The sequence below is a fragment of the Bradyrhizobium sp. Ghvi genome (assembly GCF_900115265.1).
Classification (GTDB): Bacteria; Pseudomonadota; Alphaproteobacteria; order Rhizobiales; family Xanthobacteraceae; genus Bradyrhizobium.
This window is the reverse complement of record NZ_FOVU01000015.1, coordinates 57,672-107,290: the sequence shown is the minus strand read 5'-3', so window position 1 is coordinate 107,290 and position 49,619 is coordinate 57,672. Positions and strand designations below refer to the sequence as shown.

Sequence of the window (49,619 nt, the reverse complement as noted above, 5' to 3'; positions counted from 1 at the left end):
GGAAGGCAAGGGCGGCATCTACAATTTCGTTACCAAGCGTGGCGACTGCCGCGGCAACAATTCCAAGATCTCCTGGACCCAGGTCGAAACGGGTTCGGCGATCACCTGGAAATACCCGAGCTGCATCCTGCGCGGCGACAATTCACGCGGCGAGTTCTACTCGATCGCGATCTCGAACGGCTTCCAGCAGGTCGATTCGGGCACCAAGATGATCCATCTCGGCAAGAACACGTCGAGCCGGATCATCTCCAAGGGCATCGCCGCCGGCAAGTCGCAGAACACCTATCGCGGCCTCGTCACCGCCCACCGCAAGGCGCTAGGGGCGCGCAACTTCACCGCCTGCGACTCGCTGCTGATCGGCGACAAATGCGGCGCGCACACCGTGCCGTACATCGAGGCCAAGAACTCCTCGGCGACGTTCGAGCACGAGGCGACCACCTCGAAGATCTCCGAGGACGTGCTGTTCTACTGCATCCAGCGCGGCCTCAGCCAGGAAGAAGCGGTCGGCCTCGTCGTCAACGGCTTCGTCAAGCAAGTTCTGCAAAAACTGCCGATGGAGTTCGCAGTGGAGGCGCAGAAGCTAATCTCGATCTCTCTCGACGGATCTGTCGGATAAACACCCCTCTGCGAGCCTCCTCGAATGCGGCTCGCCAGATAACGCATTTCAGGAATCAGATCATAATGGCGCTACTCGAAATCCGAGAGTTGCATGTTGGTGTCGAAAACCGCGAAATCATTCGCGGCCTGCATCTTAACGTCAATGCGGGTGAGGTGCACGCGATCATGGGGCCGAACGGCTCCGGCAAGTCGACGCTTTCGCACGTCATCGCCGGCAAGCCGGGCTATGAGATCACCGGCGGACAAGTCCTGTTCAGGGGCGAGAACCTCTTGAGGATGGAGCCAACTGAACGCGCCGCCAAGGGCGTGTTCCTGGCGTTCCAGTATCCGGTCGACATCCCCGGCGTGACCACGATGAACTTCTTGCGGGCGGCGGTGAACGCCCAGCGCAAGGCGCGCGAGCAACAGGAATTCTCCACCCCCGAGTTTCTGAAAAGAGTCCGCGAGGTGGCCGGTTCGCTCAACATTCCCCAGCACATGATCAAGCGCGGCCTCAATGTCGGCTTCTCCGGCGGCGAGAAGAAGCGCAACGAAATTTTGCAGATGGCATTGTTCGAGCCGAGTCTGTGCATCCTTGACGAGATCGATTCCGGCCTCGACATCGACGCGCTGCGTATCGTCTCAAGCGGCATCAACGCTTTGCGATCGCCGGAACGAGCGATGATCATGATCACCCACTATCGGCGGCTTCTCGACCATATCGTGCCGGACATTGTGCACGTGATGTCCAAGGGGCGGGTCGTGAAGAGCGGGGGCAAGGAACTCGCGCTGGAGCTCGAGGCTTGTGGCTACGCCCAATTTGAAGACGCGGCCTGAGGACTCTAGGGATTCCGCGATGAAACAGGTTTCGGCCAAAGCCGACACCGAACGCGCAACGGGCGACGTTTTCGCTGCGGCGCGTGGACGGCTGCCTGGTGCAGGCCCTATCCCCCAAATCCGGGCGAGGGCATTCGACGTTTACAAGCGTGCCGGCCTCCCACATGGAGGCATGGAGGATTGGAAATACACTGATCTGCGCGCCCTGATCGGCGAGGTGCTGCCACTCGCTCCGCAACCGGATGCGGAGGCGCTGGTGCGCGCAAAGGCGTCGGCCAAGCAAGTGGCTGCCGATCAGGCGATCAAACTGGTTTTGGTGGATGGCATATTCGCGCCGGAGTTATCCGATCTCGGCAGGCTGGAAAATGAAGTCGTTGTGCGGTCGCTGCGAGAGGTTCTGGAGAATTCGGTCAGTGGAGCCATGGCCGGTCTGATGCTGTCCACGACGAGCGATTCGGCGATCTCGCTCAATGCCGCAATGGCGACGGATGGTCTGGTGATTACGGTCGCCGAGGGCAATGCGGTGAAGCGACCAATTCAAATCGTTCACGTCGCAACCGGACTGTCGGTGTCCACCTATACACGCTCGTATCTACAGCTTGGTAACGGAGCGCATGCAGCCGTCGTGGAAAGTTTCGTTCCGGCTGAAGGCGCGAGCGGCTATCAAACGAACGATGCGACAATCGCCCTGGTTGGTGACGAGGCAAGCCTTTCGCATATCCGGGTGGCAGCCGCTGCCTCTGACGCCGTGAATATCTCGTCGGCCATTATCGCAGCCGGCACCAGGGCTAAGCTCGACCTCTTCAGCATGACCTGCAGCGGCTCCATCAGCCGCTATCAGGGATTCATCACGCTGGCCGGCGAAGGAACCAAGCTCTCGGCGAATGGGGTTAATCTCGTCAGGCACAAGCTCCACGCGGACACAACGATCGTGGTCGACCACGCCGTGCCACATTGCACCAGTCGGGAGAAGTTCCGCGCGGTCATCGACGATTGCGGCCGATCGGTGTTTCAGGGCCGAATTGTCGTTCGTCCCGGCGCTCGGAAGACCGACGCCGCCCTGACGACACGAGCGTTGCTCCTGTCCGACCAGGCCGAGGCCGACAGTAAGCCGGAACTTGAAATCTTGGCTGACGACGTGACCTGCGGCCACGGAGCGACATCGGGTGCACTGGATGACACCCTCTTGTTCTATCTGCGCGCTCGGGGGCTATCCGAAAAGGATGCGCAGACATTGCTGATCAAAGCGTTCATTGGTGAGCCAATTGAGGAGATCACGTCCGAGAATCTGCGCGATTTTGTGACAGCACAAGCTGAACACTGGCTGCAGGCGGGGCGATGAGCGCACATCCCGCCGTGAGCAATGGCAGTTACGAGGTCGACCGTCTACGTACGGACTTCCCTGCGCTCGCCATGACGGTGTACGGCAAGCCGCTTGTTTACCTCGACAACGCTGCATCCGCGCAAAAGCCCAACGCCGTGCTTGACCGTATGATGCAGGTGTACTCAAGCGAATACGCCAACGTTCATCGCGGCTTGCACTACCTCGCTAACGCGGCGACCGAGGCGTATGAACGCGCCCGTACCAAGGTGGCGCGGTTTGTGAACGCGCGTTTAAACGAAGAGATCATCTTCACTCGGAGCGCAACGGAGGCAATCAATCTGGTCGCCCAGACTTTTGGCCGCGAACGCATTACCCCGGGTGACGAAATCGTTCTCTCGATTATGGAACACCACTCCAATATTGTGCCATGGCACCTTCTCAGGGAACGACTCGGTGCAGTAATCAAATGGGCGCCGGTGGACGATGACGGAAACTTCTTGCTCGGTCATTTTGAGCAACTGCTGACCCCGCGCACCAAGATGGTTGCAATCGCACAGATGTCGAACGTGCTCGGCACGGTATTGCCCGTGAAAGACGTGGTGAGGATCGCGCATGCTCGTGGTATCCCGGTGCTGGTCGACGGCTCGCAAGGATGCGTCCATCTGAGCGCCGATGTCTGCGACATTGATTGCGATTTCTACGTCATGACGGGCCATAAACTCTATGGTCCGACCGGGATCGGTGTGCTTTACGGCAAGGCGGAGCATCTGGCATCGATGCCGCCTTTTAATGGGGGCGGAGAGATGATCCGCGAGGTCTCGCGTTCCGGCGTTATTTATGGCGAGCCGCCACACCGGTTCGAAGCCGGCACCCCGCCGATCGTCGAAGCGATCGGTTTAGGGGCGGCTATCGATTACGTCAATTCAATAGGCAAGGTGCAGATCCGCCGCTACGAGAGAGTACTGCTCGCTTACGCGCAGGAGAGGCTGGCGGAGATCAATTTCGTGCGCATGATCGGGACCCCGGCCGACAAAGGGCCGATCATTTCCTTTGATATGAAGGGTGCGCATGCGCATGATATTGCTACCGTCATCGACCGCGCCGGTGTAGCGGTGCGGGCGGGGACCCATTGTGCGATGCCGCTGCTCAAGCGCTTTGGCGTGCTGGCAACGTGCCGTGCGTCCCTCGGACTTTACAATACACGTCAAGAGATTGATGTGCTAGTGCGTGCGCTTATCAAGGCGCGGCAGCTGTTCTCGTGATTCAGCGAGCCTACGATGTCCAGGTGGCAAAGCAGCTTGCGTTGAGGTCTGGAGGATGAGGTCATGCACCTCATCGCATCGCTGCAGGTAAGCACCTCGCAGCGAGAACAGATAGCATTGGCAGGCGTGTATCGGCCAGCCACCCTTGCGGCCGCTCTTCCTGTGTGGCGCCTTCGGCGAGCGCGATCGCAGAGTACTGCGATCGCGGATACGCTCGAGAATTGGGCGGGCAATTTCGCGCATAGCCAGCCCTTGTTTCATTTCGAACAGGGCCAAACCAAGAGTTCTCTGCCCAAAGCGTAATGTCGGGTTCGCAACAACACGCCCTGTGACCGCAGGAGGCGCGCTAAGCGTTTTTGATTGCTATGTTTTTTGGTGCTCACGAGGGCTGGCATGCTGGTTGCAAAAGTCTTGCTCAAGAAGCCGCCCTCGCAACAGGTAACTTTCGAAGGACATCAGATGAGTCTCGCCACGACCCAGAGCATCGCAGAAATCAGGGCTCGCAACAAAGAGCTGATCGAGGAGGTGCTGAAGGTCTATCCGGAGAAAACCGCGAAACGGCGTGCCAAGCACCTCAACGTTCACCAAGCCGGCAAGTCAGATTGCGGGGTGAAGTCCAATATCAAATCCATACCTGGCGTGATGACGATCAGAGGCTGCGCCTATGCAGGGTCAAAGGGGGTGGTCTGGGGACCAATCAAGGACATGGTCCATATCAGCCATGGCCCGGTCGGCTGCGGTCAGTATTCGTGGGGCTCGCGACGCAATTATTACGTTGGCACGACGGGCATCGATAGCTTCGTGACCCTGCAGTTCACCTCCGACTTCCAGGAAAAGGATATCGTATTCGGTGGCGACAAGAAGCTGGTCAAAATTCTTGACGAAATCCAAGAGCTGTTTCCGCTCAACAACGGCATCACGATCCAATCGGAATGTCCGATCGGATTGATCGGTGACGACATCGAGGCCGTGTCGAGAGCGAAGTCGAAGGAATATGGCGGCAAGACCATCGTGCCGGTCCGCTGTGAGGGCTTTCGCGGCGTGTCGCAGTCACTAGGCCATCACATTGCCAACGACGCGGTACGCGACTGGATTTTCGACCAGCTCGAGCCCGATGCCAAACCAAAGTTTGAGCCGACGCCGTACGATGTTGCGATCATCGGAGACTACAATATCGGCGGCGACGCGTGGTCATCACGAATTCTGCTGGAGGAGATGGGTCTGCGGGTGATCGCGCAGTGGTCCGGCGACGGTTCACTGGCTGAGCTCGAGGCAACGCCGAAGGCAAAGCTCAACATTCTGCATTGCTATCGTTCCATGAACTACATCTCACGCCACATGGAAGAGAAGTTCGGTATCCCCTGGTGCGAGTACAACTTCTTCGGACCTTCAAAGATTGCAGAGTCGCTGCGTAAGATTGCGGGCTATTTCGACGACAAAATCAAGGAAGGCGCCGAGCGGGTGATTGAAAAGTACCAGCCGCTGGTGAACGCTGTGATCGCAAAATATCGCCCGCGCCTGGAGGGCAAGACCGTGATGCTGTACGTCGGCGGCCTCCGTCCGCGTCATGTGATTGGCGCATATGAGGACCTCGGGATGGAGGTCATTGGCACAGGATACGAGTTCGGTCACAACGACGACTATCAGCGCACAGCTCAGCACTACGTAAAGGACAGCACGCTCATCTACGATGACGTCAATGGCTATGAGTTCGAGCGCTTTGTCGAAAAGCTCCAGCCGGACCTCGTCGGTTCGGGCATCAAAGAAAAATACGTTTTTCAAAAGATGGGTGTTCCGTTTCGGCAGATGCACTCTTGGGACTATTCGGGCCCATATCACGGCTACGACGGCTTTGCGATCTTTGCGCGCGACATGGACATGGCGATCAACTCGCCGGTTTGGAAGAAAACGAAGGCCCCCTGGAAGGAAGCTTCGAGCGCCAAACTTCTGGCTGCAGAATAAACCAACTCATCTCGCTCTGTGCGCAAGCCGGGGCGACACCAATCTCGTAGTGAAGGATTTCAACAATGGCGCAGAGTGCCGAACACGTGCTCGATCATCTCGAGCTGTTCCGCGGTCCAGAATACCAGCAGATGCTGGCCAAGAAGAAGATGTTCGAGAATCCTCGCGATCCCGCCGAGGTCGAGCGCATCAAAGAATGGACGAAAACGACCGAATATCGCGAAAAGAACTTTGCGCGGGAGGCGCTGGCGGTAAATCCGGCCAAGGCATGCCAGCCGCTTGGCGCCGTATTCGCCTCTGTTGGCTTTGAGGGCACGCTGCCCTTCGTCCACGGCTCGCAAGGTTGCGTGGCTTATTACCGCAGCCATCTATCGCGGCACTTCAAGGAGCCTTCTTCCTGCGTCTCTTCGTCGATGACGGAGGACGCTGCCGTATTCGGCGGCCTGAACAACATGATCGACGGGCTCGCCAACAGCTATAACATGTACAAACCCAAGATGATTGCGGTCTCTACGACCTGCATGGCCGAGGTGATCGGCGATGACCTCAACGCCTTCATCAAGACGTCGAAAGAAAAAGGCTCAGTTCCAGCGGACTTCGACGTGCCATTCGCCCATACGCCGGCGTTCGTCGGCAGCCACGTCACCGGTTATGACAATGCGCTCAAGGGCATTCTGGAGCACTTTTGGGACGGCAAGGCCGGAACAGCGCCGAAGCTGGAGCGCAAGCAAAACGAGGCGATCAATATCATTGGTGGGTTCGATGGCTATACCGTCGGAAACCTTCGCGAGATCAAGCGCATCTTGGCGCTGATGGGCATCCAGCACACGATCCTTTCGGATAATTCTGAAGTCTTCGATACTCCGACCGACGGCGAATTCCGGATGTATGATGGCGGCACGACGCTGGAAGATGCGGCCAACGCGATTCACGCCAAGGCGACAATCTCCATGCAGCAGTGGTGCACCGAAAAAACGCTGCCATTCGTGGCTGAGCACGGCCAGGATGTCGAATCCTTCAACTACCCGGTGGGCCTATCCGCAACGGATGACTTTATCGTGGCGCTGTCACGCATCAGCGGCAAGGAGATTCCCGAGCAACTTGCGCGAGAACGTGGCCGCCTGGTCGACGCTATCGCTGACTCCAGCGCGCATATCCATGGCAAGAAGTTCGCTATCTATGGCGATCCGGATCTTTGCTACGGATTGGCCGCGTTTCTGCTCGAACTCGGTGCCGAGCCGACCCATGTGCTGTCCACCAACGGCAACAAGGCCTGGCACGAAAAAATGCAGGTGCTGCTTGCAAGCTCGCCATTTGGGCGGGGCTGCCAAGCCTATCCGGGCCGCGACCTCTGGCACATGCGTTCACTCCTGTTCACCGAGCCAGTCGATTTTCTGATTGGCAACACCTATGGCAAGTATCTGGAGCGCGATACTGGAACGCCACTGATCCGCATCGGCTTTCCGATTTTTGATCGGCATCACCATCACCGCTCCCCTCTATGGGGATATCAGGGAGGGCTGAATGCTCTGGTGAAGATCTTGGACAAGATCTTCGATGAGATCGACAAGAAGACGAACGTTCTTGGCAAAACCGACTACAGCTTCGACATCATTCGCTGACGAGCGACCGTGCCGTGCCATCGGCCAAGCACTCGACGATGGCACAAGCACATGACGGTCGACCATGCAACTAGTTTGCGCTGAGAGGAAAAAGGGATGAGTTCACTAGCGGCCACGGTCCGGAGTATTTTCGACGAGCCGGGCTGCGCCAAGAACGGTAGCAAATCGGAGGCTGAACGCAAGAACGGATGCACCAAGCAACTGCAGCCGGGTAGCGCTGCCGGCGGCTGTGCTTTCGATGGCGCCAAGATTGCGCTGCAGCCGTTCACCGATGTCGCTCACTTGGTGCATGGTCCAATCGCGTGCGAAGGTAATTCCTGGGACAATCGCGGCGCGGCGTCGTCCGGCTCGAATCTTTGGCGCACCGCATTCACAACCGATTTGAGCGAAACCGATATTGTATTCGGAGGGGAAAAGCGGCTCTGCAAAGCGATTAAGGAGATCATCGATAAATGCGACCCGCCCGCCATCTTCGTCTATCAAACCTGCATTCCGGCGATGATCGGTGACGACATCAACGCAGTCTGTAAGGCAGCATCTCGAAGGTTCGCAAAGCCGGTGATCCCAATCAATTCCCCGGGCTTCGTCGGCTCGAAGAACCTCGGTAACAAGCTCGCCGGCGAGGCGTTGCTCGACTATGTGATCGGGACGCGAGAGCCTGACTACACCACCCCGTACGATATCAACCTGATCGGAGAATACAATATTTCGGGAGAGCTCTGGCAAGTAAAGCCATTGCTAGATGAGCTTGGAGTACGGATTCTCTCCTGCATCTCCGGCGATGGCAAATATCGGGAAGTCGCTTCATCTCATCGCGCGCGGGCGGCGATGTTGGTCTGCTCAAAGTCCATGATTAACGTCGCACGCAAGATGGAGCAACGCTACGGCATACCGTTCTTCGAGGGGGCGTTCTACGGTATTCAAGATTCGAGCAAATCGCTGCGTCAGCTTGCCCGCTTATTGGTTGAACGCGGCGCGCCGACGGATCTGCTTGGACGCACTGAAGCGGTGATCGCGCGCGAGGAAGCGCGAGCCTGGGCTGCGATAGAGCCGTACAAGCCTCGGTTCGAAGGCAAGAAGGCCTTGTTGATTACCGGCGGCGTCAAGTCATGGTCTGTCGTTGCGGCACTCCAGCAAGCCGGGCTCGAGTTAGTGGGAACCAGCGTCAAGAAATCAACCAGGAAAGACAAGGAGCGCATCAAGGAGCTCATGGGGCAGGATGCCCACATGATTGAGGATATGACGCCGCGCGAAATGTACAAGATGTTGAAGGACGCAAAAGCGGACATCATGCTATCGGGCGGCAAGTCGCAGTTCGTCGCGCTCAAAGCGGCGATGCCCTGGCTCGACATCAATCAGGAGCGTTGCCAAGCCTATATGGGCTATGTCGGAATGGTCAAGCTGGTGGAGGAGATCGACAAATCGCTCTCCAGTCCCATGTGGGAGCAGCTACGTCGACCCGCACCATGGGAGGCATTGGCCAAGGCGAGCGAGCAGATGCAATCGCCGGTGGCCACGATCGCCTGCGATCTGGCGTTCGCCGAAACCGCGCGCCGCGCGAGGAAGATCTGCATGTGTAACACGGTCGATCTGGGCACGATTGAGGATGCAATCTACGCTCACGGCCTGAGGAGCGTCGCAGAGGTCAGGGAGCATACCAATGCTGTCGGTGGCTGCTGCCAAAGACGCATCGAAGGGATCTTGGCGCGCGAGCCATCTCCCGTGCGACAGGCCGCAGAATAGGGGGCGTCATGGCCATGGTCACGGCGCCGACGAAAGCTTGCGCTGTCAACCCGCTGAAGATGAGTCAGCCGATCGGCGGCGCGTTCGCCTTCATGGGGTTGCGTGGGGCGATGCCGCTTCTGCATGGCTCCCAGGGATGCACGTCCTTCGGGCTCACGCTCTTTGTCCGGCATTTCAAAGAGGCAGTACCACTGCAGACCACCGCGATGAGCGAGGTCGCGACCGTACTCGGCGGTTATGAGAATCTCGAGCAGGCGATACTGAACATCTACAGCCGTGCCAAGCCAAAGATCATCGGAATCTGCTCGACCGGGGTCACCGAGACCAATGGCGATGATGTGGATGCCTACCTGAAGCTAATCCGGAGCAAGCATCCGCACCTCGCACAGTTGCCATTGGTGTATGGCTCGACCCCTGATTTCAAGGGCGCGTTCCAGGACGGCTGGGAGAAGGCTGTGGCGCGCATTGTGGAGGTGCTGGTGGAAGGGCCCAGCGCCAATGGGCTGCGGGATCCATCGAAAGTGAATGTTCTGCCGGGATGTCACCTCACGCCCGGCGATCTTGATGAACTCCGCGTCATAGTGGAGGATTTCGGCTTGTGCCCGTCGTTCCTGCCTGACCTGGCGGGATCGCTCGATGGGCATATCCCGGATGAGTTTACGCCAACGACCATCGGCGGCATAAGCGTCGGCGAAATTGCGAGCATGGGCCGCGCCGGATGGACGATTGCGATCGGGGCGCAGATGCAGCGTGCGGCAGAGGTCATGCAGGTCAAAACCGGCGTGCCTTTTCGTGTCTTCGAGCGGCTGTGCGGTCTATGTCCGAACGACGAATTCATGACGTTTTTAAGCGAGATCAGCGGCCGCCCCATACCCTTGAAATATCGGCGCCAGCGCAGTCAACTCGCCGATGCAATGCTGGACGCGCACTTCCACATTGGCGGTCGCAAAATTGCTATCGGCGCTGAGCCAGACCTTCTGTTCGATCTGTCCGGCATGCTGCATGACATGGGCGCGCAGGTGACCGCGGCCGTGACGACCACTCAGTCCGAGGTGCTCCAGCGGATCAAGACCAAGGAGGTACTCATTGGCGATCTCGAGGATCTGGAAAGGCTTGCCAAGACAAACCATTGCGACCTGCTGATCACGCATTCGCATGGCAGGCAAGCGGCGTCTCGCCTGAAATTGCCGTTCTATCGTACGGGTTTTCCGGTGTTCGATCGACTTGGTGCGGGACACCAACTGTCCGTGGGCTATCGTGGTACCCGCAATCTGATCTTCGAGATCGCCAACCTCGTGATCGCGCACCGCGAGGAGAACCATCAGCCTACCCCCGATACATGGCGGACTACGACCGGAGCGCCACGGTGGTCGGGCTATCGCAGCTCCACCAGCGCGGCTGAGAGGTCGATTGCATGAAGGTCGCGTTTGCTACTCAGGACCTGAGACGAGTCGATGCCCATTTTGGTTGGGCAAAGAATATCGCAATCTACGACGTCGCGCCTGGCGGGCACGTGTTTCTCAAAGCGATCGAGTTTGAGGGCGACCTTAAGGAAGATGGCAGCGATGATAAGTTGGCGCCGAAGATCGAGGCGATCAAGGATTGCGCGATTCTTTACGTCGCCGCCATTGGCGGTGCCGGGGCTGCGCGAGTGGTGGCCAACAAGATCCATCCTATCAAGGTGAACCAGCCAGAGAGCATTCTGGTTTTGCTCGAAAAACTTGAGCGCGTACTGAAGGGCACGCCACCTCCCTGGCTCCGCAAGGCTATGGCAAAGGATCAACGGCGAACGTTCGAGTTCGACGAATGAGGTGATATGATCGCAAAAATAAAGCAGCAAGGCTGTGCGCTCGACACGCCATTCCTAAAGGAGTTGATCAGGATTTGGCGCCTTCAAGATACCAATGGAGCCTTGAGGGCGAAGAGCGATCTAGATCTGCTCGAACTCTATATTTTGGACGGACAGAAGGGGCGCGCATTGGCGCTTATCGGTGATCCTGATCCCGATATGCTGCGGGGACTTGAGCTGTTCTTCCATGCGGTCGCGCTCTCGATCGAGAAGGCGACCGGCGTGCTGATCCAGCCGATTCTGAATCTGCGATATGAAGGCGTGGGCCGCGTGGTGCTGATCTCAGGGCGGCTGATCGTCGTAAACAAGCAGCTGCGGGATGGGGATCGCTTCGGCTTCGCTAATTTGGGAAAGCTCGCGGAGGCGGGCGACAAATATGTCAGCGACGGAATCAACCTGATTCGGAAATTTCCGGACGTGGCGAACCATTGGGGATACTCATGAAAGATCGTGAAGCACTGAAAGCCGAACTAAGGAAAGTGTCCGCCAAAGCGATACAGGCCAAGATGGATCTGCACGACCTTTCGGAAGAATTGCCCATCAACTGGACCTCGATCATGGTGGTGGCACAGAAGGCGTATGATGCTTATGCCGAACTTGAGCGCAAGAGCCTCCACTTGAAGGCGCTGGAAGATACTTGAAGGGGCAATGCATGTCGTTTCAAACACGAGACGGACGCGACTGGACGCCACAATACCTGACCTCGATCGATGCCAAGAAGTGCATTGGCTGTGGCCGCTGTTTCAAAGTGTGCGGCCGAGATGTCATGGCGCTGAAAGGAATCAGCGAGGATGGCGAATTTGTCAACTTCGATGACGACGACGATGAGATCGAAAAGAAGATTATGGTTCTGAATGATCAAGGTGCCTGCATTGGCTGCGGTGCATGCGCCAGGGTTTGCCCGGCCAACTGCCAGACTCACACTTCAGCCGTACCGGAAGCGGCGTGAGCGAATACACTGGTCCTGTCGCGGCCGGCGGGATATGGGTGAGGAAAAGGTGGCCTTTTGATCAGGTGAGCTCAAGGTGAGGACGGCACGTCAGAACGGTGTCGATTAGAAATCGAATAGCTAAAACCCCAAGTATTGCCATAAGAGCAGGAGGCCCGATTCGGGTTGAAGAAGACGGTTTTCGACAACGGTTTGGGCGCGGATGTGTCACCCTAAGATCTACCACCGATGTGATATCGTTGCGTCGTAGGTGTTGGCGTAACTTCCAGCAACGTTGCCCCGCGCGCTCAGCCTTGTCCGACACAAATTCTGAGTACACTTCTGGGTTCACCGATCCAAATAAGCCAGCGAAATTTTACAGCTATCCAGTTGGGTGACAAAATTGTCGGACTTTTAGGCGATGTGCATGATGTCATGACCCAAGTATCTCCTTACTTCTTCCAAGAAGCTTGTCGAGAATGCTGGCGATATCTTGCTAGAATATCAGCTACGACAGGATGGCGACTATCCGCTGATCTTGTCGCGGCCGGCCTCAGTAGGCATGGAGCCCCGCCTAGCGGAGATGGGCTTCGTTAACGTGGGCGAGAACGACTGGGCGCTTGATCCTAACCAACATCCGGAGGTGTGGACGAAGAATGAGAACAACGAGTGGCAGCGTGTGGACAAGCCTACGAAGTATCTTGCGAAAGCTTCGGGCAGCGACGGCGGCCATCAGAGAAGCTACGATTCAGATTCATCGGACGACTTTGCTTCAGTTTACCTGGAGCGCGTTCTGAGGAGAATGCAGCCGGGGTGAATTACCTGGAATAGCGGCGCCGGCCCTGAATTGACGGACATTCGACCGTTCTACGTTGGGCGCAGCGGTCTTAAGGGCCGCACGCTGGCGGCGCCCTTGTCGCCCTGAGATCACCGTCCAACGTTTCTGCGAAGACACTTACGCTGCGGTGAGATACGCGACGATGAGATGAGGCCGTAACCGGCCACGGCCGTGGCCATCAACGAGCAGCAACGATCAGGCTGCATATGTAGCTATCGGAAAATGGGGCAGAATGCCTGAACCCGAAGGCTGCAGCTGTGCAGGCTTCATGGAAAGGGCAGAAAAGCCTCAATTGTCGAACGAATTTGGCTGAACATGCCTGGATAAGTAGGTGAGCTGCAATGGGCTAGCGCCGTGGATTACGACAGACGCGATCCGATCCGGCATTTGTACGGTCCTTGCACAACGGCAATGAAAAACGGTCCTGCGATAAACGAGGGATGAATGCAGCCACATGCAATCTATGCGATTTGCGGCTTTAACGAGATTCCGAGCCGCCGGGCCATGGGATTCCACCTTATGGTCGTCGATGATCACGGCAATCGCCGGCCGTGGTCCATCATCGTGGTGCGCTGGGGCAAAAAGGTGCTTGGCTACGCCAATAAATGCCCGCACAACGGTGTCAATTTGGACTGGGAGCGGAACGAATTCCTCGATCCATATGGTATCCGGCTGATGTGCGGCAAGCATGGTTCGACCTTCGAGCTCGGCACCGGGCGGTGCGTCGAAGGTCCATGTCAGGGTAGAGCGCTCACACCGATTGCGTTGGCGGTTCTGGATGATGATATCTGCGTCGTTGGCGTACGTCTTGTCGAAGACGATGCATCGCTCAACACCTGAAGACCGCGCTCAGACCGGCCGGTTCTCGTTGCGGTTTTTCACTGGCTCCATCTTCGTTAGCCCGTCGTCGTACGAGATCTCCTCATAGGACAGGTTGAGACCCTTTGCGGCATCGAGGAGGTAATCAAGCTTGCCGCCCGGATCGAGCTTCTTGATCTCGTCCTTGTTGAGCCCGACCAGGTCCATCATCTCCTTCCAGACCGTAGATTCATCGCACGGCAGGACGTGGAAGCTAATGTCACCGAACTTCACTCGGTACTTCGCCAGTAAATCAACGTTGTTGCAGAACATGAAGTATCTGCCGGTTGGGCTTAAGGCGCCGTCGAGGACGGTCGCGACGTCAGCAAGATAGGCAAAGGAATGCAGGTAGCCGGCCAGCACCGGAATAGTGCGTTCACCGTCCTGCGCGATCGCCAACACCTGCTCAATCGAATAGTCCGGCGGTCGTTTCTCGTCCGCGACCTGAGCCTGGAATTTTAGTGCCACGTCGCCTCGAAAGCCGAACCGGCCTGGCTTGGTAGTCCCGCCTTTGAGTACGGCATTGAGCAGACGGCCCTCCTTCTCAAGTCTGCCGAGTGCGGTGTTCTCGATTGCAGTCATTAAATTCTTCCTCGATCTAAGCTCTTCACCGGCGCCTTGGCCGGTGCCAGATGCAATGCAAATTGCTTGCCGTCGCATGAGTAGGGGCTTTCGCCGTAGCTTAGAAAGAGAAACGCGTCAGTGGCTGCTATCGCCCCAAGAAGCCTTGTCGGGAACCCGACACCGGTTTCGACGCCAACAGGCACGATCGAAAAAGCGAGCATCATCAAGCGTCTGCGCGCTGGCACGTGACTTGCCCTTAGCAGCTGGGTCTAAGCTGATGAGGGAAAGCCGTGATCAACCTGACGGATAGCGCAGTGAACGCAATCAAGAGCGCGATTTCATCGTCGTCGCACCCCACCGGCGGTCTGCGCGTCATGATCGAAGCAGGCGGCTGCAATGGATTCAAATACAAGATGGGTTTTGTCGAAGAACCGAAGCCTGACGACGCGGTGATCGAATGCGACGGGCTGAAGGTGTTCGTCGATAACAACAGCCGTGAGCATCTGATCGGTACGACCATCGATTTCGTGATGGCATTGGAGAGCTCTGGCTTTACGTTTCACAACCCGAACGCCACCGCGAACTGCTCATGCGGAAAGTCGTTTAGCTGATGAAAACAAATCGTTCAGCTGATGAGGAGGACATCCAAGCATGCCGGCCAAACCGAAACAACTGATGCAATCGTCGCCCACTGCGACAGACAGAGAGCGTCGCATTCGCGGCGCTCTCGAAGAAATCCGACCCAATCTGCAACCCGATGGTGGCGACTGTCACCTGATCGGGATCGATGGCAGTAGGATCATGGCCATGCGGTCCGCTGCTTGCACATTGTGTAAGCTTTCGAGCGTGACGCTGAAAGGCATTCGGGCGCGGCTTGTCAATAAACTGGTTCGCGTGATCCCCGTTGCGGCTGCAGGCGAGGCAGTCGATTGAGCGAAACTCGAGTGCCGATTTACCTCGATAACAATGCAACGACCCGGACCGATCCATCCGTCGTGCAAGCCATGTTGCCGTTCTTCACTGAGCAATTCGGCAATGCCTCGTCCACGCATGCCTTTGGCAGCGAAGTCGCAGCCGCTGTGAGGCAGGCCCGGCGTAGCTTGCGTATCCTGCTAGGGAACGCATACGATCAAGAAATCGTTTTCACCTCGGGAGGGACCGAGGCCAATAATGCCGCGATCCTCTCTGCGCTTGCGACGCAGGAAGATCGCGACGAGATCGTAACCACCTCGGTAGAGCACTCCGCCGTTCTTGCGCGAACGGAGCAATTGGCGGCAAGAGGAGTCAAGACGCACATCGTACCCGTGGATTCCCGCGGCCGGCTCGACATCGAGGCGTTTCGCTGCGCACTCGGGCCGCGTACAGCGATTGCCTCCGTTATGTGGGCCAACAACGAGACCGGAACGATCTTTCCTGTGGAGTTTCTAGCCGAGTTGACTCGGGAGGCGGGCGCGCTGTTCCACACTGATGCGGTCCAGGCCATTGGTAAGGTCTGCGTGAACCTGAAGGACAGTGCGATCGACATGCTGTCGCTATCCGGGCACAAACTGCACGGTCCCAAGGGGATTGGCGCGCTATATTTGCGCAAAGGGACAAAATTCCGGCCGCTGATCTGCGGCGGATCACAGGAACGAGGGCGCCGAGGCGGGACTGAGAATATTCCCGGCATTGTCGGCCTGGGAAAAGCCGCCGAGCTTGCAGCGGAGCGGCTTGAACCTGAGCGCGATCGCATTGGCGCTTTGCGCGACCGTCTTGAGCAGGGAATCCTGAAGGATGGCGAGTGCGTTGTGCTCGGCGACACCGGCAATCGGTTGGCGAACACGGCCAATATTGCCTTCGATCATCTCGAAGGCGAAGCCATCGCTCACCATCTCGATCGGGCGGGCATCGCTGTGTCGCTCGGATCAGCCTGCAACTCCGGCTCCATGCAGCCATCGCATGTTCTGCGTGCCATGCAGGTGCCGCAGTGGCGGACGCATGGCGCCGTGCGCTTTTCTCTGTCGCGTGAAACCTCCTTTGCGGAGGTCGATGAGGTGGTGTGCGCAGTGTCAGACATCGTGGCTCGCATGCGCGCCATGTCCCGCGTCGCAGTCAGGGAGTAGATCTCGTGAAAATCATGATCCGCCGGTCTCCGGAGGGCCTGTCGATCTATGTGCCAAAAAAGGATCTCGAAGAGCCAATCGTAGAATCCGAGTACGAGACGCTATGGGGCGGCTGGATCAAAGTGGCGAATGGCTGGGTGCTCGATTTGCCTGAGATGGCGAGCGACACCCCGTTACCGATCACAATTAACGCTAAAAAACGGGGCGAGAACGGGGACGCTACGTGAAGGCGCCTTCGCAGCCGGAGTTTGTCGAAAGGGCCGATGCAAAGGCGACGCTCGTGGACGCCGCTGCCGGCCTGAGGACGTTGAGCATTGTTTCCAATCTCGGTCCTGGCCACGCCGAACTGTGCAGATCCAATGGGCCGACCGCACCAGAGGCGTTTCGCCAGGCAGGTTTGCGCTGGCGCGGCGGGCTGGAGCCAATGCGTACGCGTCGGCAGTAAACGTCAAGTCGCCGTGACGGCATTGTCAGTCGAGCCGACGCGGTTGCGCCCTGGCGCTCCTGTCGCTGCCGGTCATAGTAGACGCTTGGTATGATGCCGCCATGCACGCCGCGCTGGGTAAGCGCGATGCGTGGGGCGAAGTACAGGGGTATCACCCCCCTCGGCATTGGCGAGAATCGCTGGCGTCGCTTTTGCGATTCGGTTGGCCAAGAGTCCCAGTGCTGTGGCTGGCAGCTGGGCGACGGCGCTGCACAGTCTGACACCGCTTGCGATTGGGCTCCTTTGCGCGCTCGACACGCTGCTCACCAGTAGTTTCTTTGGGAAGCCCGGATTCCAGCTCGTATCGGCATATTGTGAGAGCCGCAACGCGAGAGAACCCGTTCAGATGGAGTTCTGGCGAGCTTAACGCGAGAATGAATGCGCAGGCCATGAAGCTCTGCGTGAGAATAATGACGTATCTGTCGCATCGCCAACAAGCGCATCATTGCTGATCTTCCATGCGCCAGCGACGATCGTTTCCGCTAACTCGTTGGCGCTCGGCTGCAATTTCATCGTCTCCGCCATGGCATGCAAGTTGCTACCTCAGCTCCTTAAGGCTCGCTCACGGATAGTCCTGGGTGGCCGAATGATGCTTGCAGGGAAAAGCGAAAATGAACGCGGTCGTCGAACGCGGAAAATATGTGAAAGCTGCAGTGGATAGCGGCAGGATGATGCAGTCCGCCGGCTGCCGCGCTTCGGCCAAGACCGGGCAGGCGAGCTGCGGCTCCCAGGCAGGTCAACGCGATCTGCCGTCCGAAATCTGGGAAAAGGTCAAGAACCATCCCTGCTACAGTGAAGGAGCGCATCATCATTACGCCCGGATGCATGTCGCGGTCGCGCCTGCCTGCAACATCCAGTGCAATTACTGCAACCGAAAATACGACTGCGCCAATGAATCGCGTCCGGGCGTGGTGAGCGAGAAGCTCACTCCTGAGCAGGCGGTAAGAAAAGTGCTCGCGGTCGCGACCACCATTCCGCAGATGACCGTGCTTGGCATCGCTGGTCCCGGCGATCCCCTCGCCAATCCAGCAAAGACGTTCAAGACGTTCGAGCTGGTCGCCAAGGCCGCCCCCGACATCAAACTGTGCCTGTCAACCAATGGACTGGCTCTGCCAGATCATGTTGATACCATCGCCAGGTCCAAAATTGACCACGTCACCATCACGATCAACATGGTCGATCCCGAAATCGGCGCCAAGATCTATCCGTGGATCTTCTTCAACCACAAGCGATACACCGGCGTCGACGCGGCAAAGATACTGACCGATCGCCAGCTGCAGGGCCTCGAGATGCTTAGCGAACGGGGTATCCTATGCAAGGTCAACTCGGTGATGATCCCAAACATCAACGACGACCACCTCGTCGAGGTCAACAAGGCGGTCAAGTCGCGCGGTGCCTTCCTTCACAATATCATGCCGCTGATCTCCGCGCCTGAGCACGGCACAGTATTTGGCCTCAACGGTCAGCGCGGACCGACGGCGCAGGAGTTGAAGGTGCTGCATGATGCCTGCGAAGGAGAGATAAAAATGATGCGGCATTGCCGCCAGTGCCGCGCCGATGCGGTCGGTCTACTCGGGGAGGATCGCAGTGCAGAGTTCACCACCGATCAGGTGATGAGAATGGACGTCCAATATGACATGGAGATGCGCAAGGCATATCAGGGCAGGATAGAGGATGAGCGTGCCGCTAAAGTCGCGGCCGCCCAAAAGGAACTTGCGGAATGTGCCGGAGAGATGAGCGCGATCACTCTTCTAGTGGCCGTCGCAACCAAGGGCGCAGGGTTGATCAACCAGCACTTTGGGCATGCAAAGGAATTCCAGATTTACGAACTTTCTGCATCCGGCGCCAAATTCGTCGGCCACCGCCGCGTGGACGTTTACTGCCAAGGCAGTTATGGCGAGGAGGACAGGCTGACCGCCATCGTGCGTGGCATCCATGACTGCCACGCGGTCTTCGTATCTAAGATCGGTGGCTGCCCGAAAAGCAATCTGATCAAGGCGGGGATCGAGCCGGTCGATCAATACGCCCATGAGTTCATTGAGAAGTCGGCGATCGCCTGGTTCAAAATCTATCTGGATAAGGTGAAACGCGGGGAGATCCAGCACGTGCGGCGAGGAGACGCCGCGCTCCCGCAACGATCTCTGATCTCTGCAGCGTAAGGGGGAATATGTGCCATTCAAGATCATCGCCTCTCAGTGTACGGGCTGCTCAGCCTGCGAACCCTTATGCCCGAACGTTGCTATCTCGGAAAAAGGCGGGAGCTTTGTCATTGAAGCGGCGAAATGCACTGAATGTGTTGGCCATTTCGACGAGCCGCAATGTGTCGCCGCCTGTCCGGTCGACAACACCTGCGTGGTCGACACATCCTTTCCTCGATACCAGGCGCCAGCCTAAAGCGTGAGCCCCATGAACGGAATGCGAAACGCTGGTGCTGAAAACGCCGCAAGCTTCATGCTGGGCGCTGGCGTCGGCGCAGACACCGACGTTCGGTCCTCTGTCGCGGACGACGACCGCGCTGGATTGCCGTGCGATCGTGCTGTTGCTGGTCGGCAGCACGGTCCTGGCGGGGATTTCATTCCGCGCGGTCCAAAGGTGCTTCGCGATGCCGCGCGAGGATGGAGTAATCCAGGATGTCGCCTGGGCGAGGCAGCCCCCGCATCCCTGAGGGAGCCATGCATGAGGCGCGGCACATGAACAGCATCGTTCGCGACAGCGACGTCGTCGAGCTCAGCGGGCCGCCTGTTTTCGCCTTTGGACAAAAGGTGCGAGCCAATCGCACCATCCGCAATGATGGCACCTATCGCGGCAAGGAGATTGGCGACGTTTTAGTCAAGAAGGGAGAGGTGGGTTACGTCGTCGTGATCGGCACATTCCTGCAGCAATTCTACATCTACGGCGTCGAGTTTCTAGAAAGCGGTTACCGCGTTGGCATGAAGCGCAAGGAACTAGAGTCGGTGGACGCCTGCGAGGAGATCGACGATCTACCATTGCCGGAGGAGTCATGACGCAGCTCGGCTTTCCGAAATATCGGCGGGGACAGCGGGTCAAGACCGCAGTCGACCTCATCAACGACGACTCGTTTCCAGATAGGGAGCCCGAGGGAGTCTTGCTCGCCGCCGGATCAATCGGTGAGATCATCAACGTCGCAATCCATACCGAAGCGAACGTGCCGATCTACATTGTCGATTTTGGTGAGCAGCTGCTCATCGGCTGTCTCGAAGAAGAAATCGCAGTGCTTTGAATGGAGGCTTTCGCCATGAATGCTGCGCTGATGAGAAATGCAAAGGCCCGGCTGGTGCCTCACCCCAACGAGCTCGATCGCAAACGGATCGAGCGCGGCTTGAGCTCGCGCAAACGCTATCTCTACGTCTCACCCTACGTTACGCCGGTGAGAGGCGGCTACCTCGTCGAGAGCCCCTGTTGCTCGCGCAACATCGGCAAGAATGGCGCGCTCATCGATGTCGCGCTGATTCTTTATGATGCCGTGAGCGGGATCTGGAAGCTGTTTCGCAAGAATCATGCGCGAGGAATCTGGGAATTTTACAGCCTTTATCACCGGTTGACTTCCGCAATCGATGACTTGAACGCGGATCCGGAGCGTCTGTTCTGGCAATGACGAACCGCCTTTGACGAGTCATAGAGGAGCCACGATGGCGCTTACCACGGAGGAATTGATCGAAATCGAGCGGCTGCTTGCAGCCGATGGCGGCGAGACGGGTCCGTTTGTCGAGCTGCGGCGCCGCTTTCCGCAGCTTGCTTGGGTGCGCTGTGATGCCTCGGATGTGGCGGATCCGCCGTTTCGGCAGTTTCCGCGTTTCGACCTTCATCTGGTCGATGGATCGGATCACTGCGTGCAGATTACAGCCGATCCGACGCGGGCGACCGGCATTGTGTTGGCCAAAAAGGAATGTGGGCGGTGAGCACTGAGCTAGCAGAGTATAGGTTTGATAGCGCGCACACTGTGGAGGAGAATACATCATTCATTCCACCGTCCGATCCCGATATCACTTCCGCCGAGCTCTCTGCCATGGAAACGCTGCTGTGTTCGCAGCAATTCTCCAGCGGGCGGATCGTTGGGGCGTTTGAGCACGCTTTCGCCGCCTATCTTGGCCGCAAATATGCGTTGCGGTCTCGAGTGGTACCATCGGGCCCCTCCTTGCAGTTGAGGGCGCTCGGCACTGGCTCGAGGGCACGCGGTTATCGCCTCGCTCTACTCCTTTCGTGCCTTGCGCCTAGCGCAGCTCAAGCGTCTCGATGAAATCCTAAAGCGGCGTCCTCAACTCGAACAGCTTTATAATACGCGTATGCAATCCTTTGAGGGCATCAAGCCGCCTTATGTTGGCCCCGATGTGACCGAGGTGAACTGGCTGGTTTATCTCGTTTATCTGGGGACCCGCTTCACACGATCAGGGCGCGACGCCATCATCGATGATCTGCGCGGCGCACGGATTGAATCCACCGCCTATAGCCAACCGCTGCACTTGCAACGCCACTACTTTGACGTCGCCTATCGGCGTGGCGATCTCCTGGTTGCGGAAAAAAACAGCAGACCGTGCTCTGGCGCTTCCGTTTTCACACCCATCTCACGAACAAGCAGATCCAGTGTACCGTCGAGACCATGGAAGATGCGTCGATCAACGTGGGAGCGGGTGCAGCGAGTCGCTGAGATGCTCGTCATCCACGACACGGAACAACGAGGAGTGAATTGCGATGAGCGTGGTGTTTCTCCTCGCCAGAGATGAGCAAACGGACCGAGGATACGTCGCTGTAGCGGTGTTGTCGGACACATCCTGATTCACATGGCGGGAGCGTGCCGAATGCCGCTGCAGGCATGCACTCGTCTTAGGACCGCAAGCGAAATGGTCCAATGAACGCGAAGAACACCTGCTCGATAGTAGAGATGGCGCCGCGTCGGCTTGAGGCTCGTGCGCCAAGGTGCCCGAAACCAAGCGCATCACGGATTCTGGGTGTCCGCTCAAGATCTTTAGAGTTAGCAAAACAGAGGATCGCTATGAACTCGCAAGAAGTCATCATCCACGTCCGCTTCGCTCCCAATGGGAGGGTGATCCAAATCAGCGAGCGTCCGGCGAAGCTCACGCCGAACCAGTGGTTTGATGTCCTCAACGCCCATGCCGGCTCGGCTTTTCGGCCGCTCGCTCGTGGCCGTGGGATTTTTCAGCTGAGCCGGACTGCGATTGAAGCCTTCAAGCAGGAAACTGCGAGGCCGGGATGAGCGAACCAATCATCGGCAACCTGATGAGCGATCACATCGACGTTTTTGTCGTCTGTCCGGCTGATGCCATCCAGCGGAGTGGGGCCATGGGCTTTAGCCTGTCACGGATCGATGATGGGGGCGAGAGCCGGCCGTTTCCAATTATTGTGGTGCGCACCTTCGGCGACGACTATTTTGGCTATATCAATCGTTGTCCGCATGAGAGCGTCTGGCTAAACATCGGCTCCGGTGCGTTTTTTTCGGCGGATTGCTCTTTTCTCAGATGCGGCCGGCACGGTGCAAGATTTGAGATCGACACTGGGATGTGCATCGACGGCCCCTGCGATGGACAATGCCTTGAGCCGGTCGCGCTCGCCGTGATCGAAGGTGACGTCTGCCTGTGCGGCGTCAAGCTGCTGGAGGACGATCGGTTTACCAACCCCTTCGAGGAGAGCGACGAAACCATGGATATCACGATCCATCCGGACTAATTGGCCTGGAGCTTTGTTGTGTTTAAGCTGCCTGAGGCGCTTTGCTGTCGGATGAGGCCATCGTACTCGTGAGCGTTGGCAGATGCGGGTCACGGCTTTCGACTTGTGCGACAAAATGGGCACCTCGTCGGACTGCGAGCTTGCACTCCGCGACCTCCCCAGCACCAACAAGCTGCTCTTGCGCTGGCTCGTCAAATCGAGCCGGCTGGCGGGACATGCTTCCTACCGCCGGCGATATGTTTGAGCGGGAAATGCCCCCGGCGGCTGGAAGTTCGCCGAGGGCATCGTCCGGGCTTGGAGAATGGCAGGGCCCAGACTGACAGGATCGTTTGGGGAGGGGGAATGACGATCCTGTGTCAGAACGCCGGCCGGTGCAGCCGGCGTTACTGCCTGAGCAACTGCCATGCCAAACCCCGGTTCGCGCGACGCTCTGAGCAATGGCGCCACCAACGTCAGTTAGGGCCGTTAAGAGCAAATGCATTCATGGGCACGTGCGCGTTGTTCCGCAACTGCTGCTGCAAGCGCGTCTTGACGCGTGTCCTGCGAAGCGTGGTCCCAATCTGGGGACCGCTGTGTTGCCGTTTGAGGTTGCAGCCGAAGGGGGATTGCGACCGGCTTGGTCTGCAGCGTCAAAGGTGGCTCGGCGATCATCCCTGCCTCGTTGGGATCTGGCGACAGGCGCTACCTGTTGAGCAAACGATAGATGGGCAGCGGCGGAACGCGGCGTCCAGCCTCAGGGCGCGAAAAGAATGCTGTGGGCTCGCGTTGAAGCGGGAAGTCAAACGCTATGCGAGGTTTGTCGTGTCCGAAACAAAAGCGAACGGCATTGTCGCAACCTTCGCATTAATTGTGGATGGCACAAAGCACGGGATCGTTGCAGAAACGAACGTTACGCATCTGGTGCACAATTTGCTTTGGAGAAGTTGAATGGTGACAGTGATGCGTGAGCAGAAAGATCGCGATGAGGGCAGAAGAGGTTGGTCTTTAGCGAGGACAATCACGATGGCGCCCACTCATTTCGCCTGCTTTCGCAGGCGCGAGCTGGAATGTTAGCATCGATTGGTCGATGCGGCGTCAAGAATGTGGGGGCGATGGGCTCGCACCTGGGACCTTTTCAGATGAAGTCCTTTGATTCAGGATTGGCAAGCGCATGAACTCAGAAACCGAATTCGAGCTTCCTCAACTTTATAGGCATCATGTCTTTGCCTGCAACACGCAGCGTCCGCCAACTCATCCGCACGGCAGCTGTGGCGCCTCCGGCGCGCAAGCCCTATGGGATCGGATGGCCAATGCGATTGAAGCGCAAGGCCTCAGCGATATTGGCTTCACGATGGCAGGCTGCCTTGGCTTTTGTAACTCTGGCCCCTTGATGGTCGTCTATCCCGATGGAGTGTGGTACCGCGCGACCACGCCTGAGGATGTTGACGAAATCGTAAACTCCCACCTCAAGCAGGGCAAACGTGTCGACCGCCTTGTGATCGTGCTAAAGCGAAGATAGAGGCTTCGATCAGCGGCCACCTTGCCGGGGACAAGTATCGACGGCTTGTCAGGCGATGAGCTGGCCGCTCGGAACTCAGGTCGTCTGAGGGTTGAGCGTAGCCATCACGCTTCCGAGGTGAGAACAGCAAAGTCTTTGAAGTTGCCGCCGCGTGCCGCCGTTCTTCTCCGCCCCAACCGGCAAATGGCGCCTTTGCAACGCGCGACCAGTAAGAATATGAACATATGCTGGGCCGATCTGTTCGGTACGGTCACTCCATACCGCACGATCCGTAGCTCACAGCGTGAGCCGTCCTGCGAATGGCTTCCCGCGTCTCGCGAGATAACGCGTCCCTGACGCGTCATCTCGCTCTGCTTGCACTGCGGTAAGGTAAGCGGACGCGCTCGATGAGCTCGTCGCGTCCGGGTTGATCAAACGGACGCCCCTATCCGATCCTGTTCTAGCGTTAGAACTTGTAAGCGACGCCGCCGCTGACGAGCCATGGGTCGATGTTGGCGCGCCCGGTGACGGCAATCGCATTGTTTACGGTCGCGGAGTACTCTGGCCGCAGCCATAGCTTCTTCACGTCAAAGTTGAGGCCCCAGTGACGATTAAGCATGTAATCGAAGCCGAATTGGACCGCCGCGCCGAATTGGTTGCTGATGCGCAAATCTGTCACGGCAAGACCGGCGAGCGACGTATTGGCTGCCGATTGGTTGAAGAATGCGGTGTAGTTGATGCCCGCGCCGATATAGGGCTTGAGCGCGCCGAAATCGGTGAAGTGATATTGCAGAGTCAGTGTTGGCGGCAACAGCCAGGCTTTGCCGATATCGAGGCCAGTGAGCGAGCCATTGCCGCTGATGTGGTGGCTGGTCACGCCGAGAATGAGTTCGGCGGCAACGTTTTTTGTGAAGAAATAGGTGATGTCGAGCTCAGGTATGGCTTGATCGCTGATTGATAGCCCAGAAGTTGGTGAGGACAGCGAGGGCGCGCCGGGGACGCTGACCGAGCTGCCCGCGGTATCTGGCAAAACGCCAAGCACGCGCAGGCGGATCATCCATGGGTTACAAGGTTCAATCGGAGGCGCTTTATAGTAGATCGGCGCCCGACCCAGATCCGCAGCCTGTACCGGGATGCTGGCCAACGAGGTCGCTGGCGCGAGCAGCGATGCCATCGTCAGAACTGTCCTTCTTCTCATCGAATTCTCCATTCCAAAGTCCGCGCGAAGAGCCGCGCGAGATCTCTGTCACACATGGCGGGTGGCGAAGGATTTGACGCCGATCAAAATTGGAGCGGCCATAGCGCAATTACTTCTAAGTTGCTTAAGGATCACGGCCGCGAAGCGTGATGGTCTGTTCTTATCGTTATTCAATTCAAGAGAGTCAGATCTCTTCAAGAAGCCACGTCTCCCATCGCTGCTCTGATCCAACCCACGCCGTTCATGTGCATAAAGACGCACAACTGCGCCTCTCCCACACTGCAAAGGTGAGAAGAGCGGCATTCGAACGTAGTATACGCGACACCCGTGTTACGGAGCAGCCACTCGCGCAGGCCGTCTCAGCGAAGGCCCCGTCGCCTATTGCCCGTGAAGGAAGCCGGAAGGTGGAACGTCATCTTTGCCTCGTTTCATGGGCTGGGGGTACGCTCTGCTGTTGTCTGACGTCTGCGGACAATGCGTGCGGTTTGCTTCGTGCAAGCATCCGTCGATGTCATCTTGCGACGTGCGGCCAAGGGACAGCATGGGTTCATGATGGAGTCCAGCACATCGTGCTCCGTCTACATCGATCAGCGCTCGTCGTATCAGGAGCGGATCGCCCACCATCAAGGCGAGTGCGCTCGCTGGCTCGATAGTATCGGGATTGACTTTGCCTGACTTGATACGGGGCGCAGCCCGGCTGAACCAGGAGTCAACGGGCATGTTGCCGAAGAAGCCGCGCAAATCCTCCGCATTTCATAGCTGCTTCAAGATGTCTCGAGCGATCGCGTCTGGCCAGCGGATTTCAGCGCTTGAATCTGACGCGGGTTAGTGGCGCAACCGGTTTTCTGATAAAAGATGATTGTCGCCAGGAGATAGCTATGTAGGCGAGCTGAGCTGAACGATCGGCATGAAGCTTCTGCGTTCGGCGTCATCCGAGCTGATTGGCGATCATCTCCAATGTCAGCAAGCGCCGTACCGGTATGCAACACTTGCCGCCGATGCGCCAGCTTTCCAACCCGGCCGGCATATTCAGCGTCCTCAAATCGGAGCAAGTTCCATTCCACGCCTGAAGGCATCGGAACAGGTCGCGACAAATCGGCTTTTCGCGTTGATGGTTGTGGTCGTTGTTAGTTTTCTAACAGCCGCGCAGAACCTGTTAGAGCCAAAACAGCCAAGGCCTTACTCACCGGGTAGGTGGTTTTCAGAAACGTAATCAGGAGCTTAAGGAGCGCAGTCAAGCGTTGGCACGGCTGTTGCTACTAAGCGGCAGCAACACTGAGTGAGGGCTGAGTGCACGCCGACGCGTAAAACGAGCGTGCGCTCCTTCCCTTGAACCTGTGTGCCCCCGTTTCTGAGAGAGAAACAAGCTCGCGCGCAAGAAGCACGCAACTTTTGGCAAATCGGTTGATGGAGAGCAACATGTCTTCACTGAGGCAAATCGCGTTCTACGGGAAGGGCGGCATCGGCAAGTCGACTACCTCGCAGAACACGCTGGCGGCGCTGGCCGAGATGGGTCAGAAAATCCTGATTGTAGGGTGCGATCCGAAAGCGGACTCGACGCGCCTGATTCTGCACGCCAAGGCGCAAGACACGATTTTGAGCCTGGCAGCGAGCGCAGGCAGCGTGGAGGACCTCGAGCTCGAGGACGTCATGAAGGTCGGCTACAAGGACATTCGCTGCGTGGAGTCCGGTGGTCCCGAGCCGGGTGTCGGCTGCGCCGGCCGCGGCGTCATTACTTCGATCAATTTCCTGGAGGAGAACGGCGCCTACGAAAACATTGACTATGTCTCATACGACGTGCTCGGCGACGTCGTTTGCGGTGGCTTTGCGATGCCGATCCGCGAGAACAAGGCGCAGGAAATCTATATCGTGATGTCCGGTGAAATGATGGCGATGTATGCCGCGAACAACATTTCCAAGGGCATCCTGAAATACGCAAACTCTGGCGGCGTGCGGCTGGGCGGTCTGATCTGCAATGAGCGGCAGACCGACAAGGAGCTGGAGCTGGCTGAAGCGTTGGCCAAGAAGCTAGGCACTCAGCTGATCTACTTCGTGCCGCGCGACAACGTGGTGCAGCATGCCGAGTTACGCCGCATGACGGTGCTGGAATATGCACCGGATTCCAAGCAGGCCGATCACTATCGCAATCTTGCAACCAAGGTTCACAACAATGGCGGCAAAGGCATCATCCCGACCCCGATTTCCATGGACGAGCTCGAGGACATGCTGATGGAGCATGGCATTATGAAGCCCGTGGACGAATCCATCGTCGGCAAGACCGCCGCCGAACTCGCGGCCTCGTAAAGGTCGCGAGTCGCGGCCTTGTGAAGGCGCGCGACGGATGCCGGTCTCCCCCGTCGATCCCCGGAGGCCGGCATTCTGACGTTCGACCCCTGATCAAAACCAGGATGCGGCAGCGCAAGCCTTAGCATTGTGGAACTCGCAAAATTATGTTCGAAGCGCACTTCCTTCCGTCGATGGCTGCTTGTGCCGTTGATGCCAACAGCCAGATGCACAGGGGAATTGCAACCTACCGCCGGCTCACCGGTGTGCCTCCTGCAGATGCCGATATTGTCATTGACAGCAATTTCGATTGCCATGTCCTGGCGTCTATCTTGGCGGCTGCCACAATGGATGGTGGCTCACTTCCCGAAAAGGTCGGCCTGTCCGGCCCTGAACTGGCGGCCTTGCTGGAGCAGCACTTTCCCCCGCTTGAGATCAAGGTCGCGGAGCAGCTCTCGGCTTTCAAGTGCGAAGAGGACGACGAGATCGCAATGCTGCGCGATCTCTTGCTCAAGCAACGCTCGACCGAAGGGGATATCGGCCGGTGGCTGGCTGCGATGATTGCGCGACGCGCCATTGAGCCGGACCATTTGTGGGAAGCTCTCGGTTTGCGCAATCGCGCCGAACTCTCCAGGCTGCTGAGCCGCCATTTCGCGCCCCTCGCCGCGCGCAATGTCAACAATATGCGCTGGAAGCGCTTCTTCTACCGCATGCTTTGCGAGGATGAAGGCCTCGTGATGTGCACAACACCCGTGTGTACGCAATGTGTCGACTTCAACCTCTGCTTCGGCGAAGAAAGCGGTGAGAGCCGCATGGCCGAGCGCCGGCGCGATTTTCTGTTGCAGACGGCTGGGCCGGTCGTTGCCGGCGGCTGGCCATCTGAACTGCCACAAGGGTCCGCGATCGCCCCGTCATCCGAGAAGGCCTTGCCGGGTTTGGTAAGCCGCGCGGGAGGTTGAGGGCGCGGCTGAGGCCGTTTCGATGCGAGCGAGTGACCATGTGTCCAAGGTGGCGGCAGGGTCCAAGTGCTCCGCGACAATTCTCGGTAACCAGGCGCGCGGCAATTTCCCTTAGCGTTCGAACTCGGCGTGGCAGCAGGCAAGGCGTCCGCTTCATGAAGCCTGTCGCATTTGCATCCATTTGCTGAAGAGGGGGCGAGGACCGAAGCGTTAGCTTCGTCCGTGGGTTGCCTGGGTCGACGGGCTGGCACGCTGGTTGCTGAAGCTTAGGTAGGTCAAACAATGAGGAGCTATAGCGTGATTGCCGCCAGCACCGCCGCCAAATCGTCTTGGTCCGACCAGGTGCGCGCCAAGCCCACCGTGCTCAACGACACGACATTACGCGACGGCGAGCAGGCACCTGGCGTTGCGTTCACCACAGAGGAAAAGCTGGCGATCGCGCAGGCGCTGGCGCGGGCCGGAGTCACGGAGATCGAGGCGGGAACGCCGGCGATGGGCAACGAGGAAATTGCCGCCATTCGGGCCATTGTCGAAGCAGATCTTCCGCTGACCACCATAGGCTGGTGCCGGATGCGGGAATCGGATGTCGACGCGGCGATCGAAGCAAAGGTGTCCATGATCAATATCTCGACCCCGACCTCCGATGTCCAGATCGCGGCCAAGCTAGGTGGTCATCCCGATCTGGCGCTGGAACGGGTCAAGCGAGTGGTAGGCTATGCCTGTGCGCGCGGACTTGACGTCGCCGTGGGTGGTGAGGACTCCTCCCGCGCCGACATCGATTTTCTCGTCAGACTGATGGAAACGGCAAAAGCCGCGGGCGCGCGTCGCTTTCGTATTGCAGATACGCTCAGTGTGCTCGATCCCGACGCAACCTACGCGCTGGTCAGGGATTTGCGTGCGACCACCGATCTCGAACTCGAATTTCACGGTCACGATGATCTCGGACTCGCAACCGCCAACACCCTGTCCGCTATCAAGGCTGGCGTGAGCCACGCCTCAGTGACCGTCATCGGGCTGGGCGAGCGGGCCGGAAATGCCCCGCTCGAGGAAATCGCGGTCGCACTCAAGCAGCTCTACGGGCGCGAGACCGGCATCATACTCCCGGAGCTCGAGAACGTCGCCGCGGTGGTAGCAGCCGCGGCCGCACGTGCGATTCCTATGAACAAGGCCATCGTCGGAGAGCATGTATTTACGCATGAATCCGGCATTCATGTCGATGGCCTTTTGAAGGATCAACGCACCTATCAATCGCTTGATCCCGTTTCGCTTGGCCGGTGCCACCGGTTTGTGATCGGCAAGCATTCCGGACTTCGGGCGATCACCGCGTTACTCGATGAACTGCAGCTCGTCGCCAGCGCCGATCAAGCCAGACAGATTCTGTCGCAAGTCCGCAAATATGCCACCGAGCACAAGCGCCCGGTCGAGCACGAAACCGTAGCGGCGATCTGGCGCGACGTGTGCGGATGTCTGGCAACCCACCCCGCGTGAAAAGCCGTGTCCAACAGCATTTGCGTCGACCATGCGCAAACCGACGCGCCGAAAGGACGGTGTCCTATAGCGCTGGTGGGCGCGAACTTGCGTCCAGCTTTCGCAATGTCAGATCCCCTCGCGCGATCTCACCTCCAGATCTTACTTGCCGTTCCACCATACATGCTGTGATCTCCTACCCAATGGCGAGCTGTCCCACCGATTGCCAATCGGCGTCGTTTCGCGCGGCTGAATTCCGGCCACGCGACCGTCCTGACGAGCGTCAACCTCGATCGTGGTTGGGCGTTCATCCCGGATCTTCAAAGGAACTGACGCCGTCACCGGCGGACCTGCCGATCTGGAGCAGCGAAGTTGAGAGGGCACCGCTTTCGGGAGTCAGGCTTTGCCGATGCGGACAGCAGTGCGAGGCAGGACGGCAGCAGTCAACAGAAGCTGCCCCATCTCGTTAAACGTCCAGAGCTAATCCGAAGGAGGATTTTCGATGATCAACTCACCCCCGGCAGCCGGTATCCTGGATCGGCTCAGCAAGGCCTCGTCGGCAGAGGATTTTTTTTCGCTGCTTGGCGTCGATTACGACGCTAAAATCGTGAATGTCGCGCGCCTTCACATCTTAAAGCGTATGGGACAATATCTTGCAAAAGAGCAATTTGTCGGTGCCGCAGAGCCGGAAATCAGAGCTCGGTGCAAGGCGATGCTGGAGCAGGCCTATGCCGATTTCGTGGCATCGTCACCGATCGACCAACGAGTGTTCAAGGTTTTGAAGGATGCCGTCGCAGACCCTAAGAAGGCGGCGGCCTTTGTCCCGTTGAGTGAGCTGAAGTGAGCTAGCGTTCCACTGCAAGCAAGGTGTGCCCGACGGGGCGACGTGGCAACCCGATGTGCGGCCTTCGTCCTTGTCCGGGTCAACTCTCTGCAGCCATCCCGCCGAGCGGCGGCTGTCGTATTCCCGACCCATGTCTGAACTGGTCGTGTCTACGGTATCAGCGTATTTCAAGTGTCTGCCAAACCATCACTTTCGACTGACTTTCAATGGTTTTTGCAACTGGTACGACACTTGCTGTTGTCCTGCCGATCCGATCATCGATGCCGACAGATCGTAGTCGTCCGAGATGAGGTTGAAGGAAGACCCATGATGCTGCTTTTCGTGCCTGCCGAGCCCTGCGTCATCATTCGTGGCCTACGATCTCGCCGGGTCCGTTCGAAACGGTCTTTGATGCGATCGAGGCTCCGTATGGACCGTGAGATGGTGGTCAATGGATAAGTCGCCCGTTCGCGCTACACCTGGAGAGGGTATGCACAGCGAAGTCCGCATCAAATCGGCTCCCGGTTCCGCTCAGATTTGTTTCTATCTCATGGCGGATAGCAACGTGCGTCAGGAAGAGGGCCAACGTCGGCCTATACGGGCTATCCGCGCCGGAGGCTCGGCATGAATTGCGTGACAGGTGCGTTGCCTGAATCGCCCTCGTCGTCACAGTCAATGTGGAGCCGCTGGGCCAAAAGTGAGGCGCAGGTATTGCGCAGCGAACGGACTTGCCGAATCAGGCATGGAAACGAACGGTCAGAATCACCGCGGCACCCTGGCCGCCGAGGTGCCGTTCGTCGAACGCGGCGCGCAAGTGTTCAGAGTGCGCAAGTGTTCAGAGTGGAAGACCTCGCCAAATCCGGCCGGACCAGTACGTCTATCGCGATGACGCGTCTTGTTGTGAGGCCTCCTACCAAGCATTCGGGGCCGAGCAGCCGGCTCCTTGCCGACCAAAAGTGATCTTCAGCTGACGAAGCCAAAAAGCAACCTGTGCGCGGGCGCGCCTATCTTTCAGGGGAATCTAGAGTATGAGCAATGTCACTAGAACGGCTATGCCGGCGGCGTCCGGCCGCGCAGCAGCCAAAAAAGAACTGCCGGAGCACTTCAAGGCGTACAAGCACGTCTGGGTCTTCGTCGAGCTGGAGCGCAGCCAGGTTCATCCGGTTTCCTGGGAGCTCATGGGTGCCGGGCGCAGGCTTGCCGATAGGCTAAAGGTGAATCTTGCCGCCGTCGTTATCGGCCCGGAGGGGCAGCACACACGTAACGCCGCGCTTGACGCATTTTGTTATGGCGCCGATCTGGCCTATCTCGTGAGCGACAATGTTTTGTCGGATTACCGCAACGAATCCTACACCAAAGCGCTAACCGAACTCGTCAACACCTACAAGCCCGAGATCCTACTGTTGGGGGCGACGACGCTCGGTCGCGATCTCGCAGGTTCCGTGGCGACGACCCTGTCGACGGGGCTCACTGCCGACTGCACCGCGCTGGACGTCGACGCCGATGGTTCGCTTGCGGCGACGCGTCCGACCTTTGGCGGCTCGCTGCTCTGCACGATCTATACCTTGAATTATCGTCCGCAAATGGCAACCGTCCGCCCGCGGGTCATGCCGATGCCTGAGCGCGTCGTACGCGATGCCGCTCGTATCATCGTCCATCCGCTCGGCCTTCTTGAAGATGACATTGTTACAAAAGTATTATCGTTCCTACCCGACCGTGATGCAGAAACCTCCAATCTGGCCTATGCCGATGTCGTGGTCGCCGGTGGCCTGGGACTTGGATCGCCTGAGAACTTTCGGTTGGTGCGCGAGCTCGCAACTCTGCTTGGCGCTGAATATGGCTGCTCGCGCCCTCTGGTACAAAAAGGATGGGTTACGTCTGACCGGCAAATCGGCCAGACGGGCAAAACCATCCGGCCCAAGCTCTATATTGCCGCGGGCATTTCCGGCGCGATCCAGCACCGGGTTGGCGTGGAGGGTGCGGATCTGATCGTCGCCGTCAACACTGACAAGAACGCTCCGATCTTCGACTTCGCCCATCTCGCGATCGTCAGTGACGCCATCCAATTGCTACCGGCGCTGACGGCCGCATTTCGCGCCCGGCTTTTGCCGAGTTCGCGCGCCCGGATCGCGGTCTAGAGGAGATGATGATGATTGACGAGAGATTCGATGCGATCGTGGTCGGAGCGGGTATGGCCGGCAACGCGGCGGCATTGACCATGGCCAAAGGCGGCATGAAAGTGCTGCAGCTCGAGCGGGGCGAATATCCAGGATCGAAGAATGTGCAGGGCGCCATCCTCTATGCCGATATGATGGAAAAGCTGGTGCCGGAGTTTCGAGAGGAGGCGCCGCTCGAGCGTCATCTGATTGAGCAGCGGTTCTGGATGATGGACGATCGCTCCCATGTCGGAATGCATTACCGTTCAGACGACTTCAACGAGGAACGGCCGAACCGGTACACGATTATACGCGCCCAGTTTGACAAATGGTTCTCTTCCAAGGTGCGGGAGGCTGGCGCGACCGTGCTGTGCGAGACGACCGTCACTGAGCTCGTCCGGGACGAGCGCGAAAGGATCGTCGGTGTTCGTACAGATCGCCGCGACGGCGAAATACATGCCGATGTCGTCGTGCTGGCCGAGGGGGTCAATGGGCTGCTCGGGACGCGCGCGGGCCTGCGCGCGCGGCCGACACCCGATAACGTTGCGCTCGCGGTGAAGGAGATGCACTTCTTGCCTCGCGAGACTATCGAGGCGCGCTTCAATCTCAAGGGCGATGAAGGCGTCGTGATCGAGGCGGCCGGTACTATTTCCCGCGGCATGACCGGTATGGGTTTCATCTATGCCAACAAAGAGTGCATTTCGCTCGGCATCGGTTGTCTCGTCGCCGACTTCCAGCGCACGGGCCAGACGCCCTACGGCCTGCTCGATCAATTCAAGAGCCATCCCTCGGTGGCGCCCCTCATAGCAGGGTCCGAAGTCAAGGAGTATTCAGCCCATCTCATTCCTGAAGGCGGGTACAAGTCGATCCCGCAGCTTTATGGGGAAGGCTGGGTCGTGGTGGGCGATGCGGCCCAACTCAACAATGCCATTCATCGTGAGGGCTCCAATCTTGCGATGACTTCCGGCCGCATCGCCGCCGAAGCGATAGGTCTGGTAAAATCGCGCGGCGAGCCGATGAGTGCAACAAACCTGTCGATCTACAAGAAGATGCTGGACGATTCCTTCGTCATCAAAGATCTAAAGAAGTACAAGGATTTGCCGCCCCTGATGCATACCTACTCACAAAACTTCTTTCTCACCTATCCACAGCTCATCTCCAAGGCGATGCAAAACTTTGTGCGCGTCGATGGTACGCCCAAGGCTGAGAAGGAGAAGGCGACCCTGAAATCGTTTGTCAAGGCGCGGTCATGGACAGGTCTGTTTGGCGATGCTTGTCGTTTTGCCCGGGCGTGGCGCTGACCGCGACATGATGAACCTCAACAATGGAAGGTCAATGCATGAATGCCGAACCCCGAGTGCGCGTCGAAGACAAGCTGTATTACAACCGCTATCTTGTCGACGTCGGTCACCCTCACGTCAAGGTGCGTGCGCACACCACCCCATCGCCGCAGCTACTTGCACTCTTGAAAGCCTGCCCCGCGCGATGCTACGAACTTAACGACGAGGGCCAGGTCGAGATAACAGTTGACGGCTGCATTGAGTGCGGTACCTGCCGCGTGATCGCCGAGCCTACGGGCGACATTCAATGGAGCCATCCGCGCGGCGGATATGGAGTCCTGTTCAAGTTTGGATGATGTTGGAACGAAGACCGTGGTGCGACCGGCGTTACGGGATGGGGTCTCACCGCATCTGTGGCGCATTCCGCGTCACTTGCACGGCGCCTGGAATTCGAGCAAGACACTCTTTCGTGCGGACGCCGCGCAAGACAGGACATTGCAAATGTCCCGCTGGTTCGGGAGTCGCGAAGGACTGGTTGTGGCGTCACTGAACGGCGCCACAACGCCGGTCGATCGGATGGCAGAGGAAAGGATCAGCCCCTCGCCTGAGAGGGGTTGGGTCCAGCAGCCTCGATTGCCATCGCCACTGACTGCATGATCGCGGCAAAGCGCACGGCAGTCTGGATCGTTTCGGAATTGACCCCCGCGGCTCTCAGTGTTTTCTCATGGGCATCGATGCACGCACCGCAGCCGTTTATGGCGGAGACGGCAAGCGACCACAGCTCGAAATCTGACTTGTCCACGCCGGGATTGCCGATCACGTTCATTCGCAGCCGTGGCGGCATCGTCTTGTATTCCGGGTTGGAAACGAGGTGAACAAAGCGGTAGTAGACGTTGTTCATTGCCATCAGGGAGGCTGCGGCTTTCGCTGCGGCAATCGCTACCGATGTCATGACAGCGGACGCAGCCGATTCCATCGCGGCAATCAAGGCTGCATTGCGGGTGGCAATCGCGCTCGCCAGCAGCAGCCCGTATTTTCGCTGTGGCGAGAGCGTCTCATCGGCCACCAAGGAGGTCAGGTTAAGCCTGACATCCTTCGCGAAATCGGGAATCCTGTCGCTTAGTTGTTCGATCGAAGACATGCTGCCTCAAGCAACCTTCAAGGTTTCGCCGCCGATTTCGCGGTTGCAGGGACAGAGCTCGTCGGTTTGCAGCGCGTCCAGAACCCGGAGCGTGTCCTTAGGACTGCGCCCGACACTTAGATTCGTCGCATAAACGTGCTGGATCGTATTTTGGGGGTCGACAATAAAGGTGTAACGATAGGCAACCCCTTCGGGTGAACGTACGCCAAGACCATCGACAAGCGTTCCCTTTGTGTCGGCAAACTGCCAGATTGGCAGTTTATGCAGGTCAACATGGGAACGCCGCCAAGCGAGCTTGCAGAACTCGTTGTCGGTCGAACCACCCAGCACAACCGCATCGCGGTCGGCGAATTCCTTGGAAAGCCGGGCAAACTCAGCGATCTCTGTCGGGCACACGAAGGTAAAATCCTTGGGATAGAAGAAGATGATCTTCCATTTTCCTGGAAAGCTCGCGTCGGTCAGCGTCTCGAATGCGCTCTGTCCTCCTTCTTCCTGCACTTGAAAACCTGGCTTCACGCCTGTGATTTCGAACGGCGGCAACTGACTTCCAACTCCGAGCATGCTGTCCTCACAAACTTGCTTTCTGTAGATGGTGGCTTCACTGTTGAAGCAAGCTATATGCCATCCGTTCTCAGGAGTAGATTCCAGCGGCTTTGATAAAGGCATGCCCGCGCGCTTGGAGCGTCGATCAGCGAGAAATCTGTAGCCAAGCTCCCTTCCCACAGTCTTGTACGCGGGCGCTGGCCAGGCGGTTGGCGGGGACACGGCAACCAGACCTGAATCTTAGCAATCTCCTAGTCGACGGGCGAACCGACTGAGGGGATGATATCGGCTTGAACTGGTTAGCGCGTGCAGCTGGTTGAACTGCGACGTCTCGCCGTCGAAGGTTCGAAGGCACGTTCGCGAGGAATCACCTGGCACGGAGCGTGGGAGCGGACGCCGGTGCTAAGGCTGTTTTCGGGGGCGAAAGAGCCTGATGCGCGATTTCGGAGACGACGTGCTCGACAGTCTTACTGTCGTCACCAAGCGGTCCGGGTCTCCAAATAAAAGCAGCTGGTGCTGACGCTGCGCGCCGCGCGCGTTGAGATCTCGCGCCATTACTGCTCCCAGAATTGACGATCACAAGCGGTAGCGTGCCACCGCCCGGGGTGAAGCTTCGCCAGTCGGCAAGGAATTTCTGCAACGACTGTCAGTACTGATAGGCCCAACGAATTCGGCGCGCAGGGCCCGGCCGTCGGCTTCTTGTTTGGCGAATTTATTTATCACGAGAAGATCGATCTTGTTGCGAAGTGCCTGGGAAAGGACAGCTGCGGCCTCGGCAAGCCCATTTGTATCGAGATTATAGGACAGAGCTCCGGCTGCCGAGTGGCTGGGAAATCGAGATCTCTTGTCCTGTCGCAACGTCAATTGCGAGCATGACGTGCGTGCCATTTGCGCGCCTCGCGTCTTGCTGCACGATGCCGCCGACGCGGACGGCTTTCTGCGCATATCCTGAGCGAAATCGGCGAGTAGCCGATCCACATCGTCTTTCGGACGGTAGCGAATAGCCCCGACACTATTCGGATCTATCGCGTCCAAATTATCGATCGCGGACGGGTTCCTTTTGATGTGTTTCTCGTATCCGGGCACAGCTGTCGAACGCTCTCATGCGGACCGTGGCAGGCATTGCAAGTACCGATCGGCAGCCGCGAACGGAACGGCGCGCGCGACCTCGGCAAACACGTCCGCTCCATTGCTGAGCCGCAGCGCATCAAAGGAGCGGCGCGTGATGCGCGCCAAAAGCGGCACGCCAGAACGGCCAGTTTCAAGAGCCAGAACCAAGGTGACCTCCGCCTCGCCGAACGGCAGAGAGCCTTTGATGCGTGCCGGGAATACATTGAGGATAGAGCTTGTACGTGGTGGCGCGCACGCAATGCTGACGTCGCTGGCTGCGATGCGCAGCCGCAGCTGCGCGCCCGGTCTAAGCGGCACTCCAGGGATTGCAAGGCGCGCTCGGTTGAGGCGAAGCATGATCAGCCCATAGCGTCCGTCATAGCCGCCGACCAAGGTATCAAGACAGACTGCCGCTTCGCCGCGCCTGGCAAGCACCGGATCGCTCTGAACGACATTGAGCGGCCCGGCCGAAGTCACCACGCCATCTTTCATCATGACAAGATGATCGGCCAAACGCTCGATATCAGCGATATCGTCGCTTATGTAGATCATCGGCAACGGGAGCGTTTCCCGCATGCGCTCGAGAAATGGCAGGATCTCGCGTTTGGCGGAGCGGTCGAGCACAATGAGTGGATCGTCCAGCAAAAGTAGCCGAGGCTGGCCTAACAGTGCGCTGCCAAGGGCAAGTCGCTGCCGCTCGGCCGCGGAAAGATGTGATGGCGAACGCTCGAGCAGTGGCGCCAAGGCGAGCAATTCGACTACACCATCAAAATCGATCAGTGTCGGTGTCGATTGTGACGCCCTATAGAGTAGGGTGCGCCGTACAGACCAATGAGCAAGGGGAATTGGTGGTCGGAATACATATGCGACGGGACGCCGATGAGGTGGTCGAAACGTCGTCTCATCCTGCCAAATCTCTCCATCGACTGCACAAAAACCGATCGGCAGACGCTGTACACCAGCGATGCAGCGCGCGAGTGTGGTCTTGCCGCACCCGGGCGGACCAAAAATTGCTGTGACGCCTTTGGCTGGCAGGCTGAATTGCGCATCTAGCGGAATGTTTTCGAGAGAGCCGTTGAAGGCCACCTCGATATAGCCCGTTCTTGCTTCTCTCATGAACCTGCGCCTGTGCGGTATCTTCTTGTCCAAGTCACGAGCACAATCGCTGCAATAGAGATGATGGCCATGCCTCCGATAATCCGGCCTGTGCCGCTCGTGCACGGCTTCTCTGCTCGCATGATGGCATAAGGTGTGACGGCGGACTGCAGATCTGTGTTAAGATCAGAGGCTTCTTGAGGATCTCCGCGCCACGAGGATCGTGACAATCGGATGCTGCCCTGTGCGCTTGCCAATGAGAGGCAAAGCGCCTGTCGAGCAGCGCGAGGTTCTCAGCCTGCTTGGCCGCCCCGACGGCTTCTGCTGAATGTGCAAGTTGCGCGGCTCGAGAGATTTGGTGGTCAAGATGTCGGGAGCTGAATAATCGCTCAGAGCCGGAGATCCGCATCAAGGATCCCACAGCTTTGGTAGTCGATTTGAGGTTTGCGCTGGGAGCCATGATCATGGCCTCTGCATTCTCGGGTGCGAGCAGCATCAAGGCCAGGTCGATCAGGATGAATCGGATAAACTTCATTGGAACTCCGGCTCCGGCGCTACAGCTTCCTTGGCGGAGACTGGCTGATCCCTACCCAGCAATCGGCGTGCCGTTTCGAGGAATACCTGCGTGTCTTAGCGGCGAGAGAGGCTTTTATCGGCCTCTACTCGGGTCTTAAATCGCCGCATCTTATTGTAGGGCTTTGGACGCTCGCGTCACCTACCGCACATGCCGAGCTACGAGATGGAAGCTGAGGATGTTCCATCGCCTCTTGGATTGGAGATGGTGCTTTGGCGAACATGCGGCCGTAGAACTCGTCAATGATGCACAAATTCATGCCATCCGATTTGGCGAACCTTCCGACGTGCGCGCAGGAGAAGGTCGGCTGCCGGGCGCTTGGAAAAAAGGGCTCATGTAAGCTTGACATGCTGCGCCCTCCAGCTAGGGAAAGCGTCTTCGTCGCAGCACCGGTTGCGGGCGCATTTCAGGGCGACCGGGCTTTTCTTTGCAACGCGAGGTGGCCCAGGATTGACCTGCCCAGGATAGATAATTTGACAGGCTCCTAAGGAATTCTTGCGTCAGCGACGAACGGGTTGGGACTCGAGGCGCACAATTTGGGCCTGCTGATGCTCCAGCTTGGACCGCGACATCGCCTGATTTCGCTGCGGCAGCGCTATATCCCTCGCTAATCACAACGTGCTTGTCGCTATCGTGAAGGCCTATTTGTCTAAGGAGGGCTTTGGGGTTGCAGTGGTGCGCGTGGGCAGTATCGGGTAATCGATCTTTGGCAGCTGCCCCGTGAGCGAATTCAGACGCTCAAAGTGCTTGAATCGACCGTGGCGTCAGGTTGTAGCGTTGCGAAGCAGAACGCCGTATTGGGAGCCAGCATCGCCACTCAAGCGCTAAACGACCGATCTCTGTTGTATCTCGGTCTTCGCAATCAGCGTGCTGCGCGTGACGGAACGGTGATCGGGAGCCCGTAAGCATTGCGTCGGCGCCCGCAACAGCGAGACAGTGGCAGCCGAGGCGGCCCAAATCCGATAAACAGATTATGCTCGCGGCGCAGAGAACAATAGTGAAGGTTATGCGGCTTAAGAGAGGTTTGGTGAATCAAGAGCGACGAATCGACTGGACTCGCAATGCGCATCACTGTGCAGCCGCCCTCGCCGCGATCGTAATCGCAGCGACGTGGTGCACAGGATACGCTCGCGCGCGAGATCGACGGGCCGAGGAAGTCTTGTTGTCGTGCAGACCAGACGTGATCCGCTTCTGTGACCGCTTTACAGGGCGTAGCGATGCCGACGTAGCCATGTTTTGTCTTAGAGATAATTTCAAAAACTTGCGCGGCGCATGCCGCCGCATGGTGCCAACCGCGGCGGAGAGAAACGATGGAGCGAGACGGCATCTCAACAGGCTTCCGGTCGTCCTTCATCGCGAGTGAGGCGTCCGAGCGGCAGTTGCAGAAATCGAGCGCAGTGAGGTAGTCAGCCGGAGTTTGGCCAGCTTGGTGGCCGAAAGTCGATCGGGCTGGACCATCATCCTGGCGAGCCGCTATTCATCCATCAGGGCCATTGAGCTCCGTGAATCGATCGGCCTCGATCAGCGATCGGTAGTGCGCCCACGCGTCTTACAAGGTTGTAATGTGCTCTGAACTTCGATTTCGTCTGCAGCAGCTGCGATTTATCCTGCGCTGCAGCCATTCGCCCACTTTGAGGCCGTCGTGAGATTGCCATCGCCTCGCTGTAACTGGTCGGAAGGACAATCTGCGTAAACTGTGGTGGTTACGGCCGGACATCTGCAGTAATCCGTGCTGCCCATCAATCTATGGCGTTGTGGCCCGCAACCAAGTATTTTCCGGCAGATGACTAAATCGGCTATCGTTGGCAAAGATCGCCGGCGTGTTAGCATTGGAGGTTTGCTCCATCGCGGTCTTCCAGCTGGAGATTAGCTTGGTCTCGACTGCGGGGCTCAAGGGAGAGATAGAGCTAGGAAACCTTGTTTGTTAGCCGCCAGTCGACTTCCCGAAGGAACCGCTGGATGCCATTGCGGCGTTCTCGATGCGCGCTTCAGGCGAGTCGCTTCGCCCGATCGTGATGCTCTTGGCCGAATACACTTTAGGGCTCAAGGTCAAAGGAAACGCCGTCGACAAGAGCCGTTCAAAGGCAGAAAGCTGTTCAAGCAGACGCTTCTCAACGGCCTTGCGCTCAGGTAGGTCCTTTTTAAGAGATCGACGGTGGCGCCAGATTTCGTTCCGCAGCCATCTGATCTCACTTAATGTATCATCAATTGATGTCATCACAGATGTAGTTCACTTTGTCCCTGGAGTGTCAAGCACGGCGATCGTCACCCGCGGTACTACCCGGCATTCGCAATGGCTTATCCGATAAATAGTTTATGGGCGCGGTGAACCACATCAACAAGGCCATGGGCACGATTGTTTGAGGAAGGTGAGCCGGCCTGACTGCGATCCCTGGGACGCGACACCCAATCAAAGAAACGCACGCGCCCGGGTTGGGATCTTTTCAATCCGAGGCAAATGTCGGCTAGACGCAGTGTCGAGCCAAATGAGCATTCTACGGACATCGATTGCTATCGGCATCCACTGTACACAGTCGGCCTCAGAAAACCGATTTAATGGCTTGAATCTGACGCTGCGACAGGGTCTAGGCTTGCCGATGCGTATAAGATAAAGGCCCGCTTGGCAGGCGTTTATGGCGCATCGCAAAATTGAGATCGATGGGGCGGCCTGCTGATTGCCAGCTTTTGGGCGATGGCCAGGAAAGCCATTTGCATCGTCGGCACGGGGCACCGGACCAGCCATTGTCAAGTACGCTGACTAGTTGAAGTCTCAAGATGGCAAGGATGATGGAGTGATAGGCAGCAGAACATGGCTAACCTCAGCCGTAATCTGTTTTTAGCGGTCCAGCGAAAGCGCGCTCAGTGAACAGCCGCACTCGCAAGCAAATCCAACGGAATAGACGGTTCTTATCCGGCAAGAGGCGATGACCGGCAGCACTGATCGCCGCACAGAGCGCTGCGGTGGGGGCTTATGTCCCTTTCCAGGCAGCCTCACGAGGGCACTAGGCGAAATCGATCGCGCCAGCGAATCGTTGAATTCTCAGCAGTGGTGTTCACGCGCGACGAGCAATTGCGCAACGCCGACCATTCGGTGTTCCTGCAAAAGGCGGCGGCTGAATGTCGATCTAGATTTCTGCCGAGTTTTCAGAAAAGCATCCGCGCAGGAAGATCGTGGGGCTACGCCACGACTTGCAACGCGTTGAGCCGAAAGGCCGGAGCTCAGGCCGGCCGAGACGTTTGCGAGAGAATAGTTTCTCGTGTATCGCACTTGACGACGTTCTGCTTGGGAAGGTGGGAATTAGGGGCGCTTTCCATATTTGCAGCATCATTCGGTCGGCACTCCAAAAGAGCGGAATGCCGCCGTGGAGCTATAACAATCGTGCAACTCTCGCTATCTAAAGCCGTGCGCCCTGTGCTGAGGAGAAGCGGTCCGAGCAGTGAGGTAACCGACCAAATAGGTCTCTCGATCGCAGCGTTCAACGGGCATGAAGCTGCAGTGTCGAAGTCACTATCCTTCGAAGCGACACTGTGGCGATGATGGCCAAAGATTACAGAACTGAACAAAAAATCAGAAGGACTAGGTCTTGAGCGAGGCGGAGAATGACGTCGTCGAGCACATGCTCTCGTCATTGACGACCAGCTTGTTGCAGAATCGTATTGCGCCCTCTCACGAGCAGGTGATGCTTCATTTGGGGTTAGCCTGCGAAAGAGCGGGACTGATCGCGACGGAGGAGATAGCAATACGGATCTTGACGCGTGTTTCACGCGAGATCAACGAGGCACAGTCGATGCTCGAGTTCATTGGTCGCGGCGCGGATCGACTACATTGAGCTCGACATACAAAAGCTCTGTGTCGCACCAGTGCAGATGCATCTGTTCGATCATTCGGTCGAACGAAGGGGCAAGTGCCGCCTCATCAGCGCTTGCCCGTCGAGATGTGTAACGGTGAGCCGAGGCGGGGGCCGTCTTCGTGGCTGATGCCAGAATGGCTGGGAACTCGTCATCGGGAAATTTAGCGAGCCCGTGTTGTTAACCTCGGGTGCGCGCTGCGTCTCGTAGCCAAGGCCGAGCGGCGTTAGGCGCGATGGGCTGCAAACTATTTATATCAGCTATTTTGCGTAAGCGTTTGAACGCAGCGGGAAGTGGCGCCTCGCCGCAAGCGACAGCAAAGTTGCCGGCCTAAGCGTCCCGCTGCCGGCGTGCCGGCACCCGGCCCCAGTCGGCCCAGCTCGAAGTGATTTGTCTGCGGAGCGCTGAGCTAAACTTGAGAAATTGATGAGGCCGTCCGGTTTCCTCGCTCCGCGCTCCGTCAGCTTATCGACAGCTGGTTCTCCTATAGCATGAACGTCGCTCTTGCTGGTAGGCCCGGCTCAACGGGCGTAGATCTGACAGGGGAATATCAACCGATCCACGAGCGAGACTTCGCCTGGGTTCGCTGCACCCTCTGAAGTTACTCGATAGCACTCGCAGCAGCGATTCGTGCCAGCGGTGCGTGAGACCTCATTGCAGTTAGCCCGTGGAGCGTCATTCATGGCGGGGTTGCCGGTTCTAGATGCGCCGCCCCGGCGCGTTCGCTTCATCTTGCTACAGAAGAGACAACATCCATGAATGCAGAACAGCTTGGCACTGGTACTCCTTCCGCAACTTCCGCTTCGGAAAGCTCCGAACCGGGCTCTGCGGCTGCATCGCAGTGGGGAGAGGCCGTGACGGACGTGCAGGCGTGCGCTGCCGAGGCGGCTGCCTCGCAGGAGGAGGTGCTGGCGGACTGGGCTGCCGAAGACGGGCAGGGGCAAGATGAGGACCGGCAACAGGCGGTCAGTCGAACGAGGGCTTGGCGTGGCACGGGTGATCTCAATGAGCCGCTAGATCTGTCGTCTCTGTCGCTGACCGCCTTGTCGGCGTCCATTCTGGCCTGGTTGCGCCGCCTGAATGTGGACAACAATCAGCTGACCAGCCTGCCCGAACCCCTTCCAGCAACGCTTCAGGAGTTGGACGCTAGCGGTAACCGCCTGACCCACCTGCCCGACCTTCCAGCCGGGCTCCAGCGTCTGAACGTCGACTACAATCAGCTGACGAACCTGCCCGAGCCCCTTCCGGCTGAGCTCGAATGGCTCAGCGCCAGCCACAACCGGCTAACCAGCCTACCTGAGACGGTCCCGCCCGAGCTGCTGTGGCTCGGCGCCAGCAACAACCAGCTGACCAGCGTGCCGGAGACCCTGCTGACGCAGCTAAGCCGTGACTCGAGCGTTGATCTGGAGAATAATCCACTCGCCGATTGGGTGCAGGCCGGCCTGGCAACAGCGATGCATGCCGGACACTATTCCGGTCCGCAGGTTTTCTTCTCGACGGCGGATGGCGCGGTGGAAGTTCAGCCGCGATCCCTCCAAGAGGTTGCCGCGGACTGGCTCGAGGGCGAGCCCACGGCAATGGCGACTTGGCAGCACTTCGCCCATGAAGCGGGGGCCGCGGACTATGCACGCTTCCTCGACAGGCTCCGGGGCACCGTGAACTATGGCAACGAGACGTTCCGCCAGGCCGTCGCCGAAGATTTGGGGCAGGCAGCGGTCAGGCCGCGTTTGCGCAAGCAATATTTCGAGTTGGCTTCGGGAGCGAGCGAGAGCTGCGAAGATCGCATTACTTTGACCTGGAACGGGATGCAGACCGCACGTCTGAACGCTGATGTCGAGGACGGCGTCTATGACGGGCGGCTGGGCGAACTGCTCCAACACGGCCGCGTCATGTTTCGCTTGGAAGCGCTGGACGGAATCGCGCGCGAGAGGGTCAACTCGCTTCGTCGCGCCGATCCCGACGCGAACGTCGATGAAATCGAGGTCTACCTTGCCTACCAGACCCAGCTGCGCGACCCACTCGAGCTAAGGCACATTGCTCCCGACATGCGCTTCATGAACGTCTCTCACGTGACCAAGAACGATGTGGCCAGCGCCGAGGCATCGGTGCGGAGTCAGGAAGCGGCGGAATTTCCGGACTATCTGGCAACGCGCTGGCAACCATGGGAAAGCGTGGTGAGGCGCATCGCGCCCGAAGATTATGCTGCCATGCAGGAGCGGCTCGTCGACGCAATGGGCGAAGAGTTTCAAACCCGTCTGCATCTCCGACTGGCCGAGGAAGGTTTGACAGGCGATGCCGATGCCGAGCGGGTGCTCGGGGCCCAGATCCGAAACGAGATCGCCCGCGAGATCAAAAGCGCGGTCATGCACCAGGTGCTCGGGAAACTCGGCCTTGATCTATGAGCCTCCTGGGATAAGGACCGTCGATCCGCCTAGCCGCCAAGGTGAAGACAGCGCCAAGGTGAAGACAGTCCTCGATCCTTTCGAGGACGCGCGTGTCTACATGAGCCATTCGGCGAATGAGCTACCGTCAATTGCCGGTCGCGTGGTCCGTGCGGACGATCACGGTAAAAATGCGCAATCCACCTGAAGATTCGTATACCGCAATTCATGCGTTCGCGTCCCTTTGAGAACGTCCTCGAAAACTACTTATAGGCCGGGACGAATAGATCGCGAGCAGATCGGAATCTCAAGTAGCCCTTGTGCAACGTAGGCTGTCGATATCCGTCCCCCGAGATCGATAGGATTTTCGCAGCATGACGCTCGAATCCAGATCGCGAAACATGCTGTAATTCCGTCGGATCCATTGATGTAGCTCGGTGGACCAGTCCTTCTCGTTGCGCAGATATCCGGTGAAGGAAAAGCTAAGTCGGTCTATATACCTCTTGAGGAACAGCGGAAGCGCGGGAATCCGAAGCACTCGCTCGTCATCCATCGCTTCAGGTAATCCGCCGCGCAGCACGAATTCATTGTGGACGGTGACCAGCGACGCCGGCGGAATTCGCCGCCGCAGCATTTCGTAACCGCGAAAGGAGATGCGGTCAGCGCCCGCAACGAAGAGGATGATAGGGGCGACATAGCAGCGCGCCGTCTCCTTCATGAAGCCGATCTCCTCGCACATCTTGAAGAATTCGTCGAAGGCGTGAAAGCCGAGATCGATTACCTTGGGTACCCGATCGTGGATCACAAGAGGGTCCATCAGCTGCATCTTGCCGTAAGTGTCGATCACATCCGCGGTCTCCGTGATGTTGGGGAGGTAGTCGAGCAATGATGGCTCTTTCAAATTGACATCAAACGACAGCACTGTACCGTTTTTCAGCAGCAAGAACTCGCTCATGGCCCGAGCGATGAGAGTTTTACCGACCTGCGGGCTAGGAGAGCAGATGATGTAGATGGGGGTCGCTAACATAGCCAGCAGATCAATTTCGTTTCGTACGTGGGCCCGACCTGAGCTCGGCGAATATGCGACTACTTTTCGCCTGCCCGGGTGGCGGACTTGGCGCCGGCCAATTCCGTCAAGTTAATGCGATCAAATTCGCTCCAGACATTTGCCAGCCAGTGCCGGACATAGCCGCGCAACACGAAGGAGTTGTTCGCGGGTTCATCGTTTCGCCCCTTGTTTGCTACGAAGTCTATGAATGGGACGGACGCGACTTCCACCTGCTCATAGGCCATCTCGTTAAGCTTCGGTATGACCAACTCAGTCGCATGTTTGATGCGGTGAAAATAGGAATTATATGTCGCTTGATCCCATTGGAAGAATTGAGTGTCATTGATGAAGTTCTTGACTAGGTAGTATTTTGCGCCGCTCATGAAGGTCGCGGTTTCCGCGATCTCGTCTAGCGAAGCGATGGATGATCCCAGGATATGGAACACGGCAAACGTGATCTGGCCAGACCGCGCCGAGTCCAGAAATCCGATGTCGCGCAAGGAAGCCAGCGCAGAGGACAGTAAGCCTGCGCGAGCATCGATGACAGTGACGGACAGCCCTGAGTTTAGGGTATCGAAGATCTTCATCTGGTCCGCCGTCGTCGTCATGTCGACGATCTCGGTGATCTCGGGATAAAAGCGCTTCAGCGTTCCTCTCGGCGACTCCGTGTCGAATGCGCGTGTTTGCACATTGTTGACGCTGAAGTAGTCCAGTAGCGTTCGTGATACGGTCGTCTTGCCGACTCCTCCCTTGTCCGCACCGACCACAATTACAACTGGCTTAACCATGGAAATCTCCTGAGACACTCGCTATTGCCGCGCGCAAAGTGCGCAACCGGCGCGTCTCTGCTTTGGGTGCGAACATGGCAGAAAGAAGGGGCGATTAATCTTCGATGCGAGAGCTCTGCAACCGATGAATGTTTTCAACATCAAGCGAGTGACGTCCTTTGATCCCGACGACGACGCAGGCCGAGAATTGGGAGTAAACCACTTGTACTAGTGATCTACGTGAGGTTCGTGGGCGGCTGGAATGCGCGACGCCAACCGTCTGCCTGTGGTGATCGGCGATTGCCTATCGCGGCTCTATCTAGATTGGCATGAAGCGAGCGAACCTTACGTAGCGTCAGATTGCGAGCTTGGTGGAAGCGCAATCGAGGCGGTGCTGCGGTTCGACTATGCCTTGGCAGAAGATCTGCTGGATCAGATCGTCGTCTTTTCGGCAGGCAGCGAACTGGCTGGTCAATTGCTGAGAGATGGCCCTGAACGACCGAACTCTCACTCTCCTGAGGAATTTCGAGATATGCGAGCGCTGATGCTGGCGCAAATAGCAAGGATGCATCTGTTCGCGCCGCGACGAGACTATCGTGTTATGGAGAACAAGATCGAAGGGTAAGCGGGGCGCGCCGGCCGGCGGCGGTGGCGAGGCGATATCGCGGACGCTCCGTCTTCGGTGTCAAGCGATCGGGACGATCTTTGTCTTCGCAGATTTCACCGATGAGACGACGTGGTGCCGGTCGAGAAGAATCTGCAGGGAATGAACGATGGCTTGGCGCGTGAGCGCTCTCGTTGGGCGCTTCCTTGGGGGCGGGCAGACAGTATACATTACCGCTTTAAAGCGCCCACTCTAACCACTCTTTCGATTTTGTTGGGCAAGCCCGCCTGAAATGGGATCCGAGGTGCGCGTCCAGTTCTCGCGTCTTCTGGTCGGTCGCGCTTTAGATAATTGATCGGTGTATACTCGGCCCCGGCGCAAAGCTACATCATGCTCATCTTCATATCCTTCATGGGACACCGAAGCTTGTTAGGCATCCCCTAGAGCTGCGCTCTAGGGGGCATGGATCCCGCTGGCGCACGGTACGAACCGCCAGCCGACCAGGGTAACGCAACTCGAGCACAACTGAATGCGACTAAGGCGGATACTTAATGCAACAATCGAGGGAGGTGTGGAAAACAGGAAGTGTCGACCTCATTTCTGCCGCCGAAGGCCGCCGAAAGTAGCGATCCCCTGCCGCAGCGAAGAGCTCCGATCTGGAGATCGCTGGTCAGGCCGGAAATGAAAAGAATTAAGAACAAGCCAATTGGTAAGCGGTTATTTCCACGTCTGTGTCATTCCCCCAATGGCACGACCACAGTGGAAGCTCTGCCTCAGCGTATCCTTCGCTGAGGCCGTTTCCTTGGTGATAGCTCTATTTTGCATTTAGGTACCTGAAGACTTCAAGCCGGACTACCGCCTTGATTGGCAAAGCGATTGAGCAAAAGCGGCAATCGAGCGGCCGCGTGATAACTGCCCGATGATCGAATATCTCCGCGAGCTAAAGGCGGGTGGCTAGAGGCACTCTGCGCGCAAAAGGGAGACCGCTTGCTAAGCGCCTGGGCTGCTAGAAAGTCAATTCGGTGGCGCCGTCGGCGCGGCGCCTAGCTGCTCGGCGCCCGGCGGGAGTTTGGTCCCCGATGGCATGGTGGTCGGCTGCGCTGCGTCCTTTGGGGAGCGGCCGACGACAATTGTGAGCAGACCCTCACCCCACAGCCGCTGCGCTGCTCTCTTGGCGTCCTCTAACGTCACCCCATCGACCAGGGCGTTATGCTTTTCGAAATAGTCGATGGGCAACTTGTCGAGCTGATGCTGCAGCAGCGTTCGCGCAAGCTTTGATGATGTGTCGAGAGCCAGCACTTGCGAGCCCTTCAGGTAGGACTTTGCATCATCGAGTTCCTGCTGAGTCGGTCCTTTCTCGGCGATTTGGCGGACCTGCTTCTCGATTTCTTCGACCGTTTCGCCGGCACGATCGGCGCAGGTGCCGCTATTGCCAAGAAACATGGCTGAATGATCCATCCAGACCAGGTTCTCACGGACGAAATAGGCCAGTCCGCGCTTCTCGCGGACTTCTCGGAACAGTCGCGACGTCAGGCCGGCGCCGCCGAGTATGTGGTTGACGACATAGGCGGCCATGAAATCGGGCTCACTGCGACGGACGGCTGGACCGCCAAAAGTCACAACTGTCTGTGGCACGTCGAGCGGAATAAAGACCCGCTGCGGCGGCTTTGCTGCGACGACTTCGCGAACCGGTGTCGCTTCCGCTTTCGTGGGCAGGCCGCCAAAGGACTTGTCGAGCAGCTTGCAGAGGACCCCAGGATCGACGTCGCCGACCACCGCGATCTTGAGCGTGTCTTTTGCGATCACGCGTCGGACATAGCCCTTGAGATCCGCGACCTGGATCTTCGGCACGCCTTCCAGCGAGCCTCCGGCTGGGCGAGCATAAGGATGATCGCCAAAGGCGACTTCGAGGAACTTGCGATCGGCCAGGGACGAAGGATCGGTCGAGTCGTGCCGAAGGCGCGCAAGCACAGTGGCACGGATCCGTTCGACATCGGCCGCGTCGAAACGAGGCGAGGTTAGCGCCATCCGTAAAAGTTCAAAGGCCTCGTCCGCGTCGTACTCGAGCGTGCGCAAGGCACCTCGGAAGTGATCATGGGTCGAGCGAAAGCCCAGCTCAATGGCACGACGGTCGAGCCGATCATGAAAGCTCTTGAAGTCGAGGTCGCCGGAACCTTCCTTGAGCAGGTCA

50 protein-coding genes (1 of these 50 only partly in view) are annotated in these 49,619 nt (G+C 58.0%); 38 read left to right on the top strand and 12 right to left on the bottom strand.

From position 1 onward, the window contains the following. The 14 genes from BM374_RS33755 to BM374_RS33690 all read left to right on the top strand — a co-directional run. Nucleotides 1-616 (top strand): SufD family Fe-S cluster assembly protein (locus BM374_RS33755; RefSeq protein ID WP_177248719.1); only part of this gene is annotated, 616 nt, incomplete at its 5' end. Between the two features lie 65 nt (nucleotides 617-681). Continuing rightward, nucleotides 682-1,434 carry a Fe-S cluster assembly ATPase SufC gene (gene sufC / locus BM374_RS33750; RefSeq protein WP_092302711.1) on the top strand — a complete coding sequence of 251 codons (753 nt, stop codon included), beginning with the start codon at nucleotides 682-684 and terminating at the stop codon, nucleotides 1,432-1,434. Between the two features lie 19 nt (nucleotides 1,435-1,453). Beyond that, nucleotides 1,454-2,776: a Fe-S cluster assembly protein SufD gene (gene sufD / locus BM374_RS33745; RefSeq protein WP_092302709.1), complete on the top strand. Its 1,323-nt coding sequence runs from the start codon at nucleotides 1,454-1,456 to the stop codon at nucleotides 2,774-2,776. Beyond that, nucleotides 2,773-4,020 carry a cysteine desulfurase gene (locus BM374_RS33740; protein ID WP_092302707.1) on the top strand — a complete coding sequence of 416 codons (1,248 nt, stop codon included), beginning with the start codon at nucleotides 2,773-2,775 and terminating at the stop codon, nucleotides 4,018-4,020. The genes sufD and BM374_RS33740 overlap by 4 nt, the downstream gene beginning before the upstream one ends. A gap of 459 nt (nucleotides 4,021-4,479) precedes the next feature. After that, complete coding sequence (nifD, locus tag BM374_RS33735) at nucleotides 4,480-5,982, top strand: nitrogenase molybdenum-iron protein alpha chain (protein ID WP_092302751.1); 1,503 nt, start codon at nucleotides 4,480-4,482, stop codon at nucleotides 5,980-5,982. 65 nt (nucleotides 5,983-6,047) lie between these two features. After that, complete coding sequence (nifK, locus tag BM374_RS33730) at nucleotides 6,048-7,604, top strand: nitrogenase molybdenum-iron protein subunit beta (RefSeq protein ID WP_092302705.1); 1,557 nt, start codon at nucleotides 6,048-6,050, stop codon at nucleotides 7,602-7,604. A gap of 96 nt (nucleotides 7,605-7,700) precedes the next feature. Then, nucleotides 7,701-9,347, top strand: coding sequence for a nitrogenase iron-molybdenum cofactor biosynthesis protein NifE (gene nifE, locus BM374_RS33725; RefSeq protein ID WP_092302703.1), 1,647 nt, complete (start codon nucleotides 7,701-7,703; stop codon nucleotides 9,345-9,347). A gap of 8 nt (nucleotides 9,348-9,355) precedes the next feature. Next, nucleotides 9,356-10,765: a nitrogenase iron-molybdenum cofactor biosynthesis protein NifN gene (gene nifN / locus BM374_RS33720; RefSeq protein ID WP_092302701.1), complete on the top strand. Its 1,410-nt coding sequence runs from the start codon at nucleotides 9,356-9,358 to the stop codon at nucleotides 10,763-10,765. Further along, nucleotides 10,762-11,157 carry a nitrogen fixation protein NifX gene (nifX, locus tag BM374_RS33715; RefSeq protein ID WP_092302699.1) on the top strand — a complete coding sequence of 132 codons (396 nt, stop codon included), beginning with the start codon at nucleotides 10,762-10,764 and terminating at the stop codon, nucleotides 11,155-11,157. The genes nifN and nifX overlap by 4 nt, the downstream gene beginning before the upstream one ends. A gap of 6 nt (nucleotides 11,158-11,163) precedes the next feature. Continuing rightward, nucleotides 11,164-11,640, top strand: a complete 477-nt coding sequence (locus tag BM374_RS33710; protein WP_092302697.1) for a NifX-associated nitrogen fixation protein — start codon at nucleotides 11,164-11,166, stop codon at nucleotides 11,638-11,640. Next, nucleotides 11,637-11,837 (top strand): CCE_0567 family metalloprotein, encoded by a 201-nt coding sequence (locus tag BM374_RS33705; protein WP_092302695.1) that lies wholly within the window; start codon nucleotides 11,637-11,639, stop codon nucleotides 11,835-11,837. The genes BM374_RS33710 and BM374_RS33705 overlap by 4 nt, the downstream gene beginning before the upstream one ends. A gap of 11 nt (nucleotides 11,838-11,848) precedes the next feature. Continuing rightward, a complete protein-coding gene (gene fdxB / locus BM374_RS33700) occupies nucleotides 11,849-12,145 on the top strand; it encodes a ferredoxin III, nif-specific (RefSeq protein ID WP_092302693.1) in 297 nt (98 codons plus the stop codon). A gap of 472 nt (nucleotides 12,146-12,617) precedes the next feature. Continuing rightward, the gene (locus BM374_RS40360) at nucleotides 12,618-12,941 is read left to right on the top strand and encodes a hypothetical protein (RefSeq protein ID WP_502689482.1); all 324 of its coding nucleotides are present in this window, start codon (nucleotides 12,618-12,620) and stop codon (nucleotides 12,939-12,941) included. Nucleotides 12,942-13,406: 465 nt separating this feature from the next. Next, on the top strand, nucleotides 13,407-13,802 hold the full coding sequence (locus BM374_RS33690) for a Rieske (2Fe-2S) protein (protein ID WP_092302688.1): 396 nt from the start codon (nucleotides 13,407-13,409) through the stop codon (nucleotides 13,800-13,802). A 9-nt stretch (nucleotides 13,803-13,811) separates the two neighbouring features. Here BM374_RS33690 and BM374_RS33685 read toward each other — a convergent pair whose 3' ends face one another. Then, complete coding sequence (locus tag BM374_RS33685; RefSeq protein WP_092302686.1) at nucleotides 13,812-14,402, bottom strand: hypothetical protein; 591 nt, start codon at nucleotides 14,400-14,402, stop codon at nucleotides 13,812-13,814. After that, nucleotides 14,402-14,608, bottom strand: coding sequence for a hypothetical protein (locus tag BM374_RS38195; RefSeq protein WP_143270317.1), 207 nt, complete (start codon nucleotides 14,606-14,608; stop codon nucleotides 14,402-14,404). The genes BM374_RS33685 and BM374_RS38195 overlap by 1 nt, the downstream gene beginning before the upstream one ends. Nucleotides 14,609-14,674: 66 nt before the next feature. Between BM374_RS38195 and BM374_RS33680 the strand changes: the two genes are divergently transcribed. The 14 genes from BM374_RS33680 to BM374_RS33610 all read left to right on the top strand — a co-directional run bounded on the left by BM374_RS33680 (nucleotide 14,675) and on the right by BM374_RS33610 (nucleotide 24,171). Continuing rightward, nucleotides 14,675-14,995, top strand: a complete 321-nt coding sequence (locus BM374_RS33680) for a HesB/IscA family protein (protein ID WP_092302684.1) — start codon at nucleotides 14,675-14,677, stop codon at nucleotides 14,993-14,995. Nucleotides 14,996-15,035: 40 nt separating this feature from the next. Further along, nucleotides 15,036-15,317 (top strand): NifU family protein, encoded by a 282-nt coding sequence (locus BM374_RS33675; RefSeq protein ID WP_092302682.1) that lies wholly within the window; start codon nucleotides 15,036-15,038, stop codon nucleotides 15,315-15,317. Continuing rightward, complete coding sequence (gene nifS / locus BM374_RS33670; RefSeq protein ID WP_092302680.1) at nucleotides 15,314-16,486, top strand: cysteine desulfurase NifS; 1,173 nt, start codon at nucleotides 15,314-15,316, stop codon at nucleotides 16,484-16,486. Before BM374_RS33675 ends, nifS begins: the two co-directional genes overlap by 4 nt. 5 nt (nucleotides 16,487-16,491) lie before the next feature. Continuing rightward, complete coding sequence (gene nifT / locus BM374_RS33665; RefSeq protein ID WP_092302678.1) at nucleotides 16,492-16,713, top strand: putative nitrogen fixation protein NifT; 222 nt, start codon at nucleotides 16,492-16,494, stop codon at nucleotides 16,711-16,713. 868 nt (nucleotides 16,714-17,581) lie between these two features. Beyond that, nucleotides 17,582-19,129, top strand: coding sequence for a nitrogenase cofactor biosynthesis protein NifB (gene nifB / locus BM374_RS33660; protein WP_177248718.1), 1,548 nt, complete (start codon nucleotides 17,582-17,584; stop codon nucleotides 19,127-19,129). A gap of 10 nt (nucleotides 19,130-19,139) precedes the next feature. Then, nucleotides 19,140-19,364: a 4Fe-4S binding protein gene (locus BM374_RS33655; protein WP_092302676.1), complete on the top strand. Its 225-nt coding sequence runs from the start codon at nucleotides 19,140-19,142 to the stop codon at nucleotides 19,362-19,364. Nucleotides 19,365-19,660: 296 nt separating this feature from the next. Further along, nucleotides 19,661-19,975, top strand: a complete 315-nt coding sequence (locus BM374_RS33645; protein WP_092302747.1) for a nitrogen fixation protein NifZ — start codon at nucleotides 19,661-19,663, stop codon at nucleotides 19,973-19,975. Then, entirely contained in the window at nucleotides 19,972-20,211 is a 240-nt protein-coding gene (locus tag BM374_RS33640) for a nitrogen fixation protein NifZ (protein ID WP_092302672.1), read from the top strand. The genes BM374_RS33645 and BM374_RS33640 overlap by 4 nt, the downstream gene beginning before the upstream one ends. A 15-nt stretch (nucleotides 20,212-20,226) precedes the next feature. Then, nucleotides 20,227-20,586, top strand: a complete 360-nt coding sequence (locus BM374_RS33635) for a DUF3024 domain-containing protein (RefSeq protein WP_092302745.1) — start codon at nucleotides 20,227-20,229, stop codon at nucleotides 20,584-20,586. A gap of 34 nt (nucleotides 20,587-20,620) precedes the next feature. Then, nucleotides 20,621-20,890: a DUF6129 family protein gene (locus tag BM374_RS33630; RefSeq protein ID WP_092302670.1), complete on the top strand. Its 270-nt coding sequence runs from the start codon at nucleotides 20,621-20,623 to the stop codon at nucleotides 20,888-20,890. Further along, on the top strand, nucleotides 20,878-21,228 hold the full coding sequence (locus tag BM374_RS40355; protein ID WP_502689481.1) for a DegT/DnrJ/EryC1/StrS family aminotransferase: 351 nt from the start codon (nucleotides 20,878-20,880) through the stop codon (nucleotides 21,226-21,228). The genes BM374_RS33630 and BM374_RS40355 overlap by 13 nt, the downstream gene beginning before the upstream one ends. Further along, on the top strand, nucleotides 21,197-21,712 hold the full coding sequence (locus BM374_RS33625; RefSeq protein WP_502689480.1) for a DegT/DnrJ/EryC1/StrS family aminotransferase: 516 nt from the start codon (nucleotides 21,197-21,199) through the stop codon (nucleotides 21,710-21,712). The genes BM374_RS40355 and BM374_RS33625 overlap by 32 nt, the downstream gene beginning before the upstream one ends. Before the next feature lie 487 nt (nucleotides 21,713-22,199). Next, nucleotides 22,200-22,673: a Rieske (2Fe-2S) protein gene (locus BM374_RS33615; RefSeq protein WP_092302667.1), complete on the top strand. Its 474-nt coding sequence runs from the start codon at nucleotides 22,200-22,202 to the stop codon at nucleotides 22,671-22,673. Nucleotides 22,674-23,823: 1,150 nt separating this feature from the next. Further along, nucleotides 23,824-24,171, top strand: coding sequence for a (2Fe-2S) ferredoxin domain-containing protein (locus tag BM374_RS33610; protein WP_092302666.1), 348 nt, complete (start codon nucleotides 23,824-23,826; stop codon nucleotides 24,169-24,171). Between the two features lie 445 nt (nucleotides 24,172-24,616). On the opposite strand, the gene BM374_RS33605 is transcribed toward BM374_RS33610, so the two are convergent. Continuing rightward, nucleotides 24,617-25,324, bottom strand: coding sequence for an OmpW/AlkL family protein (locus BM374_RS33605; RefSeq protein ID WP_244552794.1), 708 nt, complete (start codon nucleotides 25,322-25,324; stop codon nucleotides 24,617-24,619). A gap of 1,443 nt (nucleotides 25,325-26,767) precedes the next feature. On the opposite strand from BM374_RS33605, the gene nifH reads away from it, so the two are divergent. The 7 genes from nifH to BM374_RS33555 all read left to right on the top strand — a co-directional run bounded on the left by nifH (nucleotide 26,768) and on the right by BM374_RS33555 (nucleotide 34,672). Then, complete coding sequence (gene nifH, locus BM374_RS33590; protein WP_026202218.1) at nucleotides 26,768-27,652, top strand: nitrogenase iron protein; 885 nt, start codon at nucleotides 26,768-26,770, stop codon at nucleotides 27,650-27,652. Between the two features lie 146 nt (nucleotides 27,653-27,798). Further along, on the top strand, nucleotides 27,799-28,590 hold the full coding sequence (locus tag BM374_RS33585) for a nitrogen fixation protein NifQ (protein ID WP_092302660.1): 792 nt from the start codon (nucleotides 27,799-27,801) through the stop codon (nucleotides 28,588-28,590). Nucleotides 28,591-28,890: 300 nt separating this feature from the next. After that, nucleotides 28,891-30,078 (top strand): homocitrate synthase, encoded by a 1,188-nt coding sequence (gene nifV / locus BM374_RS33580; protein ID WP_092302743.1) that lies wholly within the window; start codon nucleotides 28,891-28,893, stop codon nucleotides 30,076-30,078. Between the two features lie 481 nt (nucleotides 30,079-30,559). Next, nucleotides 30,560-30,901 (top strand): nitrogenase stabilizing/protective protein NifW, encoded by a 342-nt coding sequence (gene nifW, locus BM374_RS33575; protein WP_092302658.1) that lies wholly within the window; start codon nucleotides 30,560-30,562, stop codon nucleotides 30,899-30,901. A 1,007-nt stretch (nucleotides 30,902-31,908) separates the two neighbouring features. Then, on the top strand, nucleotides 31,909-33,018 hold the full coding sequence (locus BM374_RS33565; protein WP_092302657.1) for an electron transfer flavoprotein subunit alpha/FixB family protein: 1,110 nt from the start codon (nucleotides 31,909-31,911) through the stop codon (nucleotides 33,016-33,018). An 11-nt stretch (nucleotides 33,019-33,029) separates the two neighbouring features. After that, nucleotides 33,030-34,337, top strand: coding sequence for an FAD-dependent oxidoreductase (locus BM374_RS33560; protein WP_092302741.1), 1,308 nt, complete (start codon nucleotides 33,030-33,032; stop codon nucleotides 34,335-34,337). A gap of 38 nt (nucleotides 34,338-34,375) precedes the next feature. Next, nucleotides 34,376-34,672, top strand: coding sequence for a ferredoxin family protein (locus BM374_RS33555; RefSeq protein ID WP_092302655.1), 297 nt, complete (start codon nucleotides 34,376-34,378; stop codon nucleotides 34,670-34,672). 236 nt (nucleotides 34,673-34,908) lie between these two features. Here the strand turns inward: BM374_RS33555 and ahpD are convergent, their stop codons facing one another. From ahpD to BM374_RS33520, 6 genes are all read right to left on the bottom strand, one after another. Beyond that, entirely contained in the window at nucleotides 34,909-35,457 is a 549-nt protein-coding gene (ahpD, locus tag BM374_RS33550; RefSeq protein ID WP_092302653.1) for an alkylhydroperoxidase, AhpD family, read from the bottom strand. Between the two features lie 6 nt (nucleotides 35,458-35,463). Continuing rightward, nucleotides 35,464-36,018: a peroxiredoxin gene (locus tag BM374_RS33545; protein ID WP_092302651.1), complete on the bottom strand. Its 555-nt coding sequence runs from the start codon at nucleotides 36,016-36,018 to the stop codon at nucleotides 35,464-35,466. A gap of 558 nt (nucleotides 36,019-36,576) precedes the next feature. Then, on the bottom strand, nucleotides 36,577-37,086 hold the full coding sequence (locus tag BM374_RS40350; RefSeq protein ID WP_092302649.1) for a DUF2478 domain-containing protein: 510 nt from the start codon (nucleotides 37,084-37,086) through the stop codon (nucleotides 36,577-36,579). Nucleotides 37,087-37,101: 15 nt separating this feature from the next. Then, nucleotides 37,102-38,226, bottom strand: a complete 1,125-nt coding sequence (gene modC, locus BM374_RS33535) for a molybdenum ABC transporter ATP-binding protein (RefSeq protein WP_092302739.1) — start codon at nucleotides 38,224-38,226, stop codon at nucleotides 37,102-37,104. Between the two features lie 34 nt (nucleotides 38,227-38,260). Next, nucleotides 38,261-38,740 (bottom strand): hypothetical protein, encoded by a 480-nt coding sequence (locus BM374_RS33530; protein ID WP_092302647.1) that lies wholly within the window; start codon nucleotides 38,738-38,740, stop codon nucleotides 38,261-38,263. Between the two features lie 1,963 nt (nucleotides 38,741-40,703). Further along, nucleotides 40,704-40,997 (bottom strand): hypothetical protein, encoded by a 294-nt coding sequence (locus BM374_RS33520; protein WP_244552793.1) that lies wholly within the window; start codon nucleotides 40,995-40,997, stop codon nucleotides 40,704-40,706. Between the two features lie 1,366 nt (nucleotides 40,998-42,363). Between BM374_RS33520 and BM374_RS33515 the strand changes: the two genes are divergently transcribed. Beyond that, entirely contained in the window at nucleotides 42,364-42,609 is a 246-nt protein-coding gene (locus tag BM374_RS33515) for a hypothetical protein (RefSeq protein ID WP_244552792.1), read from the top strand. 774 nt (nucleotides 42,610-43,383) lie between these two features. Further along, nucleotides 43,384-45,030: an NEL-type E3 ubiquitin ligase domain-containing protein gene (locus BM374_RS33510; protein WP_092302643.1), complete on the top strand. Its 1,647-nt coding sequence runs from the start codon at nucleotides 43,384-43,386 to the stop codon at nucleotides 45,028-45,030. Between the two features lie 286 nt (nucleotides 45,031-45,316). Here BM374_RS33510 and BM374_RS33505 read toward each other — a convergent pair whose 3' ends face one another. Further along, nucleotides 45,317-46,036 (bottom strand): hypothetical protein, encoded by a 720-nt coding sequence (locus tag BM374_RS33505; protein WP_092302641.1) that lies wholly within the window; start codon nucleotides 46,034-46,036, stop codon nucleotides 45,317-45,319. 59 nt (nucleotides 46,037-46,095) lie between these two features. Beyond that, a complete protein-coding gene (locus BM374_RS33500; RefSeq protein WP_092302639.1) occupies nucleotides 46,096-46,845 on the bottom strand; it encodes a P-loop NTPase family protein in 750 nt (249 codons plus the stop codon). 241 nt (nucleotides 46,846-47,086) lie between these two features. Between BM374_RS33500 and BM374_RS33495 the strand changes: the two genes are divergently transcribed. Beyond that, complete coding sequence (locus BM374_RS33495) at nucleotides 47,087-47,449, top strand: hypothetical protein (RefSeq protein WP_092302637.1); 363 nt, start codon at nucleotides 47,087-47,089, stop codon at nucleotides 47,447-47,449. Nucleotides 47,450-48,442: 993 nt separating this feature from the next. On the opposite strand, the gene BM374_RS38970 is transcribed toward BM374_RS33495, so the two are convergent. Continuing rightward, nucleotides 48,443-49,619: the 3' portion of a M16 family metallopeptidase gene (locus tag BM374_RS38970; RefSeq protein ID WP_177248715.1), read on the bottom strand. It continues 197 nt past the right edge of the window; only the last 1,177 of its 1,374 coding nucleotides appear in the window; its start codon lies off the right edge, out of view — the gene reads right to left on this strand; it ends in the stop codon at nucleotides 48,443-48,445.

Excerpts from the sequence above, each read along its gene's own strand:
- nifB (WP_177248718.1), top strand. The coding sequence starts at position 17,582 with ATGAACGCGGTCGTCGAACGCGGAAAATATGTGAAAGCTGCAGTGGAT.
- BM374_RS33705 (WP_092302695.1), top strand. The coding sequence starts at position 11,637 with ATGAAAGATCGTGAAGCACTGAAAGCCGAACTAAGGAAAGTGTCCGCC.
- BM374_RS33615 (WP_092302667.1), top strand. The coding sequence starts at position 22,200 with ATGAGCGAACCAATCATCGGCAACCTGATGAGCGATCACATCGACGTT.
- BM374_RS40355 (WP_502689481.1), top strand. The coding sequence starts at position 20,878 with ATGTGGGCGGTGAGCACTGAGCTAGCAGAGTATAGGTTTGATAGCGCG.
- BM374_RS33740 (WP_092302707.1), top strand. The coding sequence starts at position 2,773 with ATGAGCGCACATCCCGCCGTGAGCAATGGCAGTTACGAGGTCGACCGT.
- sufD (WP_092302709.1), top strand. The coding sequence starts at position 1,454 with ATGAAACAGGTTTCGGCCAAAGCCGACACCGAACGCGCAACGGGCGAC.
- ahpD (WP_092302653.1), bottom strand. The coding sequence starts at position 35,457 with ATGTCTTCGATCGAACAACTAAGCGACAGGATTCCCGATTTCGCGAAG.
- BM374_RS33520 (WP_244552793.1), bottom strand. The coding sequence starts at position 40,997 with ATGACATCAATTGATGATACATTAAGTGAGATCAGATGGCTGCGGAAC.
- nifD (WP_092302751.1), top strand. The coding sequence starts at position 4,480 with ATGAGTCTCGCCACGACCCAGAGCATCGCAGAAATCAGGGCTCGCAAC.
- BM374_RS33555 (WP_092302655.1), top strand. The coding sequence starts at position 34,376 with ATGAATGCCGAACCCCGAGTGCGCGTCGAAGACAAGCTGTATTACAAC.
- BM374_RS33605 (WP_244552794.1), bottom strand. The coding sequence starts at position 25,324 with ATGGCATCGCTGCTCGCGCCAGCGACCTCGTTGGCCAGCATCCCGGTA.
- BM374_RS33635 (WP_092302745.1), top strand. The coding sequence starts at position 20,227 with ATGAATGCTGCGCTGATGAGAAATGCAAAGGCCCGGCTGGTGCCTCAC.
- BM374_RS33530 (WP_092302647.1), bottom strand. The coding sequence starts at position 38,740 with ATGAAGTTTATCCGATTCATCCTGATCGACCTGGCCTTGATGCTGCTC.
- BM374_RS33565 (WP_092302657.1), top strand. The coding sequence starts at position 31,909 with ATGAGCAATGTCACTAGAACGGCTATGCCGGCGGCGTCCGGCCGCGCA.
- BM374_RS33685 (WP_092302686.1), bottom strand. The coding sequence starts at position 14,402 with ATGACTGCAATCGAGAACACCGCACTCGGCAGACTTGAGAAGGAGGGC.
- BM374_RS33645 (WP_092302747.1), top strand. The coding sequence starts at position 19,661 with ATGAACAGCATCGTTCGCGACAGCGACGTCGTCGAGCTCAGCGGGCCG.
- BM374_RS33545 (WP_092302651.1), bottom strand. The coding sequence starts at position 36,018 with ATGCTCGGAGTTGGAAGTCAGTTGCCGCCGTTCGAAATCACAGGCGTG.
- sufC (WP_092302711.1), top strand. The coding sequence starts at position 682 with ATGGCGCTACTCGAAATCCGAGAGTTGCATGTTGGTGTCGAAAACCGC.
- BM374_RS33585 (WP_092302660.1), top strand. The coding sequence starts at position 27,799 with ATGTTCGAAGCGCACTTCCTTCCGTCGATGGCTGCTTGTGCCGTTGAT.
- BM374_RS38195 (WP_143270317.1), bottom strand. The coding sequence starts at position 14,608 with ATGATGCTCGCTTTTTCGATCGTGCCTGTTGGCGTCGAAACCGGTGTC.
- nifK (WP_092302705.1), top strand. The coding sequence starts at position 6,048 with ATGGCGCAGAGTGCCGAACACGTGCTCGATCATCTCGAGCTGTTCCGC.
- nifE (WP_092302703.1), top strand. The coding sequence starts at position 7,701 with ATGAGTTCACTAGCGGCCACGGTCCGGAGTATTTTCGACGAGCCGGGC.
- nifN (WP_092302701.1), top strand. The coding sequence starts at position 9,356 with ATGGCCATGGTCACGGCGCCGACGAAAGCTTGCGCTGTCAACCCGCTG.
- BM374_RS33505 (WP_092302641.1), bottom strand. The coding sequence starts at position 46,036 with ATGTTAGCGACCCCCATCTACATCATCTGCTCTCCTAGCCCGCAGGTC.
- fdxB (WP_092302693.1), top strand. The coding sequence starts at position 11,849 with ATGTCGTTTCAAACACGAGACGGACGCGACTGGACGCCACAATACCTG.
- BM374_RS33495 (WP_092302637.1), top strand. The coding sequence starts at position 47,087 with ATGCGCGACGCCAACCGTCTGCCTGTGGTGATCGGCGATTGCCTATCG.
- BM374_RS33690 (WP_092302688.1), top strand. The coding sequence starts at position 13,407 with ATGCAGCCACATGCAATCTATGCGATTTGCGGCTTTAACGAGATTCCG.
- BM374_RS33510 (WP_092302643.1), top strand. The coding sequence starts at position 43,384 with ATGAATGCAGAACAGCTTGGCACTGGTACTCCTTCCGCAACTTCCGCT.
- BM374_RS33710 (WP_092302697.1), top strand. The coding sequence starts at position 11,164 with ATGATCGCAAAAATAAAGCAGCAAGGCTGTGCGCTCGACACGCCATTC.
- BM374_RS33500 (WP_092302639.1), bottom strand. The coding sequence starts at position 46,845 with ATGGTTAAGCCAGTTGTAATTGTGGTCGGTGCGGACAAGGGAGGAGTC.
- nifW (WP_092302658.1), top strand. The coding sequence starts at position 30,560 with ATGATCAACTCACCCCCGGCAGCCGGTATCCTGGATCGGCTCAGCAAG.
- nifX (WP_092302699.1), top strand. The coding sequence starts at position 10,762 with ATGAAGGTCGCGTTTGCTACTCAGGACCTGAGACGAGTCGATGCCCAT.
- BM374_RS33560 (WP_092302741.1), top strand. The coding sequence starts at position 33,030 with ATGATTGACGAGAGATTCGATGCGATCGTGGTCGGAGCGGGTATGGCC.
- BM374_RS33610 (WP_092302666.1), top strand. The coding sequence starts at position 23,824 with ATGAACTCAGAAACCGAATTCGAGCTTCCTCAACTTTATAGGCATCAT.
- BM374_RS33675 (WP_092302682.1), top strand. The coding sequence starts at position 15,036 with ATGCCGGCCAAACCGAAACAACTGATGCAATCGTCGCCCACTGCGACA.
- BM374_RS33630 (WP_092302670.1), top strand. The coding sequence starts at position 20,621 with ATGGCGCTTACCACGGAGGAATTGATCGAAATCGAGCGGCTGCTTGCA.
- modC (WP_092302739.1), bottom strand. The coding sequence starts at position 38,226 with ATGAGAGAAGCAAGAACGGGCTATATCGAGGTGGCCTTCAACGGCTCT.
- BM374_RS33640 (WP_092302672.1), top strand. The coding sequence starts at position 19,972 with ATGACGCAGCTCGGCTTTCCGAAATATCGGCGGGGACAGCGGGTCAAG.
- nifH (WP_026202218.1), top strand. The coding sequence starts at position 26,768 with ATGTCTTCACTGAGGCAAATCGCGTTCTACGGGAAGGGCGGCATCGGC.